This is a genomic window from Streptomyces sp. NPDC005266, from assembly GCF_040607655.1.
Lineage (GTDB): Bacteria > Actinomycetota > Actinomycetes > Streptomycetales > Streptomycetaceae > Streptomyces.
Map to the genome: position 1 here is coordinate 1 of NZ_JBEXHC010000014.1, position 57,671 is coordinate 57,671.

General features: G+C 69.2%; 47 protein-coding genes, 1 tRNA gene and 3 pseudogenes (1 of these 51 running past the window's edge). 25 read left to right on the forward strand and 26 right to left on the reverse strand.

What is annotated here, in order from left to right:
- Window positions 1-230 precede the first annotated feature (230 nt).
- On the forward strand, window positions 231-419 hold the full coding sequence (locus tag ABZU99_RS23070; protein ID WP_355942336.1) for a hypothetical protein: 189 nt from the start codon (window positions 231-233) through the stop codon (window positions 417-419).
- Between the two features lie 222 nt (window positions 420-641).
- Here the strand turns inward: ABZU99_RS23070 and ABZU99_RS23075 are convergent, their stop codons facing one another.
- The 3 genes from ABZU99_RS23075 to ABZU99_RS23085 all read right to left on the reverse strand — a co-directional run bounded on the left by ABZU99_RS23075 (window position 642) and on the right by ABZU99_RS23085 (window position 4,405).
- Window positions 642-1,649: a zinc-binding dehydrogenase gene (locus ABZU99_RS23075; RefSeq protein ID WP_355942339.1), complete on the reverse strand. Its 1,008-nt coding sequence runs from the start codon at window positions 1,647-1,649 to the stop codon at window positions 642-644.
- A gap of 508 nt (window positions 1,650-2,157) precedes the next feature.
- A complete protein-coding gene (locus ABZU99_RS23080) occupies window positions 2,158-2,517 on the reverse strand; it encodes a hypothetical protein (RefSeq protein WP_355943153.1) in 360 nt (119 codons plus the stop codon).
- 757 nt (window positions 2,518-3,274) lie between these two features.
- Window positions 3,275-4,405: an aminotransferase class I/II-fold pyridoxal phosphate-dependent enzyme gene (locus ABZU99_RS23085; protein WP_355942341.1), complete on the reverse strand. Its 1,131-nt coding sequence runs from the start codon at window positions 4,403-4,405 to the stop codon at window positions 3,275-3,277.
- Window positions 4,406-4,768: 363 nt separating this feature from the next.
- Between ABZU99_RS23085 and ABZU99_RS23090 the strand changes: the two genes are divergently transcribed.
- Complete coding sequence (locus ABZU99_RS23090; protein ID WP_355942344.1) at window positions 4,769-5,965, forward strand: hypothetical protein; 1,197 nt, start codon at window positions 4,769-4,771, stop codon at window positions 5,963-5,965.
- A gap of 34 nt (window positions 5,966-5,999) precedes the next feature.
- Here the strand turns inward: ABZU99_RS23090 and ABZU99_RS23095 are convergent, their stop codons facing one another.
- Together ABZU99_RS23095 and clpB are read right to left on the reverse strand one after the other, a co-directional pair.
- Window positions 6,000-6,533, reverse strand: coding sequence for a YbjN domain-containing protein (locus ABZU99_RS23095; protein WP_355942347.1), 534 nt, complete (start codon window positions 6,531-6,533; stop codon window positions 6,000-6,002).
- 135 nt (window positions 6,534-6,668) lie between these two features.
- A complete protein-coding gene (gene clpB / locus ABZU99_RS23100) occupies window positions 6,669-9,263 on the reverse strand; it encodes an ATP-dependent chaperone ClpB (RefSeq protein ID WP_356045873.1) in 2,595 nt (864 codons plus the stop codon).
- Window positions 9,264-9,401: 138 nt separating this feature from the next.
- On the opposite strand from clpB, the gene ABZU99_RS23105 reads away from it, so the two are divergent.
- Window positions 9,402-9,806 (forward strand): TIGR03618 family F420-dependent PPOX class oxidoreductase, encoded by a 405-nt coding sequence (locus ABZU99_RS23105; protein WP_355942353.1) that lies wholly within the window; start codon window positions 9,402-9,404, stop codon window positions 9,804-9,806.
- A gap of 15 nt (window positions 9,807-9,821) precedes the next feature.
- Here ABZU99_RS23105 and proP read toward each other — a convergent pair whose 3' ends face one another.
- From proP to dnaK, 5 genes are all read right to left on the reverse strand, one after another.
- A complete protein-coding gene (gene proP, locus ABZU99_RS23110; protein WP_356046030.1) occupies window positions 9,822-11,351 on the reverse strand; it encodes a glycine betaine/L-proline transporter ProP in 1,530 nt (509 codons plus the stop codon).
- A gap of 350 nt (window positions 11,352-11,701) precedes the next feature.
- Complete coding sequence (locus ABZU99_RS23115) at window positions 11,702-12,175, reverse strand: helix-turn-helix domain-containing protein (protein ID WP_355942356.1); 474 nt, start codon at window positions 12,173-12,175, stop codon at window positions 11,702-11,704.
- Between the two features lies 1 nt (window position 12,176).
- Complete coding sequence (gene dnaJ, locus ABZU99_RS23120) at window positions 12,177-13,355, reverse strand: molecular chaperone DnaJ (protein WP_355942358.1); 1,179 nt, start codon at window positions 13,353-13,355, stop codon at window positions 12,177-12,179.
- 45 nt (window positions 13,356-13,400) lie between these two features.
- Window positions 13,401-14,060, reverse strand: coding sequence for a nucleotide exchange factor GrpE (gene grpE / locus ABZU99_RS23125; protein ID WP_355942361.1), 660 nt, complete (start codon window positions 14,058-14,060; stop codon window positions 13,401-13,403).
- Window positions 14,057-15,916, reverse strand: coding sequence for a molecular chaperone DnaK (gene dnaK, locus ABZU99_RS23130; protein ID WP_355942364.1), 1,860 nt, complete (start codon window positions 15,914-15,916; stop codon window positions 14,057-14,059). Before dnaK ends, grpE begins: the two co-directional genes overlap by 4 nt.
- Before the next feature lie 261 nt (window positions 15,917-16,177).
- Between dnaK and ABZU99_RS23135 the strand changes: the two genes are divergently transcribed.
- The gene (locus tag ABZU99_RS23135; protein WP_355942367.1) at window positions 16,178-18,469 is read left to right on the forward strand and encodes a heterodisulfide reductase-related iron-sulfur binding cluster; all 2,292 of its coding nucleotides are present in this window, start codon (window positions 16,178-16,180) and stop codon (window positions 18,467-18,469) included.
- A gap of 98 nt (window positions 18,470-18,567) precedes the next feature.
- On the opposite strand, the gene ABZU99_RS23140 is transcribed toward ABZU99_RS23135, so the two are convergent.
- On the reverse strand, window positions 18,568-21,339 hold the full coding sequence (locus tag ABZU99_RS23140; protein WP_356046032.1) for a SpoIIE family protein phosphatase: 2,772 nt from the start codon (window positions 21,337-21,339) through the stop codon (window positions 18,568-18,570).
- An 833-nt stretch (window positions 21,340-22,172) separates the two neighbouring features.
- Here ABZU99_RS23140 and ABZU99_RS23145 point away from each other — a divergent pair.
- Window positions 22,173-23,639: a VCBS repeat-containing protein gene (locus ABZU99_RS23145; RefSeq protein WP_355942370.1), complete on the forward strand. Its 1,467-nt coding sequence runs from the start codon at window positions 22,173-22,175 to the stop codon at window positions 23,637-23,639.
- Window positions 23,640-23,765: 126 nt separating this feature from the next.
- Window positions 23,766-24,698 carry a Yip1 family protein gene (locus ABZU99_RS23150; protein ID WP_356045878.1) on the forward strand — a complete coding sequence of 311 codons (933 nt, stop codon included), beginning with the start codon at window positions 23,766-23,768 and terminating at the stop codon, window positions 24,696-24,698.
- Window positions 24,699-24,783: 85 nt separating this feature from the next.
- Here the strand turns inward: ABZU99_RS23150 and ABZU99_RS23155 are convergent, their stop codons facing one another.
- Window positions 24,784-25,299: a phosphoribosyltransferase gene (locus tag ABZU99_RS23155; protein ID WP_356045880.1), complete on the reverse strand. Its 516-nt coding sequence runs from the start codon at window positions 25,297-25,299 to the stop codon at window positions 24,784-24,786.
- 5 nt (window positions 25,300-25,304) lie between these two features.
- On the reverse strand, window positions 25,305-25,880 hold the full coding sequence (gene dcd, locus ABZU99_RS23160) for a dCTP deaminase (RefSeq protein WP_355942379.1): 576 nt from the start codon (window positions 25,878-25,880) through the stop codon (window positions 25,305-25,307).
- 522 nt (window positions 25,881-26,402) lie between these two features.
- On the opposite strand from dcd, the gene ABZU99_RS23165 reads away from it, so the two are divergent.
- The 3 genes from ABZU99_RS23165 to ABZU99_RS23175 all read left to right on the forward strand — a co-directional run bounded on the left by ABZU99_RS23165 (window position 26,403) and on the right by ABZU99_RS23175 (window position 27,644).
- Window positions 26,403-26,476, forward strand: a tRNA-Gly gene (locus ABZU99_RS23165).
- A gap of 230 nt (window positions 26,477-26,706) precedes the next feature.
- Window positions 26,707-27,060, forward strand: coding sequence for a hypothetical protein (locus ABZU99_RS23170; protein ID WP_356045882.1), 354 nt, complete (start codon window positions 26,707-26,709; stop codon window positions 27,058-27,060).
- Window positions 27,061-27,242: 182 nt separating this feature from the next.
- Window positions 27,243-27,644, forward strand: coding sequence for a DUF6247 family protein (locus ABZU99_RS23175; protein WP_356045884.1), 402 nt, complete (start codon window positions 27,243-27,245; stop codon window positions 27,642-27,644).
- A 494-nt stretch (window positions 27,645-28,138) separates the two neighbouring features.
- On the opposite strand, the gene ABZU99_RS23180 is transcribed toward ABZU99_RS23175, so the two are convergent.
- The 3 genes from ABZU99_RS23180 to ABZU99_RS23190 form a co-directional block, all read right to left on the reverse strand.
- Window positions 28,139-28,387, reverse strand: a complete 249-nt coding sequence (locus ABZU99_RS23180; protein WP_356045886.1) for a hypothetical protein — start codon at window positions 28,385-28,387, stop codon at window positions 28,139-28,141.
- A 382-nt stretch (window positions 28,388-28,769) separates the two neighbouring features.
- Entirely contained in the window at window positions 28,770-29,549 is a 780-nt protein-coding gene (locus tag ABZU99_RS23185; RefSeq protein ID WP_355942403.1) for a GntR family transcriptional regulator, read from the reverse strand.
- Window positions 29,546-30,088: a UTRA domain-containing protein gene (locus tag ABZU99_RS23190; protein WP_355942406.1), complete on the reverse strand. Its 543-nt coding sequence runs from the start codon at window positions 30,086-30,088 to the stop codon at window positions 29,546-29,548. Before ABZU99_RS23190 ends, ABZU99_RS23185 begins: the two co-directional genes overlap by 4 nt.
- 156 nt (window positions 30,089-30,244) lie before the next feature.
- Here ABZU99_RS23190 and ABZU99_RS23195 point away from each other — a divergent pair, with 156 nt between their 5' ends.
- Together ABZU99_RS23195 and ABZU99_RS23200 are read left to right on the forward strand one after the other, a co-directional pair.
- The gene (locus ABZU99_RS23195; RefSeq protein ID WP_355942409.1) at window positions 30,245-30,649 is read left to right on the forward strand and encodes an ATP-binding protein; all 405 of its coding nucleotides are present in this window, start codon (window positions 30,245-30,247) and stop codon (window positions 30,647-30,649) included.
- On the forward strand, window positions 30,646-30,936 hold the full coding sequence (locus tag ABZU99_RS23200) for a hypothetical protein (RefSeq protein ID WP_356045889.1): 291 nt from the start codon (window positions 30,646-30,648) through the stop codon (window positions 30,934-30,936). The genes ABZU99_RS23195 and ABZU99_RS23200 overlap by 4 nt, the downstream gene beginning before the upstream one ends.
- 93 nt (window positions 30,937-31,029) lie before the next feature.
- Here ABZU99_RS23200 and ABZU99_RS23205 read toward each other — a convergent pair.
- Window positions 31,030-31,278 (reverse strand): annotated as a pseudogene (locus ABZU99_RS23205) (transposase family protein); the annotation flags it as partial.
- A 12-nt stretch (window positions 31,279-31,290) separates the two neighbouring features.
- Window positions 31,291-31,647 (reverse strand): helix-turn-helix domain-containing protein, encoded by a 357-nt coding sequence (locus ABZU99_RS23210; protein ID WP_355942414.1) that lies wholly within the window; start codon window positions 31,645-31,647, stop codon window positions 31,291-31,293.
- A gap of 67 nt (window positions 31,648-31,714) precedes the next feature.
- On the opposite strand from ABZU99_RS23210, the gene ABZU99_RS23215 reads away from it, so the two are divergent.
- A complete protein-coding gene (locus tag ABZU99_RS23215; RefSeq protein ID WP_355942417.1) occupies window positions 31,715-32,275 on the forward strand; it encodes a carboxymuconolactone decarboxylase family protein in 561 nt (186 codons plus the stop codon).
- 1,067 nt (window positions 32,276-33,342) lie between these two features.
- Here the strand turns inward: ABZU99_RS23215 and ABZU99_RS23220 are convergent.
- Entirely contained in the window at window positions 33,343-34,173 is an 831-nt protein-coding gene (locus ABZU99_RS23220) for a hypothetical protein (RefSeq protein WP_356045892.1), read from the reverse strand.
- 581 nt (window positions 34,174-34,754) lie between these two features.
- Here ABZU99_RS23220 and ABZU99_RS23225 point away from each other — a divergent pair.
- Together ABZU99_RS23225 and ABZU99_RS23230 are read left to right on the forward strand one after the other, a co-directional pair.
- Window positions 34,755-35,108, forward strand: a complete 354-nt coding sequence (locus tag ABZU99_RS23225; RefSeq protein WP_356045882.1) for a hypothetical protein — start codon at window positions 34,755-34,757, stop codon at window positions 35,106-35,108.
- The gene (locus tag ABZU99_RS23230; protein WP_356045894.1) at window positions 35,105-35,368 is read left to right on the forward strand and encodes a hypothetical protein; all 264 of its coding nucleotides are present in this window, start codon (window positions 35,105-35,107) and stop codon (window positions 35,366-35,368) included. The genes ABZU99_RS23225 and ABZU99_RS23230 overlap by 4 nt, the downstream gene beginning before the upstream one ends.
- A gap of 239 nt (window positions 35,369-35,607) precedes the next feature.
- On the opposite strand, the gene ABZU99_RS23235 is transcribed toward ABZU99_RS23230, so the two are convergent.
- From ABZU99_RS23235 to ABZU99_RS23245, 3 genes are read right to left on the reverse strand one after another with little or no spacing between them, the layout of a single operon-like run.
- Window positions 35,608-35,769 carry a hypothetical protein gene (locus ABZU99_RS23235; RefSeq protein ID WP_356045896.1) on the reverse strand — a complete coding sequence of 54 codons (162 nt, stop codon included), beginning with the start codon at window positions 35,767-35,769 and terminating at the stop codon, window positions 35,608-35,610.
- Between the two features lie 48 nt (window positions 35,770-35,817).
- On the reverse strand, window positions 35,818-36,555 hold the full coding sequence (locus tag ABZU99_RS23240; RefSeq protein ID WP_356045898.1) for a hypothetical protein: 738 nt from the start codon (window positions 36,553-36,555) through the stop codon (window positions 35,818-35,820).
- Entirely contained in the window at window positions 36,552-37,925 is a 1,374-nt protein-coding gene (locus ABZU99_RS23245; protein WP_356045900.1) for a right-handed parallel beta-helix repeat-containing protein, read from the reverse strand. The genes ABZU99_RS23240 and ABZU99_RS23245 overlap by 4 nt, the downstream gene beginning before the upstream one ends.
- A gap of 53 nt (window positions 37,926-37,978) precedes the next feature.
- Between ABZU99_RS23245 and ABZU99_RS23250 the strand changes: the two genes are divergently transcribed.
- Entirely contained in the window at window positions 37,979-39,247 is a 1,269-nt protein-coding gene (locus ABZU99_RS23250) for a Dyp-type peroxidase (protein WP_356045902.1), read from the forward strand.
- Window positions 39,248-39,326: 79 nt separating this feature from the next.
- Here the strand turns inward: ABZU99_RS23250 and ABZU99_RS23255 are convergent, their stop codons facing one another.
- Window positions 39,327-41,525 (reverse strand): SdrD B-like domain-containing protein, encoded by a 2,199-nt coding sequence (locus ABZU99_RS23255; protein WP_356045904.1) that lies wholly within the window; start codon window positions 41,523-41,525, stop codon window positions 39,327-39,329.
- Between the two features lie 1,166 nt (window positions 41,526-42,691).
- Here ABZU99_RS23255 and ABZU99_RS23260 point away from each other — a divergent pair.
- Both ABZU99_RS23260 and ABZU99_RS23265 read left to right on the forward strand, forming a co-directional pair.
- Window positions 42,692-43,012, forward strand: coding sequence for a hypothetical protein (locus tag ABZU99_RS23260; protein ID WP_356045906.1), 321 nt, complete (start codon window positions 42,692-42,694; stop codon window positions 43,010-43,012).
- A gap of 342 nt (window positions 43,013-43,354) precedes the next feature.
- Window positions 43,355-45,604 (forward strand): FG-GAP-like repeat-containing protein, encoded by a 2,250-nt coding sequence (locus ABZU99_RS23265; protein ID WP_356045908.1) that lies wholly within the window; start codon window positions 43,355-43,357, stop codon window positions 45,602-45,604.
- 186 nt (window positions 45,605-45,790) lie between these two features.
- Here the strand turns inward: ABZU99_RS23265 and ABZU99_RS23270 are convergent, their stop codons facing one another.
- The gene (locus ABZU99_RS23270; protein WP_356045910.1) at window positions 45,791-46,318 is read right to left on the reverse strand and encodes a DUF5994 family protein; all 528 of its coding nucleotides are present in this window, start codon (window positions 46,316-46,318) and stop codon (window positions 45,791-45,793) included.
- 258 nt (window positions 46,319-46,576) lie between these two features.
- Here ABZU99_RS23270 and ABZU99_RS23275 point away from each other — a divergent pair.
- Window positions 46,577-47,126: pseudogene (locus ABZU99_RS23275) on the forward strand (DUF5994 family protein).
- 248 nt (window positions 47,127-47,374) lie between these two features.
- Window positions 47,375-47,635, forward strand: coding sequence for a hypothetical protein (locus ABZU99_RS23280; protein ID WP_355943159.1), 261 nt, complete (start codon window positions 47,375-47,377; stop codon window positions 47,633-47,635).
- Between the two features lie 354 nt (window positions 47,636-47,989).
- Here ABZU99_RS23280 and ABZU99_RS23285 read toward each other — a convergent pair.
- Window positions 47,990-48,448 (reverse strand): annotated as a pseudogene (locus ABZU99_RS23285) (acyl-CoA desaturase); the annotation flags it as partial.
- A 623-nt stretch (window positions 48,449-49,071) separates the two neighbouring features.
- On the opposite strand from ABZU99_RS23285, the gene ABZU99_RS23290 reads away from it, so the two are divergent.
- Window positions 49,072-49,416 (forward strand): PAS domain-containing protein, encoded by a 345-nt coding sequence (locus ABZU99_RS23290; protein ID WP_355942444.1) that lies wholly within the window; start codon window positions 49,072-49,074, stop codon window positions 49,414-49,416.
- 323 nt (window positions 49,417-49,739) lie between these two features.
- A complete protein-coding gene (locus tag ABZU99_RS23295; RefSeq protein ID WP_356045912.1) occupies window positions 49,740-50,348 on the forward strand; it encodes a hypothetical protein in 609 nt (202 codons plus the stop codon).
- 14 nt (window positions 50,349-50,362) lie between these two features.
- Here ABZU99_RS23295 and argS read toward each other — a convergent pair whose 3' ends face one another.
- Window positions 50,363-52,072, reverse strand: coding sequence for an arginine--tRNA ligase (gene argS, locus ABZU99_RS23300; protein WP_355942449.1), 1,710 nt, complete (start codon window positions 52,070-52,072; stop codon window positions 50,363-50,365).
- Window positions 52,073-52,452: 380 nt separating this feature from the next.
- Between argS and ABZU99_RS23305 the strand changes: the two genes are divergently transcribed.
- From ABZU99_RS23305 to ABZU99_RS23320, 4 genes are all read left to right on the forward strand, one after another.
- Complete coding sequence (locus ABZU99_RS23305; protein WP_355942451.1) at window positions 52,453-52,815, forward strand: DUF5335 family protein; 363 nt, start codon at window positions 52,453-52,455, stop codon at window positions 52,813-52,815.
- Between the two features lie 170 nt (window positions 52,816-52,985).
- On the forward strand, window positions 52,986-55,172 hold the full coding sequence (locus ABZU99_RS23310; protein WP_356045914.1) for a PQQ-binding-like beta-propeller repeat protein: 2,187 nt from the start codon (window positions 52,986-52,988) through the stop codon (window positions 55,170-55,172).
- Window positions 55,173-55,347: 175 nt separating this feature from the next.
- Window positions 55,348-56,169 carry a maleylpyruvate isomerase family mycothiol-dependent enzyme gene (locus ABZU99_RS23315; RefSeq protein ID WP_356045916.1) on the forward strand — a complete coding sequence of 274 codons (822 nt, stop codon included), beginning with the start codon at window positions 55,348-55,350 and terminating at the stop codon, window positions 56,167-56,169.
- A 176-nt stretch (window positions 56,170-56,345) separates the two neighbouring features.
- On the forward strand, window positions 56,346-57,671 hold the 5' portion of the coding sequence (locus ABZU99_RS23320) for a restriction endonuclease (RefSeq protein ID WP_356045918.1). 819 nt of this gene lie beyond the right edge of the window; only the first 1,326 of its 2,145 coding nucleotides appear in the window; the start codon lies at window positions 56,346-56,348; its stop codon lies off the right edge, out of view.

Genomic DNA, 57,671 nt, shown 5'->3' on the forward strand with positions numbered 1-57,671 from the left:
GAAGCGTCAATCGTTCGGTGGGTCAGGCCTGCCGAGCAGCGCCGCAGTGAATCCTCACAGTCGTTCGTACAGTGGCGCGCTCCACCTGGACGCCATGAACCACGCCCGGTCCACGGTGTGTGGGTCGACGGCGGACGGGATGGGAGCTGGGAGAGTGGTGGGTTAATGAAGTCGTGCTCTGCGACCTGCCCTGCTTCGCTGACCAGGGCAACAATGGTGGGAGGGGCATCGTGAGCAAGCGGCGGTACGGCGCGCGCGGAGTGCCGGGCGGCTACAGGATCTGGGACAACAAAGGGCGACGCTGGTGGGGTGACCACTACGAACTCTGCCCCGACGACCTTCTGGCAGAGCTGAACAGTCAGGCCGATCCCGGCAAGATCACTGATCTCCTGAAGCGCTATCGAGCGCTGAAGCGGTAGCCGTCATCCGTCCGTGCCCCTCGCGTGCCCGATCGGTAGGGGAACCACGGGGAATGGCGGTCACCAACGGGCAGCCCGCACGACCGAAGGCCCCCAACCAATGTTGCTGGTCAGGGGCCTTCAACCTGCGCGGTGGGTGTGGGAATGAACCCACGGTGACTCGCGCCACGACGGTTTTCAAGATCGTTCGTGGCTTGACTCCACCGACCTCCGCTGCCGCTGTCAGGGGCGGACGAGGACGGTGCCGACCTTGCCGGGCCGTACCGCGTGCTCCACGGCGTCAGCCAGCTCTCCGAGGCGGTACGTGGCGGCCACGTCGAACTGGTCCGTGAGCGCCAACGCGATCTGCTTCGCGGTGGCGATGTCGGACGCCCGCCTCTCGGGGGAGGCCTCGGAAGGCCACCCGCTGATGATGTTCTTGCCCCGCAGCGTCAAGGACTTGCTCACCAGCGTTGATGCATGCACCGAGATCGGCTCCTCAGCGATCATTCCGTAACTGACCAGCTTCCCGCCCGGCGCAAGGAGGTCCACAAGGTCCCCCGCCATGTTCCCGCCAATCGCGTCGAGGACCACGCTCACTGGCCGGCCGCTGGCCGCCTTGCGAACCTCCTCGGCCCAGCCCGGATGTTCGGTCGACACGACCGGCACATCCGGGAACCGCTTGCGGAGCTCGGCGGCACCGCGCTCGCTACGGACGATGTTGATGAGCGCGAAGTTGTGGAACTGAGACACGCCTGTCACCAGCCGCCCGACCGACGAACCCGCGGCGGTCTGCACTAGAAAACCGTCGTAGCCAAAGGCAGCGTGCTCCTGCGCCTCACGGCGCAGCATCACCGCGGTGAGCGGGTTCGCCAACATCTGTGCGGCGACCTCGTCCGGCAACTCCTCCGGAACGGCGACGACGGCCTCGGCATCCGCCATGAACCACTGGCACCACGACCCCGACTGGGGAAAAACCGCCACGCGGCCGCCGACCTCGACACCCGGCGCCACGTGCGTTTCCGGGCCGATCGCCTCCACCACGCCGGTGGCCTCGATGCCCGGCGTCACCGGATCCGCAGCCTCCCCCGGGTAGGCCCCAATGGCCTGGAGATCGCCAGGGTGTACCGGAAAGGCAGTGGTGCGGACGAGGACCTGACCGCGCTTGGGCGCTGCCGGCTCCGGCTCCTCGATGACCGTCAGGACCTCGGCGGGCGATCCGCCACGGGTGTAGACGACACGCTGGTTCATGGCTCTCCTCCTGCGCCCTGGTACGCGCGGTGCTTGGAAGGGACAGCCGACGTCCCGCCGCAACAGGCTGTCCGCTGAATGCACCGTCCAGGCGCATCAGCCGCCCGCCGTCACGCAGCCCACGTTCACGCTCGCACGGTGGGCAACCAGCAGCACAGCCGCATAGGCCGATCGGGTCTCGGCACATACGAGGCGTCCCTGGTCACGTCCGGAGGTGTGGTGTAACCGACGGCTCACGGCACCGACTGAGTTCTAGCTGCGCTACAACGGCCCCGCACCGAGGCGTACATCCGCGGACCCTCTCGGACAGTTCGCGCAGGTCACGTGCGGCCCGTTCGCTGGTCACACGGTCGCCCTCATTGCTTCGGGACGAAGAGCGGGCGTGCCACATTCGTGCCAGAACGAAGGGGGACTCACGGGGAATCGAGGTGCGCAGGGGTACGTGCCGCCGGACCCCGACGAAGGCAGGGAACCCGCTGGTCAGGCCAGAGGTCGCCCCACCTCGCTCCTAAAGCGGTGGCTTCCTGGCAACCAGCGGCAGCGGCCAGCTAGCGCAGGCCACTAGTGCGCTGCCGTCCTCGGTGAGGAAGAGCAGGGTGAACCGTGTCCGATTGTCAGGATCGATCAGCGCTGTGCGCACAGGCCGGCCATATTCGCTGATGAGCTGCACTGCTCGTTCCAGCCCAAGAGGTTCGAATCCGCGCATCCGCATGCGCTGAAGTCGGCGCTTGAAGACTCCGGCATGCGCACCAGCGGGTTGTATCCGCTCTTCCACCGAGTAGGGGGCGCCGCTGCGGAGGGCGGCCAGAGCTATCACGGACGCCTCGTCATCACCGACCAACAGCGATTCCAGCACATGCCGTTCCATGGTCACCCCCGTTTGGATCTTGCGGTACAGCAGCCAGGTACCGCAACCCCAGCAACCGCCCCCGCACCGTAGCGTCCCTCCGGGCCCACCCAGCAGCCGGCATGCCCCCCGCTGACCGATCCCGCTAGAGCTACGGATCAGAAGGTGCCCGTGCCCCTGCCGCGCCCGATCGACCGGTAACTAGCGGGGAACCACGGGCACTCACGGACAGCGCGAACGAGGACGGCCCCTGACCGATTTACCTGGTCAGGGGCCGTTCACCTGCGGTGGGTGTGGGATTTGAACCCACGGTGACATCGCTGCCACGACGGTTTTCAAGAGCGTCGCGATCGCGCAACATGCCCATACCCTGACCTGGGCTTTCACTTCGAAGCAGTCCCAACTCTCGCGCGCTGGCCCACATATGGCCCACAACGCCTGCGATGGCGTCAGCGGGCGCCGGCCGCGCAGCGCCTAGTCGGCGTACCAACACCTGGCGCCAAGGGCCGTGATCCGGCACTATCCGGGGCCGTCTCTGGGCCGTCCGAGGACGGCCCACGACGACAGACAATGACAGTTGTCGACGGTCTGCCCCTGCTCAGGGATGGCGAGTTGGGCGCCGCCGCAGGTGCTCATCCGTGAACGCAAGTTGAGGAAGTCCAGAGGTTCAGAGGTTCAGGGGTTCAGGGGTCGCCGGCCGGACGGCTCGGAGTCGGCCCTCGGTCCAGTCCGGTCCCCTCTCTGCGGGCGGGGGACGCCGCGCGCCCCCGGCCCCCCGTCAGCGCGCCGTGACCAGCTGTTCAACCGCCGTCCGGATCGACTCCTCCCGCTTGCAGAAGGAGAACCGGACGAGCCATGCCGGGGCGTCGGCGCTCTGGTAGAAGGCCGACGTCGGGATGGCCACCACGCCCGCGCGCTCCGGCAGTTCACGGCAGAACGTCACGCCGTCCGGGTAACCCCATGGCCGTACGTCCGCCTGGAGGAAGTACCCGGCGTCGGCGCGGTAGGGGCGCAGGCCGGCCCGGGTCAGGCCCTCGCTCAGCAGGTTCCGGTTGTGGCACAGGGTCTCGCGCAGGTCCGCGGCCCACTCCTCCACCGAGCCGAGGGCACGCGCCAGCGCCTCCTGGTACGGGGTCCCCGACGCGTACGTGAGGAACTGCTTCGCGGCCGCGACCGCGGCGACCAGCGGGGCCGGACCGCAGACCCAGCCGATCTTCCAGCCGGTCACGCTGAAGGTCTTCCCCGCCGAGGAGATCGTCAGCGTGCGCTCCCGCATGCCGGGCAGCGCGGCGATGGACACATGACGCACCCCGTTGTAGACCAGGTGTTCGTAGACCTCGTCGGTGAGGACGGTCAGCGCGTGGTCCTGGGCGATCTCGGCGACCGCTGCCAGCTCGCCGGCCGTGAAGACCTTCCCCGTCGGGTTGTGCGGGGTGTTCAGCACCAGCACCCGCGTGCGCGGCGACACGGCGGCGCGCAGCGCGTCGGCGTCGAGGGCGAAGCCGTCGCCGTCGCTCACCAGGGGGACGGCCACCAGCCGGGCGCCGGCCAGCCGGGCGTCCGCCGCGTACGCGTCGTAGCAGGGGTCGAAGGCCAGGATTTCGTCACCGGGGTCGCAGAGCGCCAGCAGCGCCGAGGCGAGCGCTTCGGTGGCGCCCGTGGTGACCAGGACCTCGCCCTGGGGGTTGTAGTCGAGGCCGTACCGCCGGAGCTGATGCTCGGCGACGGCCTCGCGCAGCGCGGGGAAGCCGACGGCGGGCGGGTACTGGTTGTTGCCCGAGAGCACCGCTTCCGCCACGTCCTTGAGCAGCGCGTCGGGGCTCGCCAGCTCCGGCACGCCCTGCCCGAGGTTCACGGCCCCCGTGCGGCGCGCCAGCTCCGTCATCTCCGTGAAGATCGACGTACCCATGTCCCGCACCCTTGCCGCGGGGCCCCAGCCCGCCGTGCCCACAGCTCTGCGCGCGTCAGCCGTCCCGCTCGTCCCCATGCGCTCCTGCTTTCCGACGTCCGGCATCCCTCGAGGAGGTCTGGCCTTCACGATAGGCGCAGGCGGACGGGGACCGGGCGACCGGTGGCCACGGCAGGCCATCCCCCGAGCGGACGCCTCCGGTCGCGTCCGCGGGCGGCGTCCCGCATGGTCTTGGTGTCAGCCGCGCCGAGCCCCGTCGTCCCCGCGGGGCTCGGCTCATGACCGTCGCGTGCCCGTAACCGTCGCGTGCCCGTGACCGTCGCGTGCCCGTGACCGTCGCGTGCCCGGCCCCGGAGGCGCCCTGTGTCCGCCGACACCTCGCTGTCCCTACGCCCCCCGGAACCGCCCGAGAAGCCCCCCGCGTACCGCCGAGCGGCGATACGCACCGGTGCCTCACTGCGCCGTGCCGGGCCCGGGCTCGCCCTGTACGCCGCCGTGCGGATCGCCGGGATGGCGTGCGTGACGCTCTGGGCCGCATGGACCGGCAAGCGTCCGCGCACGCTGCTCGGCTTCACCTGGGACGCCATTTGGTACGCGGGCATCGCCCGGCACGGCTACGGCACCAGCCGCCCGGCCGCCGACTTTCAGCATGTCTTCAGCGACCTGGCCTTCTTCCCGCTCCACCCGGCCCTCGTCCGGGCCGTCACCAGCGTCGTGCCCGTCACCGCGGTGACCGCCGGGCTGCTGATCGCGTGGGCCTCGGCGGGCCTGGCGGCCTGGGGCATCTTCGCCATCGGCGACCGGCTGCACGGGCGGCGGGTGGCCACCGCGCTGGTGGTGCTGTGGGGGCTGCTGCCGCACGCGATCGTGCAGTCCATGGCGTACACCGAGCCGCTGCTGACCGCGCTGGCCGCCTGGTCGCTGTACGCCGTGCTGACCCACCGCTGGCTGTGGGCCGGAACGCTGGCCCTGCTCGCCGGGGCCTCCCGGCCCAATGGCATCGCGGTCGCCGCGGCCGTGTGCTGCTGCGCCGCCGTCGAGATCTGGCGGCGGCGGACCGGTGCGTCCTGGCGGGTCTGGGCGGGCGCCGCGCTCTCACCGGTCGGCTGGTGCGCCTTTCTCGGCTGGGTGGGCCGTCGGCGCGGCACCTGGCACGGCTACTTCGACGTCCAGGACGACTGGGGCTCCCACTTCGACCTCGGCGTGGGCAGCCTGCGCTTCATCCGCCACCTGATCACCGGGCAGGGCACCCTGGCGCACTACATGGCGTTCGCGATCCTCGGCGCCATGCTGATTGCCCTCGTCTCGTTCGCGCTGCGCCCGCCGCCGCTCGCGCTGCTCGTCTACACCCTCACCCTGGTCGTCCTCGCGCTCGGCGGCACCAACTACTTCGCCTCCAAGCCGCGTTTTCTGCTGCCCGCCTTTCCGCTGCTGCTCCCGGCGGCCCTGGCCATGGCAAGAGCCCGGCCGCGCACCGTCGTCCTTACGGGCGGCGCGCTGGCCGGGCTCTCCTGGCTGTACGGGACGTACCTGCTGACCGTGGCCCGCGTCCCCATCTGAGGCGGGGCCCATGCCGGGGTCGGGCCGACGCGGCTCAGGCCTCGTCGTCCGGCGTGTCGTCGTCGCCGGACTCGATGTCGGCCTCCAGACCGAGCTGCTCGACAAGCCACCTGTCGAACTCGATGGAGGCCCGCACCCAGCTGACCGTGCTGGACACGAAGTGCTCCAGGCTGACGCCGGTGCCAATCAGCATCTGCGCCTCACCGATCAACCGGACCGTGCCGTCGTCATTGGTGTGGGTGTAGACCTTGGGCCACAGCGTACGGCGGTTCCAGTCGTCGATCGCCTCGAGCAGCCGCGGCTTCTCGTCGAGGCCGTGCGGACGGTCGTAGAACGTGCGGACGGAGAAGACCTGCTGCTCCTCCTCACCGCGGAACATGAAGTAGGTGCGGAACTGCTCCCACGGCGCGGCGAGGTCCCCCTCCTCGTCGACGACGTACTTCAGCTCCATCTGCTCCAGCAGCTGCTTGACCAGGTCCTGGTCGGGCAGCACGGGGCCACTCGGACCCGCCGGTTCGGGCTCGGGCTGGCCCCCGAAATTCGGAATCGAGGACGGGTCGATGCTCACCGTGGATTTCCCTTCGTATGGATACCGCCATCCTCCCTCACACCCGCCCCCGCCGTGCAACCCTGGCCGGACTTTGTCCGATCAAGGGCACCGTCCGACCGGGCCGCTACCGGGCCGGGCCCACCAGCTGGGCCGTTACCGGGCCGGGCCCACCAGCAGCCCGCCGTCGGTCCGGTCGACCCGGACCGTGTCGCCGTCCCGGACCTCACCGGAGAGGATCTCCTTGGCCAGCCGGTCGCCGATCGCGGTCTGCACCAGCCGGCGCAGCGGCCGCGCCCCGTACGCCGGGTCGTTGCCCTCCTCGGCCAGCCAGGCCAGCGCGGCCGGGGTGACGTCGAGGGTGAGCCGCCGCTCGGCCAGGCGCCGGGCCAGCCGGTCGATCTGCAGCTCGGCGATGCGGGCCAGCTCGTCCTGGCTGAGCGCGGAGAAGACCACGAGATCGTCCAGCCGGTTCAGGAACTCCGGCTTGAAGGAGGCGCGGACGGTCTCCAGCACGCTCTGCTTCTTCTCCTCCTCGCCGAGCAGCGGGTCCATCAGGTACTGGCTGCCCAGGTTGGAGGTGAGGACGAGGATGGTGTTGCGGAAGTCCACCGTCCGGCCCTGGCCGTCGGTGAGCCGGCCGTCGTCGAGGACCTGCAGCAGGATGTCGAAGACCTCGGGGTGGGCCTTCTCCACCTCGTCCAGCAGCACCACGCTGTACGGGCGGCGGCGCACCGCCTCGGTGAGCTGGCCGCCCTCCTCGTAGCCGACGTAGCCGGGCGGGGCACCGACCAGCCGGGCCACGCTGTGCTTCTCGCCGTACTCGCTCATGTCGATGCGGACCATGGCCCGCTCGTCGTCGAAGAGGAAGTCGGCGAGCGCCTTGGCCAGCTCGGTCTTGCCGACGCCGGTCGGGCCGAGGAAGAGGAACGATCCGGTGGGCCGGTCCGGGTCGGCGATTCCGGCCCGGGTCCTGCGCACGGCGTCCGAGACGGCCCGTACGGCCTCGCTCTGGCCGATCAGCCGCTTGCCCAGCTCGTCCTCCATGCGCAGCAGCTTCTGGGTCTCGCCCTCCAGCAGACGGCCGGCGGGGATCCCGGTCCAGGAGGCGACCACATCGGCCACATCGTCCGGGCCGACCTCCTCCTTGACCATGGTGTCGCGGTCCTCCCGCTGCACCTCCTCCTCGGCCTCCGATGCCTCCGCCAGCTCGCGCTCGACGGCCGGGATCTCCCCGTACAGCAGCTTGGAGGCGGTGTCGAAGTCCCCGTCGCGCTGGGCGCGCTCGGCCTGGCCGCGCAGCTCGTCGATCCTCTCCTTGAGCTCGCCGACCCGGTTGAGCCCCTGCTTCTCCTTCTCCCAGCGGGCGGTCAGCCCGCGCAGCTCCTCCTCCGTGTCGGCGAGGTGGCGGCGGAGCTTCTCCAGGCGCTGCTTGCTGGCCTCGTCCGTCTCCCGGGCGAGCGCCATCTCCTCCATCCGCATCCGGTCGACGGAGCGCTGCAGTTCGTCGATCTCGACCGGGGAGGAGTCGATCTCCATACGGAGCCGGGAGGCCGCCTCGTCGACCAGGTCGATGGCCTTGTCGGGGAGGAAGCGGGAGGTGATGTACCGGTCGGACAGCGTCGCGGCGGCGACCAGCGCGCCGTCCGCGATCTGCACCTTGTGGTGGGCCTCGTAGCGGCCCTTGAGCCCGCGCAGAATCGCGACGGTGTCCTCGACGGTCGGCTCGGAGACCAGGACCTGCTGGAAGCGACGCTCCAGCGCGGCGTCCTTCTCGATCCGCTCCCGGTACTCGTCCAGGGTGGTGGCGCCGACCATCCGCAGCTCACCGCGGGCCAGCATCGGCTTGAGCATATTGCCGGCGTCCATCGAGGAGTCGCCCCCGGCGCCGGCGCCGACCACGGTGTGCAGCTCGTCGATGAAGGTGATGATCTGGCCGTCGCTGGACTTGATCTCGGCCAGGACGGTCTTCAGCCGCTCCTCGAACTCACCGCGGTACTTCGCGCCCGCGACCATCGCAGCGAGGTCGAGGGCGACCAGGCGCTTGTCCCGCAGGCTCTCGGGCACATCGCCCTTGACGATCCGCTGGGCGAGACCCTCCACGACGGCGGTCTTGCCGACGCCCGGCTCGCCGATCAGCACCGGGTTGTTCTTGGTACGGCGCGAGAGCACCTGCACCACGCGCCGGATCTCCTGATCCCGGCCGATGACCGGGTCGAGCTTGCCGTCGCGCGCGGCGGCGGTGAAATCGGTGCCGAACTTCTCCAGCGCCTTGTACGTGCCCTCCGGATCGGGCGTCGTCACCCGCTGTCCACCCCTGACGTTCTCGAACGCGGCGAGCAGCTTCTTGGCGCTCGCCCCTTGCTGGTCGAGCAGCTCCCCCGCCTGGCCGCCCTTGGCTGCGATGCCGATGAGGAGGTGCTCGGTGGAAACGTAGTCGTCCCCGAGCTCCTTGGCGCGCTGGGACGCGTCCGCGACGACCGCCAGGAGATCCCGGTTGGCCTGCGGCGGGGCCACCGTGGAGCCCTGCACGCTGGGCAGGGCGGCGAGCAGCCGCTCGGCCCCGTTCCGCACGACGGCCGCGTCGGCTTCGACGGCGGCCAGCAGGTCCATCACGTTCTCGTTGTCCTGGCCCTGCAACAGGGCGAGCAGCAGATGCGCGGGCGTCAGGTCCGCGTGTCCGGCGGATACCGCCCGGTCATTGGCGGCGCTCAGCGCCGCCCGGCTCTTGTTGGTCAGCTCGGCATCCACGTCGCTGTGCTCCTCCTTGCTCAGACGGCTCTCTTGCTCAGACGGCTCTCTCAATCCTGCCCTACGCAATATCCGCAAACTTGAGTCTAGTTCACTCAACCTCGGCGACGCCAGTCTTCTGGCCTTAGGTTCTGGACCATGGCCATCGACCCTCGCAACCCCGACCCCGGGTACCTCGATTTCTGGCGCGAACGCCATCTGTGCACCCTGACCACCCCGCGCCCGGACGGCACCCCGCACGTCGTCCCGGTCGGCGTCACCTACGACCCCGAGGCCGGGCTCGCCCGCGTCATCACCAACCGGCACAGCCGCAAGGTCGCCCACATCCGGGCGGCGGGCGACCTCGGCGCGCCCGTCGCCGTCTGCCAGCTGGCGGGAAAACGGTGGGCGACCCTTGAGGGCCGGGCGGTGGTCCGTACGGAGCCGGAGCTCATCGCGGACGCGGAACGCCGCTACGCCGAGCGCTACCAGCGCACCCCGCGCCCCAACCCGGACCGGGTCCTCATCGAGATCACGCTCACCCGAGCGATGGGCCGGGGTTGAGGTGAGGCCCCGGGGTCACCCCTCCTCGTTCTTGTGGTGGTGGGCCCGGGGGTGGCGCACCGCGAGCCAGACATCACGCGCCCTGCGCCCGGCCTCGGTCCGGCTCTCCGCCACCGCCGTACGGGCCTCCTCCTCGCTCTCCACCATGGGCCCCGAGCCGCGCAGCGGCTTACCGGCCGTCTCGTGCAGGAAGAAGGTGGAGACCAGGCCGATCGCACCGGCCACCATCAGATAGAACCCGGGCACCAGGGTGTTGTGCGTGGTGGCCACCAGCCACGAGGCCAGCAGCGGTGTCGTACCGCCGAACAGCGACACGGAGATGTTGTACGAGATCGACAGCGCGCCGTAGCGCAGCCTCGTCGGGAACAGCGCCGGCAGCGTCGCGGCGCTGGTACCCGCGAAGATGACCAGCAGCAGGCCCAGGACCAGGCAGCCGATGGCGGGCATCAGGATGCCGCCCGCCCGGATGAGCAGGATCGCCGGAACGGCCAGCACGATCATCCCCACGCTGCCGGCCATGAACAGCGGTCTGCGCCCCCAGCGGTCGGAGGTGCGGCCGACCAGCGTGATCGTCAGCGCCACGACGAGCATGGTGGCGAGCACCAGGGTCTGGGCGACGGTCGCCTTCTGGCCGAGCGTGGAGGTCATGTACGTCGGCAGATAGGACGTGACCATGTAGTTGGTGACGTTGTAGAGCAGCACCAGGCCCATGCAGATGAGCACCGCCTGCCAGTGCCTGGTGAAGATCTCCTTCAGCCGCCCGTGGCCGGACTGGCGCGCGTCCTCGACCGGCTCGGTATCGCCCCGGGCCGCCGCCTCCTGCGCCGCCTCGGCCGCCCGCTCGGCCTCCGCCTGGAACGCCGGGGTCTCCTCCAGCCGCAGCCGCATGTACAGGCCGATCAGCCCGAGCGGCCCCGCGACCAGGAAGGGCACCCGCCAGCCCCAGTCCACCATCCCGTCCTCGCCGAGCACGGCGGTCAACACCGTGACCAGGCCGGAGCCCAGCGCGTAACCGACGAAGGTGCCGAAGTCCAGCCAGCTGCCGAGGAAGCCGCGGCGCTGATCGGGGGCGAACTCCGCGATGTACGTGGTCGCCCCGGCGTACTCACCGCCGGTGGAGAAGCCCTGGACCACCCGGCAGGCCAGCAACAGCAGCGGGGCGGCCAGGCCGATGGAGTCGTAGCCGGGCAGGATGCCCACCGCGAAGGTGCCGATCGCCATCATGATCATGGTGGTGGACAGCACCCGGCGCCGCCCGATCCGGTCGCCCAGCGGCCCGAAGACCAGCCCGCCGAGGGGACGCACCAGGAACGCGACCGCGAAGGTCGCGAAGGTGGAGACCACCTGGGTGGCGGGGTTGTCGGACGGGAAGAAGACCTTTCCGAGGGTGACCGCGACATACGCGTAGACGCCGAAGTCGAACCACTCCATCATGTTGCCGACCGCCGTCGCCGCCACCGCGCGGCGCATCCGCGGCCGGTCGACGACGGTGACGTCCTCGATGGACAGCGGCTCCTTGCGGCGGCGCAGCAGCGTCCGGTACAGCCGCTCGGTGCGCTCGCGGCCACCACCCCGCCGGCCGCCCGGCCTCGGGCGGCCGCGGTTCGGTTCACGCGGTGGTGTGGAACCGGTACCCATCACATCCCTGCCGACAGGGTCTGATCTGCTCCGCGCTACCGTCGCCTGCCCCCGAACCCCCCGTTGCGCTCAGGCTTCGGATCCCGTATCTCCATGGTGCCTCTCGCCCGCCCCGAAGGCTCGCCCACAGCCGCGGTCACAGGGCCCCGGGCGACGGCAGCCGCCACTGCCCCGGGAGGCGACGAACAGCAGGCGCCGGCGACCCGGGATGGGTCGCCGGCGCCTGCCGGCCTGCCGACGTCAGGGCGGTCCGCCCGTCACTCCGACCGCTTGGGCCGCCAGACGACCAGCGCGCTGGTCTGCTGGACGTCCTGGTAGCGGACCAGGTCGCGGCGGTAGGAGGCGTGGACCTGGGCCTCGCGCTGCTGCATGGCCGCCGCGGCGCCCTCCACCGCGGACTGGAGCTCGGCGACCCGGTTCTGCAGAGCCGCGACCTGGTTCTCCAGCTCGATGATGCGCTTGATCCCGGCGAGGTTGATGCCCTCGTCCTGGGACAGCTGCTGGACCTGGCGGAGCAGCTGGATGTCGCGCGCGGAGTAGCGCCGGCCGCGGCCGGCGGTGCGGTCGGGGGAGACCAGGCCGAGGCGGTCGTACTGACGCAGAGTCTGCGGATGCAGGCCGGAGAGCTGAGCGGCGACCGAGATGACGTACACCGGCGACTCGTCGGTCAGCTCGTAGGGATTGCGGGACCGGCCCCCGCCCCTGCCTCCGATTACTCCTCGGCCGTCCATCTCATGCTCCCTTCGCGGCCTTGAACAGCTCCGCCCGCGGGTCCTCGCCCGCGGTCGCCTCGCGATACGACTCCAGCGCGTCCCGCGCCTTGTCGCTGAGGTCCTTCGGCACCGTGACCTCGACGGTGACCAGCAGGTCCCCATGGGTGCCGTCCTTGCGCACCGCGCCCTTGCCGCGGGCGCGCATGGTCCGCCCGTTGGGCGTGCCGGGCGGCAGCTTCAGGGTGACCGGGGGGCCGCCCAGGGTCGGGACCTTGACCTCGCCGCCGAGCGCCGCCTCCGGGAGGGTGACGGGCACGGTGACGGTCAGGTTGTCCCCCTTGCGGCCGAAGACCGGATGCGGGTCCACATGGACGATGACGTAGAGGTCACCGGCCGGACCGCCGGTCTCGCCCGGGGCGCCCTTGCCGCGCAGCCGGATCCGCTGGCCGTCGCTGACGCCCGCGGGGATACGGACCTGCATGGTGCGGGCGGAGCGGGCCCGGCCGCTGCCCTTGCAGGCGTCGCACGGGTTCTGCGCGATCAGCCCGCGGCCCCGGCAATCCACGCACGGGTCGGTGAGCGAGAAGCCGCCCCCGCCACCGCGGCTGACCTGGCCGGTGCCGACACAGGTCGGGCACACGCGCGGCGTGCCGTTCTTGTCGCCGGTGCCCGAGCATGCCTTGCACGGCGCCTGGCTGGACATCCGGAGCGGAACCGTGGCCCCCTCCACCGCCTCGGTGAAGCTGAGCGTCACCTCGGACTCGATGTCCTGGCCGCGGCGCGGCTGGGTACGGGTGGCTCCGCCGCGGTTGAAGAGGCCACCGAAGACGTCCCCGAGCCCGCCGCCGAAGCCGCCCGCACCGCCGGCGCCGCCCTGGGCGCCCCCGAAGAGGTCGCCCAGATCGAAGTTGAAGCTGCCGGGGGAGCCCCCTCCGCCCGGCCCGGGGCGGAATCCCCCGTTGCCGAAGAGGGAGCGGGCCTCGTCGTACTCCTTGCGCCGCTTGGGGTCGCCGAGGATGTCGTTCGCCTCGGAGATCTCCTTGAAGCGCTCCTCCGCCTTGGCGTCGCCCTTGTTGGCGTCCGGATGGAACTCGCGGGCGAGCTTCCGGTACGCCTTCTTGATCTCTGCCTCGGTGGCGTCCTTGGGGACGCCGAGGACTTTGTAATAGTCCTTCTCGACGAAGTCCTTGGTGCTCATCCTCGACGTCCCTCCTCTCCGATTGTTCCCGCTGTCACTGTCGCGTCAGCCCTCTTCCGGGCCACCGCTCTCCTCGTCCTGCGCCGGCCCCTCGCCCTCGCCGCCCTTGGACGGGGTGGCACCGGGCTGGGGCTCGGCGACCGCCACCCGCGCGGGGCGGATCGTTCGCTCGCCGATTCGATACCCCGGCTGCAGAATCTGCACGCACGTCGTCTCGGTGACATCCGGCGCGTACGCATGCATGAGCGCCTCGTGCACCAGCGGGTCGAAGGGCTCGCCCTCCTTGCCGAACTGCTGCAGGCCCAGCTTCGCCGCCAGCGTCTCCACCGATTCGCCGACGGACTTGAAGCCGCCGACGAGCTCGCCGTGGTCACGGGCGCGGCCGATGTCGTCGAGCACGGGCAGCAGCTCGGTCAGGAGGTTCGCCACCGCGATCTCCTTGACCGTGACCCGGTCCCGCTCGACCCGGCGCCGGTAGTTCTGGTACTCCGCCTGGAGCCGCTGGAGGTCGGCCGTCCGCTCATTGAGCGCGGTACGGACCTGGTCCAGCTGCGCCTGAAGGGCTACCTGCTCTACGTCCCCGGCCGGGGCTGCCGGGCCCGCCTTGTCGGCGGACCCGGCGCCCTTCGCCGCGTCGTCAGCGGTCTGCGCGGCTTCGGAGGGGACGTCGGGCTGCTCCTCGAAGCCCGGGGTCTCCTCCGTCACGCGGCACCACCCTGACCCTTGTCGGCCTTCTCGTCGTCGACGATCTCGGCGTCCACCACGTCGTCATCGGCCTTGGCCTGGCCCTCGGCACCGGGCTCGCCGGCACCGGCCGCGCCGTCCGCCTGGGCGTTGGCGTACATGGCCTGGCCCAGCTTCTGGCTGACCTCGGCGACCTTCTCGGTCGCGGTGCGGATCTCGGCCGTGTCCTCGCCCTCGAGCTTCTCCTTCAGCCCGGCGAGCGCCTCCTCGACCTCGGTCTTCACATCACCGGGGACCTTGTCCTCGTTGTCCTTGAGGAACTTGTCCGTCTGGTAGACGAGCTGCTCGGCCTGGTTGCGGGTCTCGGCGGCCTCGCGGCGCTTGTGGTCCTCCTCCGCGTACTGCTCGGCCTCGCGCATCATGCGGTCGATGTCGTCCTTCGGCAGCGCGGAGCCACCGGTGACGGTCATCTTCTGCTCCTTGCCGGTGCCCAGGTCCTTCGCGCCGACGTGCATGATGCCGTTGGCGTCGATGTCGAAGGTGACCTCGATCTGCGGCACGCCGCGCGGGGCCGGCGGCAGACCGGTCAGCTCGAACATCCCGAGCTTCTTGTTGTACGCGGCGATCTCGCGCTCGCCCTGGTAGACCTGGATCTGCACGGACGGCTGGTTGTCCTCGGCCGTGGTGAAGATCTCCGAGCGCTTGGTCGGAATGGTCGTGTTGCGCTCGATCAGCTTGGTCATGATGCCGCCCTTGGTCTCGATGCCGAGGGACAGCGGGGTGACGTCGAGCAGCAGGACGTCCTTGACCTCACCCTTGAGGACACCGGCCTGGAGGGACGCGCCGATGGCGACGACCTCGTCCGGGTTGACGCCCTTGTTGGCCTCCTTGCCGCCGGTCAGCTCCTTGACGAGCTCGGCGACGGCGGGCATACGGGTGGAGCCACCGACCAGGACGACGTGGTCGATCTCGGACAGCGAGATGCCCGCGTCCTTGATGACGTTGTGGAACGGGGTCTTGCAGCGCTCCAGCAGGTCGGAGGTGAGCTGCTGGAACTGGGCGCGGGTGAGCTTCTCGTCCAGGTGCAGCGGGCCCTCGGCCGAGGCCGTGATGTAGGGCAGGTTGATGGACGTCTCGGTCGAGCTGGAGAGCTCGATCTTCGCCTTCTCAGCGGCCTCGCGGAGGCGCTGCAGGGCCATCTTGTCCTTGGACAGGTCGACGCCGTGGCCGCTGTTGAACTGCTTGACCAGGTAGTCGACGACGCGCTGGTCCCAGTCGTCACCACCGAGGTGGTTGTCACCGTTGGTGGCCTTGACCTCCACCACGCCGTCGCCGATCTCCAGCAGCGAGACGTCGAAGGTGCCGCCGCCGAGGTCGAAGACCAGGATGGTCTGGTCGTCCTTCTCCAGCCCGTAGGCGAGCGCGGCGGCGGTAGGCTCGTTGACGATACGCAGGACGTTGAGGCCCGCGATCTCACCGGCTTCCTTGGTCGCCTGGCGCTCGGCGTCGTTGAAGTACGCCGGGACGGTGATGACCGCGTCCGCGACCTTCTCACCGAGGTACGCCTCGGCATCCCGCTTCAGCTTCTGCAGGATGAAGGCGCTCATCTGCTGGGGGTTGAAGTTCTTGCCGTCGAGGTCGATCTTCCAGTCGGTGCCCATGTGGCGCTTGACCGACCGGATGGTCCGGTCCACGTTGGTGACCGCCTGGCGCTTGGCGACCTCGCCGACCAGCACCTCGCCGTTCTTCGCGAAAGCGACGACGGACGGCGTGGTCCTGGCGCCCTCGGCGTTGGTGATGACGGTGGGCTCACCGCCTTCGAGAACACTGACGACGGAGTTCGTCGTGCCCAGGTCGATGCCGACCGCACGTGCCATTTCGCAATCCTCCAGCTACAGCATTGAGTGGAACACGCTCAAGCGTGCACGATCGACTTTTCGCTGTCAACAGACCTGAGTCGGCATGACTCAAGTTTTATATGAGTCTTATGCCCAAGAGTGTGGGGCATGGGGCTTGTGAGCGACGCAGATCACCGGCTGGTCGACTACATGGGCGCACGCCCGGACAGGTAATGTCGGTCAGGAGAAATTAAGTTACCGCTTAGTAATCATCGCTCTCGCAGGTTCGAGGAGCCCCACATGCAACTCGCCGCGATCATCGTGTCGCTGGTCCTCATTGCGGTCGGCGTTGCCCTGCTAGGCCGCGCCGTCGTGCAGTTCGTACGCTTCTTCATGCTCGGCGCGCCGGTCCCGGCGGGCATCCGGACCGACAATCCCTGGCAGCGCAGCGTGACGCTGGTCCGGGAGTTCGTCGGGCACACCCGGATGAACAAGTGGGGCATCGTCGGCATCGCCCACTGGTTCGTCGCGGTTGGCTTCCTCAGCCTGCTCCTCACCATCGCCAACGCCTTCGGCCAGCTCTTCCAGGCCGACTGGATCCTTCCGGTCATCGGTGACTGGCTGCCCTGGGAGCTCCTGGTCGAGGTCATGGGCACGGGGACGACCCTGGGCATCCTCACCCTGATCGTCATCCGCCTGCTGAACCTGCCGTCCCGGGCCGGCCGCAAGTCCCGCTTCGCGGGTTCGACCGCCTGGCAGGCGTACTTCGTCGAGTACGTCATCCTCATCGTCGGGGCCTGCATCGTCACGCTGCGCGGCCTGGAGGGGGCCCTCCACCACGTGGAGGGCTACGAGGCGTCGTACCTGTTCTCGTACCCCCTGGTCCTGGCCTTCAAGGGGCTGGGCCTGACCACGCTGCAGAACCTCGTCTACTTCGTCGCGATGGTCAAGATCGCCACGTCGTTCATCTGGATGATCACCGTCTCGCTGAACATCGACATGAGCATCGCCTGGCACCGCTTCCTCGCCTTCCCGAACATCTGGTTCAAGCGGAACGCGGACGGCGAGGTGGCGCTCGGCGCGCTGCAGCCGATGGTGTCCGAGGGCAAGCCGATCGACTTCGAGGACCCGGGCGAGGACGACCAGTTCGGCGTCTCCCAGATCGAGCACTTCTCCTGGAAGGGCATCCTCGACTTCTCCACCTGCACCGAGTGCGGCCGCTGCCAGTCCCAGTGCCCCGCCTGGAACACCGGAAAGCCGCTCTCCCCCAAGCTGCTGATCATGGCGCTGCGCGACCACTCGCACGCCAAGGCCCCCTACCTGCTCGCGGGCGGCGGCAAGACCGCCGAGGGCGAGGAGAAGGCGAGCGAGGAGCAGCTGAAAGATGTTCCGGCCGCTGCTCTGGCCGAGGCCGAGCGCCCGCTGATCGGGACGCTGGAGGCTGCGTCTGATAGCGGCTTCGCCGCGGGCGGCGTCATCGACCCGGACGTCCTGTGGTCCTGCACCACCTGTGGCGCCTGCGTCGAGCAGTGCCCGGTCGACATCGAGCACGTCGACCACATCGTCGACATGCGCCGCTACCAGGTGATGATCGAGAGCTCCTTCCCGAGCGAGGCCGGGACGATGCTCAAGAACCTGGAGAAGAAGGGCAACCCCTGGGGGCTGGCCAAGAAGCAGCGCCTGGCGTGGACCAAGGAGGTCGACTTCGAGGTGCCGGTCGTCGGCCAGGACGTCGAGGACCTGACCGAGGTCGACTACCTGTACTGGGTCGGCTGCGCGGGCGCCCTGGAGGACCGGGCGAAGAAGACCACCAAGGCCTTCGCGGAGCTGCTGCACATCGCGGGCGTCAAGTTCGCGATCATGGGCGGCGAGGAGAAGTGCACCGGCGACTCTCCGCGCCGCCTGGGCAACGAGTTCCTCTTCCAGCAGCTGGGCCAGGAGAACGTGGCCATGCTGAACATGGCCTTCGGCGAGGACGAGGACGACCCGGAGACGAAGAAGCCGGCGTCCAAGAAGAAGATCGTCGCGACCTGCCCGCACTGCTTCAACACCATCGCGAACGAATACCCGCAGCTGGGCGGCGAGTTCGAGGTCATCCACCACACCCAGCTGCTGCAGCACCTGATCGACGAGGGCAAGCTGGTCCCGGTCACCCCGGTCGAGGGTCTGATCACCTACCACGACCCCTGCTACCTGGGCCGTCACAACAAGGTCTACACCCCGCCGCGCGAAATCATCGCCAAGGTGCCGGGGCTGCGCAACGAGGAGATGCACCGCCACAAGGAGCGCGGCTTCTGCTGCGGCGCCGGTGGTGCCCGGATGTGGATGGAAGAGCGGATCGGCAAGCGCATCAACACCGAGCGCGTGGACGAGGCGCTGTCGCTCAACCCCGACATCGTCTCGACCGCATGCCCCTTCTGCCTCGTCATGCTGACCGACGCGGTCAACGGCAAGAAGAACGAGGGCAAGGCCAACGAGGCGCTCCAGGTCGTGGACGTGGCCCAGCTGCTCCTCGACTCGGTCAAGACGCCCGCCGAGCCGGAGGGCGACGGCGAGAGCGCCGAGGCGCCGCAGCCGGCGCCGGTGAAGTAGCCGGCGCGTACCGCGTGAGGAAGCCCGTCCACGAGGATTCGTGGACGGGCTTCCTCACGGCCGCTGTGACGGCCGCGGCTTGCCGTTACGGCCGTCCGTCACGGCCGTTTCGACGCTCCGTTCTTTGGCGGGGGCAGCGCCTGCTCGGTCCAGATGACCTTGCCGTCCGAGGTGTAGCGGGTGCCCCAGCGGTCCGCGAACTGCGAGACCAGGAACAGCCCTCGGCCGCCCTCGTCCGTCGTCGCCGCGTACCGCAGATGCGGAGAGGTGCTGCTGGTGTCCGAGACCTCGCAGATCAACGTGCGGTCGCACAGCAGCCGCACCCGGATCGGGCCCGTCGTGTAGCGGATCGCGTTGGTGATCAGCTCGCTGAGGATGAGCTCGGTCGTGAACGCCACCTCGCCCATCTTCCACGCCATCAGCTGCCGGGCCACCGCGGCCCGCACCTCGGCGACATGCGCCGGGTCGGAGGGCACCTCCCAGTCGGCGATCCGGCCGGGCTCCAGCACCCGCGTACGGGCCACGATCAACGCGATGTCATCGCTCGGCCGGTCGGGCAGCAGCACGCCCAGCACCGCCGTACAGGTCTCCTCCGGCGTCCGCCCCGGGTGGGACAGGGCCTCGCCCAGCATCTCCAGACCCGTCTCGATGTCCCGGTCGCGCTTCTCGATCAACCCGTCCGTGTAGAGCACCAGCTGACTGCCCTCGGCCAGCTCCAGCTCGGCCGTCTCGAATGGCAGCCCGCCCAGACCCAGCGGCAGCCCGGCCGGCAGATCCGGGAACTTGACGCTCCCGTCGGGGCCCACCACCGCGGGCGGCGGATGACCGGCCCGGGCCATGGTGCAGCGCCGGGTCACCGGATCGTAGATCGCGTACAGACAGGTCGCCCCGGTGATCACCTCAACGCCGCCGTCGGCGCCGTCCAGACCGCCGTGGCCCTCGTCCTCCTCGTCGATCCGGGCGATCAGATCGTCGAGGTGGAAGAGGATCTCGTCGGGCGGCAGATCGAGCGTGGAGAAGTTGTGCACCGCCGTCCGCAGCCGCCCCATCGTCGCCGCCGCGTGCAACCCGTGCCCCACCACATCGCCCACCACCAGCGCCACCCGCGCACCCGGCAGCGGAATCACATCGAACCAGTCACCGCCCACGCCCGACTCGGCGGGCAGATAGCGGTACGCCACATCAAGGGCGTCCTGCTCGGGCAGCACCCGCGGCAGCAGACTGCGCTGAAGCGTTACGGCCATGGTGTGCTCGCGCGTATAGCGGCGGGCGTTGTCGATGCTGACGGCGGCGCGGGTGACCAGTTCCTCGGCGAGGGAGATGTCGTCCTCCTCGAACGGTTCCGGCTTCTCCGCGCGCATGAAGCTGGCCACGCCCAGCACGACGCCCCGGGCCCGCAGCGGGACCGTGATCATCGAGTGGATGCCGTAGTCGACGATCCGCTGGGCCATCTCGGGGTCCTGCTCCTGCCAGCCGCCGAAGTCGCTCAGCACCGGCTCGACGGTCACCGCGCCGCTGCGGAACCCCCGCGCCTGGGGCGAGCTCGGGCCGAACTGGATCAGCATGCCGAGGGGGTAGAGCGGGCCGTCGTCGCTGATGCCGCTGAGGGCCGTACGGCGCAGGGCGGTCCGCCCGCCGTCGGGCCCCGGGTTCGCCGGGAGGGTGGCCCCGCCTGCGATGCCCGCCGCGCCCTCCGGCGGCTCCTCTCCGCGCAGCACCGAGTCCGCGAGGTCCACGGAGACATGGTCGGCGAACCGGGCGACCGCGTACTCCGCCAGCTCCTGGGCGGTGCGCACCACATCCAGCGTGGTGCCGATGGACACCCCCGCGTCGTACAGCAGCTTCAGCCGGTTGCGCGCCAGGTCGACCTTGCCGGACAGCGCGCGCAGCTCGGTGGTGTCGCGCAGGGTGGCGACGCTGCCGGGCGGCCCGCCGTTGAGGTCCGTGGGGCGGTGGCTGACGGACAGCAGCCGCTCGCCCGCCGTGTGCACCTCGTCGGTCGCGGGGCGGCCGGAGGCGAGCAGCGCGGCCGTATGCGGATCGAAGCCGAGCTCGGCCACCGGCCGGCCCTCGGCGTCCGCGGGCAGGTCGAAGAGGCGGCGCGCCTCGTCATTGGCGAGCACCAGCCGGCCGTCGCCGCCGACGATCAGCACACCCTCCCGCACCGCGTGCAGCACCGCGTCATGGTGCTCGTACATCCGCGTCATCTCGGCCGGGTCCAGACCGTGGGTCTGGCGCCGCAGCCGCCGACTCACCAGCGCCGTGCCGGCCGTGGCGAGCGCGAGCGCGGCCGCGGCGGCACCGAAGAGCAGCGGCAGCTGATGATCGGCGGCGCCGCTCACCTTCTTGATGGTGATCCCGGCCGCGACCAGGCCGACGACCTTCCCCTCGCTGTCCTTGACGGGGATCACCGACCGTACGGAGAGGCCCAGGGTGCCCGTGAACGTCTCCGTCACCGTACGGCCCTCCACGGCCGGCCGGATGCTGCCCATGAAGTGCTTGCCGATCCGGTCGGGGTTGGGGTGGGTGTAGCGGATCCCCTGCGGCGACATGGCCACCACGAAGTCGACGCCGGACCCCTTGCGCACCCGCTCGGCGAGCGGCTGCAGCACGGCGGCCGGATCGGCGCTGCGCAGCGCGCGCAGCATGCCCGGGGCGCTCGCGAAACTCTCGGCCACGGCCATCGACCGGTTACGGGCCTCCCGCTCGCTGTCGTACCGCGACTGCAGGACGAGCGCCGCGACGGCGGCGACGACGAGCAGCAGCACCACCCCGACCTGCAGGACGAACACCTGCCCCGCGACCGTGCGCACACCGCGCCCGGGGCGCCGGCGGCGCCGCTCCCGCCGGAGCTCGTGCGCATGCCGCAGCGTGTGCTGCCTGTGCGTCCGGTGCGGGTCCCGCTGATCCCCTTGGTCATTGGGGCCACAGGGGCCATGGGCGTCTTGCTGGTCCCACTTTTCGCGTTGCTTCCGCGCATCGTCCGGTTGCCGCCGGTCCCGATGCTCGCGCCGACCGCGTGGGCGCCATTCGGCCATCGCGCGGGCCATCGGCACCCGTGGTCGACCGACAAGTCCTGCCATGTCGTTATTTCCAGCACCCTCGTCCCGCGGCGAGCGAGCGGCATCCGCCGCCGGCCGGCCGCTCCCGTCCGACATCGCACCTACGCCCCGTCCGCACCCTCCTTCATCGGTCTCGCCGCCTCACCCGTCACCCGCGCATCGTGCGAAACGCACATGGCTGGCCCCCGCTCGCCCGCTTCGAACAACTACCGATCCTGGCCGTGAAGTAACCCTTCCTCCACCAAACTTGCGATCCTCTACAGGATCATGCCCCAACCACCCATGCGTAAATGTCCTGGACAGACCTTGTGCTACAAAGGTCATCTTTACAGTCAACCGGACGGATCAGTCCCGGATCTCCCGGAAAGACCACCGGCGGGTGGTACGTAACACAACGCATCACCCTCATAACGAAGTACCCGGCCCCATGGCCCGAACCGCCCCCGATACGCTGAGGTGGCCCGATGACGCCCGCTCCTCCCCCCACCGCACCACCCGGCCGCGTCCCTGGTCCGCTCCCCCGCCACACCGCCCGTGCCGCTACCCGTCCCACCGCTTGCGCCGCCACCCGTGCGGCTACCCGTCCCACCGCTTGCGCCGCAGCCCGTGCCGCGGCCCGCGCCACCGCCTGTGCCGCCGCCGTGGCGCTGTTGCTCACCGCCTGCGGCCCCGACGGCGACGGGCCCAAGGGATCCCACCACGGTGGCAAAACCGCCCCCGGAGCCGTCCGCACCCCCACCGTGACCGCACCCGTCCCCCACGGCAAGGGCAGTCGGCTGCCCGACGACCTCAACGGCGACGGCTATCCCGAACTCCAACTCCCCGTCGCCTCCGGGAAGGTGGGCCTACCCAGCCGGACCGCCTTCATCCACGGCTCGGCCCACGGTCTCGATCCGGCCACCCGCACCGTGCTCGGCCACAAGGACCTCGGCCTGCCCTCCGAGGACATCACCGTCGCGGGCGCGACCGAGGTGTCCACGGCCGACCTCGACGGCGACGGCTACGCCGATGTGACCACCACCGCGGGCGAGCGACTCGGCAAGCGCGAGACCGCACGCGTCCACGCCACCGTCCGGACCGTCCCCTACATCTCCTGGGGCGGCCCCGGCGGCCCCCGGCAGACCCGGTCCGCGGCCCGCGTCCAGCTGACCGGCCCGCGGGACGGCGTGGATCCCCAGCGCCCCACCGTGGGCGACTTCAACGGCGACGGCCACCACGACCTGGCCCTGGTCCGTGCGGACCGCCGCTCCCTGCTGGTGCTGTACGGACCGTTCAACCGGGCGGGCAAGGCCGCCAGGGCCGTTCCGTACGACAGCCCGCTGCACGAGAAGCGCGGTGAGATCGGCGATCTCGTCGCCGACCGGATCGACGGCCACCGGGCCACCGATCTGGTGGTGCACACCGTCAACGAGGACGAGCAGTCCGCCTCCATACTGCTGACAGCGAGCCGTCATGGCCTCAGTACTACGGGCCGCAAGCTGCGGAAGGGCAACGCGATCACCTTCGGCGACTTCGACGGGGACGGCCAACGGGACGTCGCGGTCGGCGACAGCGGCACCCGCAACACCGAACCGGGCGACGAGACGGAGAAGCCGGACATCGGCAAGACCGTGAGCGTCTACACCAAGGGCGCGGCGCACAGAACGGGTTCCTTCCCGTACCGCTTCAGGATCCCCACGATGTCGGGCGCGCTGGCCGCCGCCGATACCGACGGCAACGGCACCGACGAGCTGGCCGTCTCGCTGGGCCGGGGCGGGGTCGAGCTCCTGACCCTGCGGCCGGGCTCCTCGGCCCGCTCGGGCTCCTCGGAGGGGATCGCCCGCCGCCGCACGCTGACCCGCGCCGTCCCGGCCCGTGTGGACGGCAGAGCGGTCCGCGAGGACGACCGCGCCGCCCGGCTGTACGGCGTCGCGGACTTCGACCACGACGGCAAGGACGAGGTGGTGCTCGCCTGGGGCCGCGGTCTCGCCTTCTCCCGGTACGGCGAGCGGCCCGAGCGCTGGTGGATCACGAACGGGGCGGCGGACAAGGCCGCCTTCACCAGCAAGCCCTTCGCGGCGGACGGCCGGCGGCACGCCGAGCCGGACGGCACGGCGCGGGACCAGTGAGACCACCGGACATCCCACCTGGGGGAAACCCCCCAGGGTCCCCCTAAGGGATGTCACAGCTCGGCCGCAATGACCGGCCTGTCACACAGCTCCCGCACCGCGCCCGCTACGACCGGGTACGTTCGAATGGTGGCTGGATTCAGGATCGGACGCGGACGGAACTCCCACTCCGCGCAACAAGGGCAGCAGCAGCGACCGCAGCAGCAGCCGTACGGGCAGCAGGCCCCGTACGGCGGGCAGCAGCAGCCGCAATGGCAGCGGCCCGCCTCACAGGGAGAGCCGGAGTACTTCGGCGGCCAGGACCCGTACTACGGCCCCGGCCCCGGACAGGGCGGCGGCCCCGGAGGCCAGGGGCAGAGATACACCGACAACGACGCGGGCCATACGCAGGCGTTCAGCGTCGGCGAGGCGCCCGACGCTTACGACCCGTACGGCCAGGGCCAGGCCCCGGGCTCGTACGACGACGGCTACGCGGGACACACCTACCGCGCCGGCTCCTCCACCGTCCCGCCCGCCGGCCCCCGGCTGCGCTGGAAGCAGCTGCTGAGCGGCATCGTGCTGCGCCCGCAGGCCACCTTCTGGCAGATGCGCGACTACACGGTGTGGGGCCCCGCGCTCATCGTGACCTTCGTCTACGGACTGCTGGCGGTCTTCGGCTTCGACGACGCCCGTAAGGACGTCCTCAACGCCCCTATGGCCAACAGCATCCCGTGGATCCTCACCGCGGGCGTCGCCGTGGTGATCAGCGGCCTCATCCTGGGCGCGGTCACCCACACCCTCGCCCGCCAGCTGGGCGGCGACGGCACCTGGGCGCCGACCATCGGCCTGTCGATGCTGATCATGTCGATCACGGACGCGCCGCGGCTGGTGTTCGCGATCTTCCTGGGCGGCGACAGCTCGCTGGTGAAGGTGGTGGGCTGGGCGACCTGGCTGGCGGCGGGCGCGCTGTTCACCTCGATGGTGAGCAAGTCGCACGATCTGCCGTGGCCGAAGGCGCTGGGGGCGTCGGCGATCCAGCTGATCGCGCTGCTGTCGCTGCTGAAGCTGGGCACGCTGTAGAGAACGACGCCCGCAGGTAGAGAACGAGAGAACGAAAAGGGGCCCGCACGACGAGCGGGCCCCTCAATCTCTTCCCTCCGTACGCCTACGCGTCGAGCACTTGCCCCGCACGCCGTACGACGGGCGGCTCGACACTCCACGGGAAGTCGATCCACTCGTCGGTGCGCTTCCAGACGTACTCGCACTTCACCAGCGACTGCGACTTCTCGTAGACCACCGCACTGCGTACCTCGGCCACCGCGTCGAGACAGAAGTCGCGCACGAGCTTCAGCGTCTTGCCGGTGTCCGCGACATCATCGGCGATCAGAACCTTCTTGTCGGAGAAGTCGATCAGCTTCGGCACCGGCGCGAGCATCACGGGCATGTCCAGGGTGGTCCCCACGCCCGTATAGAACTCGACGTTCACCAGGTGAATGTTCTTGCAGTCCAGCGCGTACGCCAGCCCGCCCGCGACGAAGACACCGCCGCGCGCTATGGACAGCACGATGTCGGGCTCGTATCCGTCGTCGGCAATCGTCTGCGCCAACTCCCGGACCGCGACGCCGAAGCGCTCGTACGACAGGTTCTCCCGATGTTCCTGCTGTTCCCGCTGCTCACCCATGCCGCTCACACCTTCGTCCGGTGGAACCGCTGGAACGACCGCGAGGGCGTCGGCCCACGCTGCCCCTGATAGCGGGAGCCGTAGCGCTGCGAGCCGTACGGGTGCTCGGCGGGCGAGGTCAGCCGGAACATGCACAGCTGCCCGATCTTCATCCCCGGCCAGAGCTTGATCGGCAACGTCGCCACATTGGACAGCTCAAGCGTCACATGCCCCGAGAAGCCGGGGTCGATAAAGCCGGCCGTGGAGTGCGTCAGCAGCCCCAGCCGGCCGAGGCTCGACTTCCCCTCCAGCCGCGAGGCGATGTCGTCCGGAAGCGAGACCACCTCGTACGTCGAGGCCAGCACGAACTCGCCGGGGTGCAGGATGAACGCGTCATCACCCTCCGGCTCCACCAGCCGCGTCAGATCGGGCTGCTCCACCGCCGGGTCGATATGTGGATAGCGGTGGTTCTCGAACACCCGGAAAAACCGGTCCAGCCGCACGTCGATACTCGATGGCTGCACCATCGCCGGATCGTACGGATCAACCCGCACCCGCCCGGCGTCGATCTCGGCCCGGATGTCCTTGTCTGAGAGAAGCACGTGGACGAGGATACGCAACCCAAACCCGCCCCCACGGCACAGGCCCGGCCCAACCGGACCGGGCCCTGCCGCCTCTACCGCCTTCTCCGGCTTTCTACCGCTTCTCCAGCCCCACTGGCACCGCATGCCGGAGCCTGGCGCAACGCGGACACCGCAGCAGCCGCCCGGGTCCGATCCGGTCGGCGGTGAGGTGCTGCATCGGGAACGAGGCGGTGCTGAACACATGTCCTTCAGCACAACGGACGACGGTGCGCTCCATTGAGACCCTTCCCCAAGAACGTGGACGGCGTGGACGACAAATGCCACATTAGGGGATCAATCCCCCGCCACTCCACGCGGCACCCAGCACCCCCACCGTACGCCCCAACTCCCGCACCCCAACAACCGCTTCCCTCCCTCCCGCCACCCTCCCCCACCCCCCGAACCCACCCCAAACAGCAAGAAGACCCCACGGCAAATGCAGCGGGGGTCAACCATGGGGTACAGTGTGCGACGATGCGGCGCCAGCGAGCTGGCGCCCTCGCGGGTGTAGTTTAATGGTAGAACATGAGCTTCCCAAGCTCAGAGCGCGGGTTCGATTCCCGTCACCCGCTCCACCACAAAGCCCCAGGCCAGCGGCCCGGGGCTTCTTTGTTGCCCGGAGCTTCTCTCTGCCAGCCCAGGACTCCACATTAATGATCCATGCGATCACACTTGGGCTCAAGCGATCGAGACGCGTCGGGTGTTGTGTGGCGGACGTGGCGCGGGCGTAGGCTCAGCCCAGCGTCCGCAACAACGGCCAGGCTCAATGATGATCGCGCAGACCGCCGCCCAGGAGACGTTTTCGATGACCGAGCAGCCCTCTGCCCCCGACGGGCCCCTGATCCCCATGCCGGCACTCACTCCGGCAGCGCTCCGCACAGCGGTCGCCCAAATCGCCCCCGCCCAGCTGCCGTCGTTCGTCGAGCACCTCGACCGCGCAGTCGAACAAGCCGCCGCCCAGAGCACCATCGCTCCGCTGCGCACCTTCTTGCAGTGGTGGGGCGAGTTCGTCGCCATCCAGCGCTACCCGTCCCGCGCCGCACGACTGCGCGAGCTGGAGGCCGTAGCGGAAGAGGCCACCGACCGCGAGGCCCTTCGCTCCGCACTCTCCGAGATCCGACAGATCACGGACCTGGCCCACCACGAGATCTCCGCGTGAGCGATACCTGGACTTGGGACTACGACCCCGACGCCGCGGAGGGCAGCCGCTGGCAACGTCGCGGCGGTCAGCAGCCTGACGAGTGAGCTGAAGCGGACGACCGCATCTCCATGCGCACGAGAGGGACGAACACGTACCGTAGGGCGCACAGCGGACCTGGCCGATCCTTACTGGAGACCGCGATGACCACGCAGCCCGAACATCCGATGCACGACATCGCCGACAGTGATCCGGAAGGCCACCGCATCGCCCAGCCGGCGAGCACACCTGAGGAACTGCGCGCTGCGCTTGCGCTGATCGCCCCAGACGCACTGCCGACATTCGATGCCGAGCGCGCTGCGGCGCTCCGGCAGTCCCGGGAGCAGGTGAGCGCGGCACCCATGCGTCGCTTCGTCGGGCAGTGGGCCGTCTACGTCGCCATCGAGCGCCACCCGGACCGAGCCGCCCGCCTCCGGGCGTTGGAAGCCCGGGCGGCCGAGACCGACGATATCCACGAAGCTCGCGAACTTGCGGCGGAGATCGGTCGCATCCTTGACACAGCATGCGCTGAAGCCGGCATCGACCAGGAGCAGGGAGCAGCGTGAGCGACCGGGACCCATGGCGTTGGGAGTATGACCCGGACGCCGAGCACGTGGTGTCGGGTCTGCCTCCGCAAGCGGTCGCCGAGGTTGAACGCCTTGCGGGAGAGATGGTTGCACTGGCCAAGGTCGGCGTTGGACGTCACGGATCTCGGTCAAGGACCGCGAAAAGGCGTGCCGGGCGGAGTGCGGCGCATCCCCCTGCTCGTCGACGGCTGGTTCTACGCGCTGCCCCTCCCCCGTCTGCGCCTCATCGCGATCACGCGAGTGATCCCCCCATTCTCCGATCTTTAGCGGGGTGAACAGATCTCGCTGCGAGGGACTGGACCCCGGCGCGGACTGGTCGGCAGTGCGTCCGGTTCCGCACCAGAAACGCACCAGATAGAGCGGTCAACAGCGGTCGATGACGGGTATTGCGGCGGGCATACCAGCTCGCCGCCAGCGCTTGTTTACACTGGTCAGCGGCATGATCAGCGGCGAATTCCCTGTGATTCCCAAGCTCAGAGCGCGGGTTCGATTCCCGTCACCCGCTCCATACGAAAGCCCCAGGCCAGCGGCCCGGGGCTTGTTTCTTGTCCAGACCCCTCCGGGGTCGCCGTGCCCTCCGCGTGCCCGATCCGCACCAGATCCGCGACGTCGGTGCGCACCGCGGCCCGCACCAGGGCTGTGGGCATGAGCAGGTATGCAGCGGCGAAGCCGTACGTACTGCCGACATCGCTCACCGCACTGGACGGACCGACGACCGGCACCGCCATGCTCCCCCGCCAAATCGACTGGAGACCGCACTACGTCTACGACTTGGCCGACGAAGCCGACTTCCGGCTCATGTACGAGCGTGTCATCCGCGAGGCCCGATCGTGTGACGACCTCAACACTCACCTAAATGCGACGTCCTTGGGGCAGGTGTGGCGGGAACTGTTTCTTCCCCGCACAGTCAAAGCGGCTTGGGAAGCCCGCTTCCCCGAACTCCGTGAATCCGGCACGACGACATCTCCCACGTCGGCTACGCCAACAGCTCACGCCCTAAATGACCGAGACCCGGCATCGGTCGCCGGGCCGGTGAGCGCGCGGCTCGACGAGTGCGACATCAGACCTACTCGCAGCGGTTTCGGCCTTCTTCTCAGGAGACGGTCAGGACGGGGTGAACTCGTATTGGAGCTCGTAGAGGTGGCCGGCCTTGGCCATGACAGTGGCCTCGATGGGGCGCTCGTCGTCGCTGTACACCACCCGGAGCGTCCGCAGCACGGGCAGATTCCCGGGCAGCCCGAGCACCGTGTACTGCTCCTGGGTCGGCACGCGGGCGGACACCTTGTCGACACTGATGCGGGGCGGATAGCCCAGCTCCGCCAGGAGCGCCGGAGTACCGCCCTTGATCTTGCGGCGGTCCATCATCGCCGTCCCGCGGGCCAGCTCCAGCGGGTAGTAGGACTTCACCAGCTCCACCGGCTCGTCATCCATGAGCAGCACCTGCGCCCGCAACAGCGCCATGCCGTCCGCCGGAAGCCGCAGTTCCTCGGCGACATCGGCGGGCGGCCGGACCTCGGCGACGTCCAGGAGTCGGCTGCTGCCGCGCGTCCGCCGATTGGCGGCCTCGCTGATCCACCGGTACGGCTGGCCGGGCGCGGCCGGGGCCATGTACGAGGCGGGGCGCATGGTGCGCTGCCGGTGCTCGCGTACGGTGACGGCCGCTCCAGCGCGGCCGACCGCCAGGCCCTCGTCCTTCAGCAGCTGCAGCGCTTTCTGCACGGTCGCATTCGAGGCGTCGAATCGTTCCTTGAGCTGCGCGGTCGAGGGCAGGCTCGCGCCGGGCCGAAGGTCGCCCGACATGATCTCGTCCCGCAGATCGGCGGCGATCCGCTCGTGCAGCGAGCGCCGGTCGACGGCATCCTGTTCAGCCTTGGGCACGATCATCCCATCGTGAGTTCGTAGCGGAGACGCTGCCGGTGGGCGGGCATGGTGATCAGGTCGGCCTGGATGGCCCGCTTGTCCCCGTCGAGGACGACACGCTCCAGCCGCAGCACGGGCTCGCCGGGGCCGGCCTGCAACAGCTCGCGCTCTTCCTCATCCGGCATCCGGGCCGTCACATCCTCCTGCACGCGCCGCCCTACGTACCCCAGTTCGGCGAGCAGGGCCACCGCCCCGCCACGGATCTTCGCAGTGCCCGCGAGCGCGGTTCCTGCCGCGATGTGGGCCGGGTAGTAGGAGTCGGTCAGCTCGCACGGCTGCTCATCCAGGTACATGATCCTCCGCCGCACGACGACCTGCTCCCCCTCCGCAAGCCCGAGCAGCCGGACCACCACACCCGAGGCGGGCACCTCCCCAGCCCCCACGATCCGCTGTGTGCCCCGGCGGCCCCGCGCCGCGGCCTCCTGCCCCCATACGTCACCCTGCCCTCCGGCAGCCGGCCGCAGATAAGGCATCGAGGTACTGACCCACGCGTCGCCAAGCACCGAACCCCTCCTCAAGCTTGATCGGACTCGCCAACCTTGCCGCTTTACACAGTAAGCGACCCCATGGCCACCACCCGCGAGACTACCTTGCCACCTTTCGTGAATAGCAATAAGGTGATGCCAATCTCACAGCAAGCTCTGAGGCGGTGACCGGCCGTGCACTTGACGGGCCAACAGTTGTTCACGCGGCGCAAGCCATCCATCCAGGCAAGCCGACAGTTCGTGACCCGAACACTCTCCGAGTGGGGCTACGTCGACCGGTTACACGAGATCGAACTGTGCGTATCGGAACTCGCCACCAACGCACTCCTCCACGGAGTGCCGCCGGGTCGGCTGTTCCGAGTGCGCGTCGAGGCCACCGAGGAAGAAGTACGCATCGAGGTACGCGACTCCGGCTCCGGTCGCCCCATCTCCCAAGCCCCGCGCCCTGACAACGAACGCGGCCGCGGCCTGCTCCTCGTAAACGAACTCGCGGACGCCTGGGGCGACATCGAGCACACCGTGGGCAAAACGGTCTGGTTCACCGTCAAGTCGACGCCAGCCATGGGGCACGCCGAATGACACCCCGCCCCGACCGCAATGACGGCCGGGACCTGGACCAGCTCCACCGCGATGAGATCACCGTGGCCATAAACTGGGTGATCCGCACCTGCCAGGACATCATCCGCGAGTGCAGCCACAAGACCTTCTGGGTCCCGACCGGAACCAGTACCGGCACAGCCCCGATGACGGACCACCTCATCCAGTCGGCCCGCACCGACGTGCTCAACAAGCTCCAGCACCAGATCAACGGAGCCGAGAGCATCATCAGCATCGCCGAGCACGAACGCGCCAAGCGTCAGTTTTAGACGCCAAGCGCAAGCAGTGAGTTACAACCTTCTCTACGGGTTCAAGTCGGCTCGCTCCGCTCGCCGCGCGCGGCCCGGCCCCCGGCCGGGCCTGATGCGGTCAGCTGAAGACTTCGAGACTCCGAACAATGGCGCAAGCTGGCGCAGCGTCAAGTTGGTTCGCCAGTAGTTCGTAACCAGTAGCACCCGGACCTCCAGCGGCATGCCCCACGGCCGACCGCGACGTGCAGTGCCAGCGCCTTGGCGCCGCACAAAGGTCACCAACTTGCCGAACTGACGTGGGCTCAGCCCGCTGAAGGGAACTATCCAAGACGGCGTCGACGCCGTGATCACACCAGCCACGCTGTGATCATTTCAGCCCGGATCCTCCTGCGTGGCGGTGTCCATTTCCCTCGCCCATCGTCGGCTCCAGGCGTCCAGCGGACTCAGCGCCTCGACGAGGTCCCGCCCGAGCTGCGTGAGGTGGTAGCCGCCTTCGTGCAGGGCGAGTAGGCGGGCGTCGGTCAGCTCGTCGAGCCGTGTGCTCAGCACGCTGGAGGACATGTGCGCGCATCGGCGCTGCAGTTCACGGAAGCCTGCCGGCGCTTGACTCAGCTCCCACACGATGCGCATCGTCCAGCGCCGCCCGAGCAGATCAAGTACGGCCATGACCGGGCGGCCCGACTCGGACCCTCGTACCGGTGCACCGGGCCGCGGTGCTCTGGCTTCCATACCCACTCCTTGCGCTTCGATTCTCGAAGCATCATAGTGATTCGAAAATCGAAGCAGGAGGCGCCGCATGCCGCGCATCGAACCGCTCAACCCGCCCTATCCCGTCGCCGTCGACCGATCGCTCCGCCGATGGATGCCGCCGGATGTACCACACGAGCCACTCACCCTGTTCCGGGTACTCCACCGCAATCCCGAACTGGCCTCACGCATGTTCTCCTTGGGCGCCGGCCTGCTGGGCCACGGACTCCTCCCCGCCATGGACCGCGAGATCGTCATCGCCCGAGTGACCGCACGCACCGGCTGTGCCTACGAGTGGGGCGTGCACGCCGCGACCCTCGCACAGCAGGCCGGACTCAGCCTGGAACAGCTCCGCGCAACCACTCACACCAACGCAACCGTCACCGCCGCGTGGTTGCCACACCAGTCGGCGCTGCTCGACGCAGTCGACGAACTGCACGACGCTGCCCAACTCTCGCAGCCCACCTGGGACACCCTGCGCATCCACTACGAGGACGCTCAGCTACTCGAACTCCTCGTCCTGATCGGCTGGTACCGAACCATCAGCTATCTGGCCAATGGTCTCCTGATCGAAGAGGAATCCTGGGCCACTCGGTTCCCCGCGTCGTAGCAACACCCCGCTCGTGCCCGACCGTTGCGCAACATTGCGGGACAGCCCTTAGAAAAATCAAAAGTCTCCACGCTTCCCCCTGTTTGACTCCGCTACCAACCGCTCCTACTCACGGCAGGGCGACACTGATCGCCTCAGGTTGACCGTCCCAGACCACCCATACTTCGCCCGGCAAGGGGTTACCAAACGTGGGGGCCATCAGGAACTGCACGGACTCACCTGGGCGTACCGTGGCATTCTCGGGCATATTGCGAACGATGGGAGTCGCTCGGTCGCGATCAACATGCACGCCTGTCGCCGTGGCGACTCCCACGTTCCGGAGCAAGTAGGAATGTCTCCCTCGCCGCTCCAAGGCCCACAGGACTTCACCAGGCCCAGACGCACCAACGGTCGTAGGGGGCGCCGCTGTGAGGCCACGCTCGGCCAGCAGACGCAGAGCCTCAGCAAGGCTGTCCTCAACGGCAACCGCCCTTCGCTGCGCTGCCTCGACCTGCTCCTGACTCGCGATGTTCGCTTCGTCCGCGATACGGGCCTGCCTGCGTGACTGGACGTAGGTCATCACTGAGATGCCAAGGGTGATCAGAACACCCACCCATGTAGCGACGTCTCCGGGTTCCATATCGGCACGCTACTTTCACCGAGGGAGCGTCGTGCCACAACGCTGAACTTCGTCCGCAGCGTCTGCAAGTGCCGGTCCCCTCACTTCGCCTTCGCCTTCGTCTTCGTCTTCGTCTTCGTCTTCGTCTTCGCCTGGGAAGGAGTCAGCAGCCGGCCCCGTGGGCAACCGTCTCAGTTGCCGTCTCATTCAACCCGTTCACGTCCGTTCAGGCAGGACCCAGCCTGGCCCGCCGACTGGTGGGCGACCGCCGCTGAACGCAGGTGAACGGCCCTGTTCGACGCTCCGGTGTCCTCCAACACAGTTGGAAAGCGTGTTGGCACTTACAGCAGGCTGCCCCAGGTATGGCAGTCGGCAGGCTCCCCTCACTTGCCCGGCTCGAACGGAACGGCTCCATCAGCAGCGGGGCTACGCCAACCTCGATCGAAAGCAACCGTTCAAGAAGCAGAGCTCATTTGCGTCCGCTAGCGGGCGCCTTGATTTCAGGGCATTCCTTTTTCGCACGCTCCGGGTCATGAACATCCCAGTAGCGACAATTCTGCAAGAGGATCAATTGATCACCCGCCGCTTCAAGGGACTTCGCTGCACTCCTCATGTTTTCTTTATCTTTTCGAAGCGTCTCGCGGGTCGAATTGAATGTCTGAGTACTGAAATGAAGAACCAATGCCGTCACCGCACCCAATACTACAGGAATGGAAATTTGCCCCACTCGGAGTAACCGTTTCGAGGTCGGTTCAAAGTCGCCTTGCCCGGCCCTTTTGACTGGCGTCTCGAGCATAGAGGCAACTCTGAGGGCTACATCGCACTCAGAGCCGTCTACCAAAACCGAGAGTTCGAGAACCTGCCGCTTGGAGATCAACCCAGGATGAATCCTAAGCTCGCTTCCACTGTGCGACGTCTCAATAGGCGCGGCCGTGACGGGCTGGACCCGTGACTCCAACACAGAAACCACGGGAACTCCGAAATCAAACACCAAAGAATTCTCGGCATTGACGAGGTCGGAACTCTGCACGTCTCGACGCCCGGCGTTTTTGATAAGCAACTCCACCAGCCGCGGTTCACTCAGGACGCTCTGGCCGTGAGTCACGCTGATTGCTGTTGCCGGGTTAACGTCCCGGAGGAGGGTTACGTTGACGTGTTGGCGCCATATGAGACGCCGTCTAGGGTTCACACTGCGCAACGTCGCCCAAGCTGCTGAAACCGCCACAAGAACTGTCACAATGACCGTGATAACGGTGTTCCAGAAATCGTTGGACCCGATGTAGCTTTCTGCGGAAATCAACGTTCGCCCCGGACACAATTAGGCGGGCCACTGCCCCGCGCAGATATTCGTTACTCAAGTGAAGCAGGGTCGTCAGAAGGAGGACTGGCCATTGTCCCCTCTCGTAGCCAAGCTGAGACCTTGACCACTTCCTATGCCGGGCGCGACGAGGCGCCCTGAAGGGGGCCAGGGCGGCGGACAACGGCCGTGCCAGATGCGTGCCAGATCGAGCGGTGAACCACGGTCAATCCTGGCTACCAGGATCCAAGATCGCACCATGACCTGTTTGCGCAGGTCGGCGCAGTGATCGTTCCCAAACCACCCGTGATTCCCAAGCTCAGAGCGCAGGTTCGATTCCCGTCACCCGCTCCACCACAAAGCCCCAGGCCAGCGGCCCGGGGCTTCTTTGTTGCCCGGAGCTTCTCTCTGCCAGCCCAGGACTCCACATTAATGATCCATGCGATCACACTTGGGCTCAAGCGATCGAGACGCGTCGGGTGTTGTGTGGCGGACGTGGCGCGGGCGTAGGCTCAGCCCAGCGTCCGCAACAACGGCCAGGCTCAATGATGATCGCGCAGACCGCCGCCCAGGAGACGTTTTCGATGACCGAGCAGCCCTCTGCCCCCGACGGGCCCCTGATCCCCATGCCGGCACTCACTCCGGCAGCGCTCCGCACAGCGGTCGCCCAAATCGCCCCCGCCCAGCTGCCGTCGTTCGTCGAGCACCTCGACCGCGCAGTCGAACAAGCCGCCGCCCAGAGCACCATCGCTCCGCTGCGCACCTTCTTGCAGTGGTGGGGCGAGTTCGTCGCCATCCAGCGCTACCCGTCCCGCGCCGCACGACTGCGCGAGCTGGAGGCCGTAGCGGAAGAGGCCACCGACCGCGAGGCCCTTCGCTCCGCACTCTCCGAGATCCGACAGATCACGGACCTGGCCCACCACGAGATCTCCGCGTGAGCGATACCTGGACTTGGGACTACGACCCCGACGCCGAGCACGTCGTAGGTGGCCTGCCCCAGGAAGTCGTGGCCGAGGTAGAGCGCTTGGCTGATCAGCTGACCGTCCTGGGCCGCGACGCCGTCGACGTCGGCCGCGGAAGCCTTCACGGCGGAGGTCTGCGGACACAGGACATTTTCGGGGGACGAGGCTTCTTCATGTTCATGGCACTGGAACGCCTCGAGCTGATTGTGATCACCCGCGTCACATGGCTCGGCTGATCAACGGCTCCGGCGCAAGCCTGCATGCGATCGGCCCCCTGGCTGCCGCGAGGTGAGCCAGGGCAGGGGCACCTGGGCGCAGCCCGGGCGGAGTAGCGTCCACCGCACCAGATGCGCACCGGAAACGGCGGTCAACAGCGGTCAATGACGGGTACTGGGGCGGTCTCCCAACCAGTCGACAGCACCCGATGACGCAGGTCAGCAACGCACTCAGGGTGATCACCCAGTGATTCCCAAGCTCAGAGCGCGGGTTCGATTCCCGTCACCCGCTCCACCACAAAGCCCCAGGCCAGCGGCTCGGGGCTTCTTCGTTGTCCAGACCTCTCCAGGGTCGCCGTGCCCTCCACGTGCCCCATCTCGCCAAGAACCGCCGGCACCGCTCCCAGGTGCTCAGCATCCACGACACGAGCACTACCCAACATCGGTGTACCGGTGAGCGCGGCAGGAGGTCAGGTGGAGAACTTCGCCACCAGCCAGGCAGTGCCGCCGCCCAGTCGGGCGGAGAAGCGGCGCAGTCCGCCGTCGGCGTCGATCCAGTAGCGGGTGCGGCCCGGTGGGGTGCGGGCCGCACCCGGGGAGGTGGATCGGGACGCGGTGATGGACGGGCCGGCGAAGACCGTGACGGGGACGCCTCCTGCTTTCTCCTTTCCAAGGCGGCGTGCACCGCTGTGGAGCAGCAGTTGGGCGTTGTCCGGTCGGTCGGCGGCCAGGTTGAGCAGCAGGAGCAGGGCGGTGTCGACGGTGGACGTCTCGGTGGTGAGCGAGCGTTGGGTCCAGCCGTGGCGGGGTGGGTGCGCGGGGAGGGGGCCGGTCCAGTTGTGCTGGATGGAGACGGTGGTGCGGTCCCAGCGCAGTAGGTGCCGTCCGTGTTCCAGGACACCGCCGTTGCCCTGGAGGATGGCGAGTCCGGTTGAGCGGCGCCAGTCGAGGCGGCCGGTGAGCCCGGCGGAGTGTCCTTGGACCGGGATGTCAGCCGTGACCTTGGCGGCACCGCGCCGGTAGTTGGTGAACCGGGTGACGGCGAGCAGTTCGGCCTGCGGGGTGGTCAGTGCGGGGGCGGTGGTGGCGGAGACCGGGGCAGACGGCTTTTCCTGAGTGCACGCTGTGCCGCCGAGCAGGGCCAGGAGGGTGAGCGCGATGCCGCGGGCCGAAACCGCCGCAGGAGTGCGTCGGTGTGGTGGTCTCATCGTGCGGACGCGCCTTCCCGGGGGCCTGCGGCAAGCAGGTCCGGGGCGGGGAGCGCTACGCGGTCGGGGTGTACGTCGCCGGGCAGATGGAGGGCGGGGGTGGCGGGCGCGGTTCGCGCGTGCGGGAGTTGTGGCTGGGCAGGCGGAGGGGCGACGTCGAGGAAAGCGATTCCGGCCGGGGGTGGGGCGGTGCGGGTGCGTGGCGCCGTGGCGGAGGTCTCGCTGTTTCCCTTGGGGCAGCGCGCGGTGTGGGGAAGGTCTTCCGGAAGGGTGCGGTGCAGGGTGTTTCCGCGCAGGCAGTTGCCCTGGCCGCGGGCTCGGGCGGACGCCTGGTAGGTGATGTCGACCGCGTTCGCGGACAGGGTGTTGTCCTCCAGCCTGTTGCCCAGAGGAGGTACGTCCTCGTGGGAGGCGAGCACGATGCCGGCGCGTGGGTTTCCGCTGACGCGGTTGCGCAGGAGCGCGTTGTGCTGCCCGCCCGCGATGCCGATCCCGATCCCGAAACCGCCGTCCGCCTGCTCGGGTGTGTCGGGGGCGTCGTTGTCGGAGATCAGGTTGCCGGCGACCACGCCGCCCGTTTGCGGTACGTAGGCTTCCTGATAGTCGGTGTTGACCGTCAGTCCGACCCGGTTGCGGGTGAAGCGGTTGCGCAGCACCCAGATGGGTCCGCTGGCATTGGTGCCCTCATAACCGATGGCGTTGTGGTCGGCGATGTTGTCCTGGACGAGTACGCGGCAGGGCTTGCACTGGCCCACGTAGAGGCCGGAGTCGGCGCTGCCCGAGGCGTAATTGCGCTCCAGCACGCCGTGCCGGGCATTGAACGCGTAGATGCCGTAGAGGCCGTTGGCATGGGCGGTGACGTAGCGCACCCGGAAGCCGTCGAGGGGAGGGAAGCGGGCCGGATCGAGGTGCTGGTAGCCGTCGCTGCCGCGGGCCAGTCCGCCGTCGGCGTCGCTCATACCGGTCACCAGGACTCCGTTGAGGAGGTGGTTGCGGACGGTCAGGTTCTCCACCGAGACGCCTGCGGCGGTGACCACCACGCCGTTGGAGCGTCTGCCCTGGCCGTCGATGATGACGCGGTTGCGGTCGGTGCCCCGGAGCACCACGCGGTCGGTGCGCACCCGGACGCTCTCGTGGTACACGCCGGGCGAGACGAGCACCAGGTCTCCGGGGCGCGCCCGGGCGAGGGCGGTGTTGATCGTGGCCGCCTGTGCCGGCACCCGGATGGTGGCAGGGCTGGTCGAGCGGGCAGGGGCGTGGTCGGCTGTGCCGGGGGACCCTCCCGAGCAGCCGCCGCACAAGAGCACGGCGGCGGCCAGCGCTGCAACGCGCCAACGAGCCCCTGCTGGGCGGGAGATGAGCGGCATCATGCGAGGTTTCCTCCGATCTGCGAGGACACCGGACATTAGCTTAAAGTACTCGAATGACCACCGACAGTACTCAGTTGGGTGAATCAGGCGGGGAACAGCGGCTGTCGCGACGCAGGGCGCTGGCGAAGGGAACGGCCTCCACGGTGGCTGCCGGCATCACCGGCTACGTGGTCGCCGCGCGGGCGCGGCCGACCGCTCCCCCGGCCGCCGCCCCGCAGGCGGGGGCCTCCCGGGCCGGACCACGTTCCGCGGCCGGCACCGACACTGTGTCCGCTCGGGGCGGCCGCCAGGCCGGGGTGGACCGTCCCGTGCAGCCCCAGCAGCACGTGGCCCTGTCGGTCTACGACCTGCCCGGAGCCGGACGCTCGGACGCGCCGGGCAGTGACTTCGTGCACCGGAGCGGGAAGCTGGTCACCGGGCTGGGCACACGCGCCCTCATGCTCACGCAAGGCGGCGACGCGGCCCTCGGCGGACTCCCGCCGGGGGACGTGACCGTCACCGTCGGGGTGGGCCCACGCGTCGTGGCCGCCGTGGACAGCAGCCTGCCCGGAGCCCGTGAACTGCCCGAGTTCGCCCGGGAGGATATGCCGGACTCGGCCCGGGGCGGCGATCTGATGGTCCAGGTCTGCGCCTCCGACCCGCAGGTGGTGACGCTGGCTGATGGCGCCCTGAGAGCCTGGCTTCGGGAGCGCTCGGCGGCGCCGCGCTGGGAGCAGTACGGTTTCCGGACACCCACGCAGCGCGCACAGCCCGGACACCCGGCACCGGTGCGCAATCTGCTGGGGTTCCTGGACGGCATGGTGGTACCGAGCACCCCTCAGGAGCTGGCCCGGGAGGTGTGGCTGCCGACCCCGGCCCGGGTGCGCGGCGGCACGGTCGCGGTGGCGCGGCGCCTGCGGCTGGACGTGACACGCTTCCTCGCCCAGGACCTCGATCAGCAGGAACGGGCGATCGGGCGGCGCCGCGAGGACGGTGCGCCGCTCAGCGGCGGCGGCCCGGACACACCCCTGGATCTGGGTGCGAAGTCCGCGCAGGGCCGGTACCTGATCCCGGCGATGGCACACGCGCGCCGCGCCAACCCCAACGGTACGGGCAGTGGGCTGATGCTGCGGCGCGGCTACAGCTACGCCAATGGGCCGGACGACTGCGGGCTGCTGTTCATCTGCTTCCAGCGTGAGCTGCGCACCTTCGTGGCGACGCAACAGCGGCTGGACGACGGTGACGAGCTCTCCGGGTTCGCCACGGCCACGGCCTCGGCCACCTTCCTGGTACTGCCGGGCTTCTCGGCCGAACGTCCCCTCGGCGCTTCGCTGTTCTCCTGAAATGGGGACAAGCCGAGGATCAGGGCCGCATGTACCGGAGCGGCCCGGATCTTTGGTTCGGCTGGGAATGGGGGCGTGGTCAGGTGCCTGCCCACATCCCGGCGTCCAGATCATGGTTGACCGAGCCAGGGGGACCGGTCCTCACATTCGCCACGGCGGTCGGGGCGGAATCGTTGCCGCCGGCCGGCACGGCGTCTGAATTGGTCGCCGAGTTGGGGCGCCCAGGGCGCGTCCACATGAGGTCGGAGACGCTGTTGACGTTCGGCAGATTGCTGGTGTTAGCGGTGGTCTTGTCGAACTCCACCGTGTAGTCGGTCTCCGGCTGGACTCCGTCGCGATGGTCGAAGTAGTACTCACCCTTGGCGTTGGTCTTCTTCGTCGCGATGACCCGGCCGGCCGCGTCCCGCAAGGTGACCGTCACCCCAGGGATCCCCAGGTTTTCGTCGTTCAGGCTGTTCTGGGTGCCGCCGCCGTCGTCGAACCACACCCGGTTGCCGATCTGAACCGGCGGTTCGTCACACAACAGCTCCAGGTCGCCCAGCCCATGGGCCTTGGCGAAGCCGCCGTCGTTCGCGTAGACGACCCCGAAGCCCTGCTGGGAGGGGTCGGCGCCGCGCCCTCCGGTCGTCCGGTCGAAGAAGCCGATCCCGCCGGAGTTGATGGTGCGGACCGGGTCCATGACGGTGCTGGCGATCCTGTCCTGCTGCAGCGGCAGCGCCAGCGCCCCTTGAGCGGTCTCCCGGTGGCTGGCCCCCGTGTACCAGGTGTCACCGGTGTAGAACTCGTTGCCGTTGCGGGGACAGTCGGCGCTGCCCTCCCAGTGATACGTGCCGTCGGACTTTCGGCACACCTTGTTGATGTCGCCACCGGTGTTGGCGCTTTCCAGGCGGTTCCCGCTGGCGGGGTTGGCATTGGGAATCTGCAGACCGGACTGGTCCCCGTACCGGTCGCGGAAGCCCAGGACCAGGCTTCCGTCGCGCTCCACCTCGATGTCGCTGAGCATCGGTTGCGGATAGGCGACGGACGCGCCTCCCATGGGGAACTGCGTCAGATCGTCCTTCGTCCACGGCTTCCAGTTGCCCGGCGCGGGGTCCAGGGCCGGGTCACGCGGAAAGTCCAGTGGTTCGTCGACGATCGGTGCCGCACCAAAGGTGCCCGTGGCGGGGTCGTACTTCCACACCACGGCCCGCAGCTTGGTCACGTCCTGGGTGCTCTCGGCGGAGCAGACTCCTCCGACGTAGAGCACACCGTCGCGCACGCCCAGGCCCATCGGCCGCCAGTCGCCGGGAGGAGCGCAGGCGCTGTCCGGGATCTTGATCGGCGGGCGCTTGGGGCCGGTCACCGACGCCTGGGTGGCGTTATAGGTGTAGAGCTTGCCGTCGTTCATGTTGACGACGTACAGCTCCTTGCCGTCCGAGGAGATCTCGATATCTCCCAGGGATTCCTTACCGGGCCGGTTGGAGAAGGAGGCGTCCACTCGGCCGGCCTGGTTGTGCGAGGTGGTACCGGCGTTCGGCACGGTGGCGAACAGGCTGGTGGTGTTGGTGGCCCGGTCGGTGAGATAGATCGCGCCGGGGCCGCCGTTGCCATATTCGGTGTGACGCTTTGCGTAGGCCCCGGAGAAGAGCCACTTTTCCTTCTTGCGGTACGCGAGCCCGTAGAGAGCTCCGGTATCCGGGACATGAGCGATCGGCTTCGGGTTGGTGGTGCTGCCCTGAGTGTCCCCCCTGGAGTTGTACGGGAAGGTGACCAGGGTTTTGCTGCCCGGGTTGGTCGCCGCCTGCTGACAGGCCGTGGCCATGGTGGGGTTGTCCTGACAGTAGTCGTCCGGGTTCCACACAGCCAGGTCGAGCGTGACGTCCTTGTCGTCGTCCATGTCGACGAAGTTGAGGTGGGAGGAGAGCCCTGAGCCCGCGAACGCCGGACGGAGAAACCCCGCGCCGGTGACCGGGTCGTACTTGTCCGGCCAGTCAATCAGTTCGATCCGGTACTTTCCCCTTGAGCCTGCCCAGGTGTCGAAGTTGATGGTGATGGTCCCGTTGGCGCCGACCTGATAGTCCTGTGTCTGACCCGAACGGTCGCTCCTGATCCGAATGGTCGCCCCAGCCAAGGCGGTCTGGATCTGCGGATTGAGAGTGCCATTCGCGGCGAACTCCCTGAACACATTGACCGTCAGCTTGCCCTCGCCGGTTTGGGCGGAGGCGGGCGCCGCGGGCGCCAGCATGGCGCCCGCGCAGCCCAGCGCCAATACCACCCGCCAGGTTGTTCGTCTGATCACGTGATTCCCATCCCTGCCTCGCGGTCGCCATGGAGCGGTGCCCCGAGCGGATTCCGCTCGGGGCACCGGGCATTCGGTGGCCAGCGGCACCAGGAGCGCAGGTCAGGTCTCGCTTGCCAGCTCGGCCATAAGCCCTGGCGAAACACCGCCACTCTCGCTCCACTAAAGCCGCACCCATCACTCACTTAGAGTAATCATGAAACTACCGGTTGCGACTATCGACCGAATGGGTGACACCGACCCCAGCCGACACAGACACACATTCGGTGACCCGAACCAAGATCCGCCCGGCGCATGCTGGTGAACACGCAGTGCCACTTGGTAGTTGACCAAGGTGCCCGTTACGAGGGCGGGACGACAGCATCGTCCCGCCCTCGGCAATCAAGCTTCCCGCGCGAGCTGTTGCTGCTGGGCCGTCTTGTTGCGTGCAGCGCGCAGCTTCGCGTCGATGCCCTCCGCGATCGCCACCGCTCTCACAGATGCCGAACACTCAGGCCACGTCCCCGCTCGGATTTTCCAGCAGGCCACCAACGAGCGGGCGCTCAACGACGCCCGTTCCCCGGCCCAAGTCCTGCTCTGGCGTGTCCATCGCCTCGCCGAGAGGCCGGCGCCCGGCGCCCGCGCCCTCGCGGCACAAGCCCGCAGCGGCGCCCAGAGGGGGCCATCAGGACGATCGCTACTGAATCAGGGCCCGACGTCGCCCCCCTTCGCGGCCCGGCTGAGCGGACGCGCGTACATCGCCGCTGAGCGAGAAGGGCTCCGCGACACGGTTGGCCCGGCGCACCCAGCGCCGGGCCAACAGACGAGTGCACGTCCGCGCATCACCTCAGTGCGGAGGCGGGCGATCCGGTGCTGTCGGCGCTCCTCGACTCCACGCTCTCGTGGGCGTACCTCCGGGACGCGAAGGTCGAGCGGGCGATGATGGTGGCCGAGCGCGCCGCCGCCCGGATCGAACCGCCGCTGAGCAAGGCACCCGGCCCTGAGCTGCTGGCCTACGGTCGCTTGATGATCTCCGCGGCCGTCGCCGCCTCGCCTTCGAGAAGGGCAGGGGCGAAGCGGCGGCGAACGAGTACCTCTCACGAGCGCACGCGGCGGCCTATCGCGTTGGCCGCGACAAGTCGCTCTACGGCACCCACTTCGGCCCGACCGCGGCGTACACCGAAGCCGTGGGCATCCGGGTCGCGCTCGGGGACTTCGGTCGGGCGTTGAAGCCCGAAAAGGAGACCCCTCTCCCCAAGTCCATGCCGAAGCTGGCGCGCAACCGCTACAAGTTGGACGTCGCGCTCGCTCAGGTCGAAGCCAAGCTCTACGACAAGGCCGGTGACACCCTCATCGAGGTCGGGCTCGACGCGCCGGAGTGGGTCAAACACCAGGCGCTCCCCGGGGTGATCGGCAGGCGGCTGGTGAAGGTCTCCACGTCGAAGGTTCATGCGATCGGAACACAACTAATCAAGGATCTGCGATCCAAGGCAAGAAGACGCCTATAGGTCATCTGACCGATGCCGTGGTTCCCGGTCACTCACAGACTCATGGTGTCCCCGACTCGCGGAGGTGACAGCCGCGATTGCGGTTGCCCGGCCAGGTGAAGGGTCTCGATCATGGCCAATTTCCACGATCGCTACAGATTCAAGAGTGATACTGACAGCCCAACTTGTCCACCCGCGGCCCGGGCCGGGCGCGTCACTGCCCGCTTCGGCCGACATGACGGCCCCCCGTTTGTTCCATTCCTGCACAGAGCGGAGAACATCGTGATCGGGAAGCGCCTCAGAACACCGTTATCGGCTCTGGCCGTTGTCCTGGCCGTCATCCTGGCTTGCGGATCCCTCCAAGTGTCCGCCGCGCCCCGGGCCCATGCCATCGAGGGCGGCTTTGAGGTCATCCGCGGGGACGACGGAACCGACATGGCACAGATATGGCGCAAGGGGGAAGGCGGGAACCCGGACCGGTACGTCTGCTCGGGGGTGGTCACTGACCGCCACCACCTCCTGTCGGCCAACCACTGCTTCGAGTCCCACATCGGCATCGAGTACTACGCGCTGTCGGGCTCCACGGTACTAGGAGAGGGCAAGCGGTCCACCATCATCTGGAAGGAGGCCATGGGCGACCTGGCCGCCCTCACCACGGAGCAGACCGACGGACCGCTCGACACCAAGGGCGCCCCGTACGCCCAGCTGGGACCCAACAAGAAGGTGCCGCTCAGGAAGGAACTCGAGTCCCACGGCTGGGGCAAGACCTGTGCGAACTGCGGCCCGTCCACCAAGCTCAAGGGCGTGTTCACCAAGGTCAACGACAACGACGACTCGCTACGGGCCCGAGGCGGCGCCGCGTATCGAGTCCGGGTCACCATGCCGCTCTCCAGAATCCGTGCAGGCGACTCGGGCGGGCCGTCCGGGTACTTCCCCACGTACGGCGGAGTCCGGGTCGTCACCGGCGTGGCGTCGAAGCGCGTACTCGAAGGCGCCGACGCGTACATGGCCGCGACCTACGACCAGAAGGGATGCGACTCCGGCGGCGGCGCCCCTCCGTGCGTGCACGACTGGCTGCAACGAGCGGCCAAGATGAAGGTGTACGACGACAACCATGACGAGCTGCTCGCCCAACGGGACATCACCGTGATGCCGCTGGGCGACTCGATCACGGAGGGCTTCAAGAGCAGCCACGGGGCGGGATACCGCTCGAGGCTAGGGAGCAGGCTCGATGCGGCCACGCGAGACCTGGACTTCACCGGTTCGCAGCATAGCGGCCAGGTGGCCGACCCCGATCATGAGGGCTACAGCGGGCAGCTGATCGACTTCGTGGCCGGAAAAGCGAAGACGGCCGTCCCGCTCTTCCATCCCTCGGTGGTGACCTTGCACGTCGGCACCAATGACGTGGACCGGGGCATCGACCTGCAATCCGCCCCGACGAGGCTCGGACGGCTCATCGACCAGATCCTGCGGGACTCCCCGGACACCACCGTGCTGGTGGCGACCTTGGTGCCGTCGAAGGGCGCGGCCACCCAGGACCGGATCGACGACTACAACGACGGCGTGGTCGACCAGGTCCGGCTGCGCGCCCAAGCGGGCAAGCACGTCGTCTTGGTGGACATGAGCGACGTGACGGCGGACGACCTCGCGGACAACCTGCACCCCAACGACCGCGGCTACGACAAGATGGCCGACGCCTGGTACCGCGGCATCTCGGCGGCCACAGCGGCGGGCTGGGTCAAGGACGCCTGGGACGGCGGCGTGTGCACCACCCGGCCGGGCCGCTGGATCGACCGAGGACAGATCGCCTCCGGCGTCGGAGCCACCCGGACCAACGTCCGGTTCGCCGACTTCAACGGCGACGGCCGCGACGACTACCTCACCGTCGACCCCACCACCGGCGCGGTGCACGCCTGGATCAACACCGGCGGCGACAGCAACGGCAAGCCCGGCTGGTCCGATCAGGGCCAGGTCGCCTCGGGCACCAACCCCACGGAGGACGAGACCGTGGAGTTCGCCGACATCGACGGCGACGGCCGGGACGACTACCTCCTGGTGGACAACGACGGTTCGGTGCGGGCCTGGATCAACAAGGGCGGCGACAGCAACGGCAGGCCCGGCTGGATCGACCGGGGCCAGATTGCCGCCGGGGTCGGGTCCACCGGGGTCGACCTCCGGTTCGCGGACTTCAATGGTGACGGCCGCGACGACTACCTCGTCGTCCATCCCAGGACCGGCGCGGTGCACGCCTGGATCAACAACGGCGGCGACAGCAACGGCAGGCCCGGCTGGATCGACCGGGGCCAGGTCGCCTCGGGCACGGACAACGGCACCGACGTCATTTTCGGGGACGTCAACTGCGACCGTCGGGCCGACTACCTCGTCCGCAACCCTCTGAACGGGGCAGTGCACGCCTGGCTGAACGCGGGCGGCGACACCGGAGGCAGCTCCGGCTGGATCGACCGGGGCCGGATCGCCGCGGGCACTGGCGGAGACCCGGACGGACTCCGGTTCGCCGACGTCGACGGTGACGGACTCGACGACTACCTGCTCGTCCACGCCGAGACCGGCGCGGTGCACGCCTGGATCAACAGGGGCGGCGACCCGGCGTAAGCCCGCGCGGACCACGGACGGAGGCCCCGGCGCCGAGGACGCCGACCGTCGCAACCAGCCGTGCCGGCAGGCACTGTTCGACCGCGCGACACCACACCGGTCTTCCGATCCGTCGGAAGACCGGTGTGGTGTCGGTGTCTTACCGGACGTCGGCGGGCTGCGGCTATGGTTGCGGCTGCTGAAGCGTCACGGCGTGCCGCGGCGTTCCTGGACTTTCTGCGGGCCTTCCTCGGCGATCGGGCGGGCTCGGCCGGTGCCGGTGTCGATGAGGATCTGCTTGGCCTGCGTGATGTTGTCGACGCTGACGGCGCGGGCCATCGCGGCGCGTGCCGCGTCGGGCGTCGCGTGCGGCGGGACCACCAGCAGGGAGAAGTAGTCTCGATCGCCTCGGGTGATGAGGACGGTGTCGTCACCCACCGGGAATGAGTCGATGTGCACGATGCGGTCGTCGATGATCAGTCGGGTCGGCAGTTCTTCCCAGGCGTCGAAGTCCAGGCCGACACGCATAACGGGCCCGAGGTGCTCGGTCAGCGCGGTGACCAAAGCGGGAAGCTCGGCGCGTAGGTCGCGGGAACGCGGCCACCAGGCACCGTCGAGAATCCCCTCACGGGTATGTGTCGTCGCCAACCGCAGCAGGGCTGTTCCAGGCTTCACAGCCTGGTGGATCGCGTCCGGCAGAAAATGCGTTTCACGCGGGGTGTCGGCGTCGGACATGGTCTGCTCACCCTCTGCGGGGTTCGGTAGGCCGCCGATTTCACCGTACTCCGAGCCCACTGCCAGGCTCACCCTCGCCCTGCGGATCCAGACCTGGGTTCCTGAGGAAGTCGCTGATCACACGGGGCTCAGCGGGCCACGCCCGGAGTAGAGTGAAGACACCGGGAGTACTTCGCACACCCGCTTCCACGCGGGTGTCGTTCTCGGGGAGCAACAACACCGGGACGTTGAAGACTCACCCGGGGACAGGTCCGCGTCATGACCGTGACCATCGACCGTACGACCACCCATGAGCGCGCGCCCTCGCCACCGGCCCGCCTGTTACTGACCCCGGTCGGCCCGGTTCCAGGTCTTCTGGACGGTGCGTGGTGGCCTCGCTCGCGCGATTTCCTCCGTGAGCTGCCTATCCTGACGGACGCGCTGGACGCGCGCTGGGGCCGGATCACTCGTGTCTCCGTGAACCCGGACCACTGGCCCGTGATCCCGCGCAAGGTGCCTGACCGGGCACACGGTGCACGTGGGCTGGTTCACCGAGCAGGACCCGCACAAGCTGATTCTGCTCTCCTCTGCCCATACCGCAGGCCGCTGGGACCTTCTGGTGATCCCCGCCGGAGACGAGTGCGGCCACTGCCGCCCGGCTGATGGGAGCCGCGGCGACCCCCGGCAGCCTCCTCACCGCCAGCAGTCTGATGGCGAACGAGACCGCCAGCCGTGACGCCCGGGAGGCCTCATCCGGGAGGAGGGGTGGGAGACCGACGGCGGGCGCGCCCCCATGGCGGCCGGAAGCCGCACCCGACCGGAGTCCTGAGCTCCGATTCCACTACAGCGATGCCCTGCCGGGAATCGGCCGACGGAGCCGGAAGAGCCGAGGGCCGGCGAGCCCGCCCGATCACCCGTCGTCCGCTCCTCACCCCGCAGACCGCGACGGGGCCGCGAACGACGGAGCAGACCGCGACGGGGCCGCGAACGACGGATGACCCTTTCCTTACCTGGGCCGGTGGGTGCGAAGCGAGGTCCCACGCCCACCGCCACTTCCTCCTGATGAACGAGGTCACCATGAAGCCGCCGCAACCATCCTCGGCCGGGCGCGCCGAGGTACGTATCGTCTCCGCGTCCCCCGAGGCTGCCCGTCAGGTCGCAGAGGTACTCCGTCGTTGCTTCGCCAGCATCGAACAGCGCAGCTACCCCGCCGGCGCCGACGGCGGAACCCGCCTCCACCTCACCGTGGACACCACGCACACGGCAGAGCCGGCGCGGTCCTGGCTGGTAGCGAGTCAGTCCTCCGGGCAAGACCGCACGCAGACGGACGAAGTCTGAGGCGATGCCCGGCGGCGGGTGCGGGCGGGGCACCGCCGGCCCGTGTCCGCGTCGTCCGCGTCGGCGCGCTCACAGAAGATCAGGACCCCGAAAAGTCTCTCATGCCGGATATGAACGCCAGGCATACCATGGTGAGTGGGCCGGTGCACTCTCACGTGCAACCGACCCGGAAGGGCGGCCCCGGTGTTTCTGCTCCGGGGCCGTTGTGCCGATGTCGGCGCGACGGCAGGGAAGGCGCAATGCTCGCTCCGCACTGATCTCGCCGCTCACGGCGATCTTGAGAGCGCGTCGCGGGGGTGTCGGGGTGGGGTGTCGGGGAGCTCCGGGGACCTGTGGTTCGACGCCGCGCCGGGGTCATGCCCGCGGTTCGGCTCGCAGGGGTGCTCCCACCGCGTGGAGATGGCGCAGTGCCTGTCGGTACGAGTCCACCAGGCCCGTCTGTGCGTAAGGCAGGCCGAGTTCGGCGCAGTAGGCACGGACCAGGGGCTGGGCGGCCGGCAGGGCGATCCGGGGCATGCTGGGAAACAGGTGATGTTCGATCTGGTAGTTCAGGCCGCCGAGCACGAAGTCGATGACACGCCCACCCCGCACGTTGCGCGAGGTGAGGACCTGGCCGCGCAGGAAGTCCGGGCGGTCATGCTCCTCCGGCATCGCCATCCCCTTGTGGTTGGGGGCGAATGAAGCTCCCATGTACAGGCCGAAAAGGGCTTGGTGGACCACAACGAACGCCAGCGCCTTCAGTGGCGAAAGGACCAGGAGCACAACGGTGAGATACGCCGCCACGTGCACGAGCAGAGCAAGCACCTCGACCGCAAGAGGAGCGGGAGCGCGCGACGCTCTTCCTGGTCGAGTGGTGCGGGGGCACGGCCGACCGTCTCGTCACGGTAGAAGGATGACCAGCAGGTTCGCCCCTGGGGCGGGGCGCGGCGGCCCCGACGGCAGCCCCCACACACAGGGCTCATCGGCCGCGTCGCCCCACCTCACCGCACCCGCCCCGACGCGTTCATGCCACGTTTTTCGTGTTCAGCCGCACCACAGCCCCGGAGAGCGCCGTTGATTCCCAAGCTCCTTCATTCCCGGCCGCGCTGAGCGCCTCGCACCGGATCCGCACCACCTGCGGAAGGGGCACACGCCACGTCCACTGCGAGGCCGGGGATGCGATCGGCGCTTTCACCCTTGTGCGCGAGGATGCCCACGGCACGGTGAGGTCGGCCTTGTACAGGTCCGCCTTTCACCCTTGTGCGCGAGGATGCCCAGGAAGACCTCCCCACCCGCGTCGGGATCCGATTCATTCAGCCCGGCCTTCGCTGCCGTCCCATCGGGCAGGATTAGGCTCACATGGCATCAGCAGATCATCCGGCATCGGCAGCGGACGAAGACCCGGGGCAGAACATTGGTAACCGTGTACGAGGTGGTGTCCAGCGGTCGAGCAGCGGGTGACGGAGCTCAGCGAGCGCCATGACGATCCGTTCGCACTGGATCATGCCGCCTTGGCGGTGCTCGACGACCGGGGAACCGTCGTGGGGTGGAGTCGGCGGGCCCAGGAGCTGCTCGGCCACCCGGACACCGATGTGATCGGCCGTCCGGCATTCGATGTCCTGGCGGATGACCGCGATCTGTCGGCCGTCAAGGACGCCGCGGCGAGGTGCGGGAGAGCCGGCGGCTGGGTAGCCCAAATGGCCGAGCGCTGGGGCACCCGCTACACCCGCGAGGGCAAGACCGTGTGGACTGAACAACCACTGGCCGGCACGCCCACCTCTGGGTCGTCCAGTGGAAGCTGACCGGGACGTCCGGGGGTCGAGGCCGTCCGCGACCTCCTTCTGCCGGGCCGGCGTGGTTGCAGGTTCGACATGGCGACGCACAGCGCAGGGAGAGCGCGTCTGCGCTCACCTGGACGTGGAGTGGGAACCCGGGATGCTCGAATACGGCAATGCCGATCACGGCCCTTTCGTTCAGGGGACGGCGACTTCACCGAGAGGATCAGGAGCGGCGTCGTCATGCCGGGTCGCGAGATGCCGGCGGACTCCGAAGTGCCGGCCGGCCTGATCGCGGCCTGCCGGGCCTTCGGGTTTATGGCGACGGCTCGGTGACGACGGCGGCACACGTGGCTCCGGAACACGACGACGACGCGTCCGTACTCCGCCGGCAGGACGCCCGGCAGAAGCAGGCACACGCGGTTCTCGACCTGCTGCAGCCGATGCAGCGGTGGGAACGCTTCGGCGAGCCCCGACTCTGTGGAGCCATGTCCTACGACCTGCTGGCCGCCTCCGACATCGACATCGAGATCTTCGGGGACCTGAGGGTCGACGCCGGGTTCTCCCTCGTATCCGCCTGGGCACGCGATCCGGCGGTGCACAAGGTGCTGTTCATCAACGCCGTGAACGAACCCGATGCCGGTCTCGGCTGGGAGCTGCACTACATGCTGGAAGAGGTCTCGTGGGCCGTGCAGATGTGGCTGCTGCCCGTCGGTTATGTGGGACCGCGGTCGGCGGACCTCGTCGCACCGATGCGCGCGGCACTCTGCCCCGGCACCCACAGCAGGATCCTCCGCATCAAGGAGGGCCTGCTGGCACGCAAGACCGAGTACCGGTCGATCGACGTCTATCGCGCCGTCCTCGACCACGGGGTGAACGACGTTGAGGAGTACGACCAGTGGTGCGGGTCGTACTCCTCAACGGGGTTGATCAACTGGCGCCCCGCTCCGCGTCGGTAGCGGGGCGCCGGCCGTCACATCTGGTCGGGCGCCTCGATACCGAGCAGGCCCAGACCCAGTTCGAGCGTCCGCGCGGTGAGGTCGCACAGGGCCAGTCGGCTCTGCTTGACGTCACCCTCGGCGCGCAGCACCGGGCACTTCTCGTAGAAGCTCGTGAACGCGCTCGCGAGGCTGTACAGGTAGTTGGCGAGCTTGTGGAATTCCAGCGTCTCGGAAACCTCGGAGACGAGGCCGCCGAACTCGAGGAGTTCCAGGGCGAGCGCGCGCTCGGCCGGCTCAGCGATGACGATGGAGTCCACGCCCCGCAGCGGCTGTTCCACACCCGCACGCCGGAAGATGGAGCAGATCCGGGCTCGCGCGTACTGCAGGTAGGGCGCGGTGTTGCCCTCGAACGACAGCATGCGGTCGTAGTCGAAGGTGTAGTCCTTGCGCCGGTCGGTCGAGAGGTCCGCGTACTTGACCGCTCCGATACCCACGGCTCGGGCCACGGCTGCGCGGGTTTCCGCGTCGAGCTGCGGGTTCTTCTCGGCGATGACCGCGGATGCCCTGATCACTGCCTCTTCGAGCAGGTCCACCAGCTTCACCGAGACGCCGGCACGGGTGCGGAGCATCTTGCCGTCGTCACCGAGGATCGATCCGTGGCCGACGTGCTCGGCGCGCGCGGGCGGAACGAGCCAGCCGGCGTCCCGGGCGACCTCGTAGATCATTTCCAGGTGCTGGCGCTGGGGCAGGCCGACGACGTAGAGCAGCCGACTCGACTGCAGGTTCCGCAGACGGTGGCGGATAGTGGCCAAGTCGGTGGCGCCGTAGCCGAACCCGCCGTCGCCCTTGCGAACGATGATCGGCAGCGGGTCGCCGTTGCGGTTCGTGTAGCCCTCGGGGAAGACGCACTGAGCGCCCTCGCTCTCCCTGAGGAGACCGAGCTCACCGAGCTCGTCCACGACCGACTGGAGCTGGTCGTTGTAGTAGCTCTCGCCGAAGAAGTCGTCCTCGGTGAGCAGCACGCCGAGGAGACCGTAGACGGTCATGAAGTAGTTCTTCGACTCCTCGACGAGAGTGCGCCAAAGACGCAGGGTCCGCTCGTCGCCGCTCTGGAGCAGAACGACCCGCTTGCGGGCGCGATTCTTGAATGTCTCGTCGGCGTCGAACTTGCGGCGAGCGGCCTGGTAGAAGCCGTTGAGGTCACCGACCGACAGTTCATGGGCGGCCTCGGACTCACCGATGTCGAGGAGGTGCTCGACGAGCATGCCGAAGGGGGTACCCCATTCACCGATGTGGTTCTGGCGAATGACGGTGTGACCCTGCCACTCCAGCAGGCGCACGGCCGCGTCACCGATGATCGTCGACCGGAGGTGGCCGACGTGCATTTCTTTGGCGGCGTTCGGCGCGGAGTAGTCAACAATGATCGTTTCCGGGGCCTTGGCCTGCGGGACGGCGAGGCGCTCGTCACCGACGGTGTCGGCCAGGAGCCGCCCGAGGATCTCGTCCGCGAGGGTCAGGTTGATGAAGCCGGGGCCGGAGATTTCGACCGAAGAGCACAGGTCGTCGAGCTGGGCAGCCTCCACGACCCGAGCGGCGAGTTCGCGCGGGTTGCCACCGGTCTTGCGCACCAGGGCGAGAGCGGCGTCGGACTGGAAGTGTGCGTGCTGGGATCGTCGGATGGCCGGGTCGACGGGGGCACTTGCCACCGCTTCGAACGCCGGAGCCAACCGATGATGCAGCAACTCTTCCAGATTCGCCGTTCTGAAAATTTATCCGAGCCCAAAGACGAGTGTCCAATCACGAGACCGGCGCGGCAGAACCCCCGGAGCGGCCCCCGTGCAGGCCAGACGCCCGAGACTGCGGCATGTGCACACGGTGTGACCGTGCGTGCCCGCTGCCGCGCGTGGAGTTCGGCGGAGGGACTGCAAAGCCCCAGGCCAGCGTCCTGGGGCTGCTTTGTTGCCGGACCGGCCCCCGTCCGCGCCCACGACGGGGTCTCGTACCGGCAGGCCAAGCGTGTCCGGGCCAGTTCGACCTGGTGGGACGTGGCAGCGCAGGACGGCGGCGGCGAACGTCGTAGAGGAGCGCAATCCACGAGAAGCAGCCCAGAGGGAGATCGACGATGGCCGACACCGCAACGCTCGACCGCAAGGACTGGCGGACCGCGCTTGACCAGGTCACCGCCGACCATGGCGGGGAGCTCGTCTCCATCGAAGTGCTGGACCCGCCGGTCGCGCACGGGTACGAGGCCGAGCGGCTGCCCTTCTCCTCCCTTACCTACGACCCGAAGGACGATGTGGCGGTCGCCGCGGTCGGCGGGGACTCGCCGCGTTACCCGGTCGTGCTGCGGCACATGGTGGCGCATCCCAAGGAGATCGACGTCGCGACACTGGACGTCCCGGAGACGGCCGTACGGATCGTCGCCCAGGACGACAGCGCCACCTTGGTCACCTTCTACCCGGCCGAGTCCGGCAAGGGGTCCTGACCCTCGCCCGCCTCCGCCTTTACCGCCTGCGAATGTGGCCGCGCACACGCGGTTGTCCGGCTGCCATCGTCTTCGGGCTGTTCGGCTGCCATCGTCGTCCGGCTGTGGACTGCCACCCCTAATCTGGTGCTGCTGACAGCCGCTCCGGAGACGGGAAAAGGGAAACGACGATGCCGCTGAGCACCGGTGATCCGGAATCCATGGGCGGCTACGTTCTGCTCGACCGGCTCGGTTCCGGCGGCATGGGGGTGGTCTATCTCGGACGCTCGGCCTCGGGGCGGCAGGTCGCGGTCAAGGTCGTGCACGAGATGTACGCGCAGGACGAGGAGTTCCGTACGCGCTTCAGGCAGGAGGTCGCGGCGGCGCGCAGGGTGAGCGGGGCGTTCACCGCTCCCGTGGTGGACGCCGATCCGGATGCCGAGCGACCGTGGATGGCCACGCTGTACGTGCCGGGGCGCACGCTGTCCCAGGTCGTGCGCAAGGACGGCCCGCTCCGTGGGCGGCAGTTACGGACGCTGGGGCTCGGGCTCGTCGAGGCGCTGCGCGACATCCACCAGGTCGGGGTGGTGCACCGGGACCTGAAACCGGCCAACATCCTGATGGCCGAGGACGGGCCACGCGTCATCGACTTCGGCATCTCCCGCGCCGCCGACAACCAGACGCTCACCCTCACCCTCGGGCGGCTGCTCGGCACCCCGCCCTTCATGTCGCCGGAGCAACTGCGCTCTCCCCGGGAGGTCACCGCGGCCTCGGATGTGTTCTCGCTGGGGTCGCTGCTGGTGTACGCGGCCAGGGGCGCCGGACCGTTCGACGCCGACAGCCCCTACCTGTCGGGCTACCAGGTGATGAACGAGCCGCCGACGCTGGACGGGGTCCCGGAACCGCTCCGGGGGATCGCCGAGCGCTGCCTGGACAAGGACCCGGACGTGCGGCCGGGACTGGCCGAGCTGCACCGGCTGCTCCGGGCGTTGCCGGATGTCGCCGTGGTGGTTCCCCCCAGCGTCGGCGCTTCTCCGGAAGCCCCGTCCGCCGGCGAGGACGGGGCCCCGGCCCCCGCCATGCCCGGCACCGGCCGCGGCCGTCGAGTGCGGCGGGTCCTCATCGGCGTCGGCGCCGCCCTCGCCGTCGGTGGGTTGAGCATCGCGGCCACGGTCCTCGCTCCGGGTTCGAAGGCGCCGTCGGATGCGTCCACCGCGTCCGCCGGCCCTCGCTCGCGCCCCGTGGCGCTGCCCGAGCGGTGGCGCCCGTGGCGGACGGCGCTTCGGTACAAGTCGCAGGAGCCGCCGCTGGATTACGGGGGTTCCGGCTGTGTGTCGGACGGCCCCGCGCTGTACTGCGGCGGAAGCGGCTTCACGGTCGCCAAGGTCGATGTCGCCACCGGTCGCGTCCTGTGGCGGACGGGCACCAGGCCGCAGCGTGCGCGGCCGATCGGGGTGCGGGACGGGCTCGTCTACGTCTACGAGGAGTCCACCGACCAGAGACGACGCGTGGTGGCGCTGGACACCGACACCAACAAGCGGCGGTGGGCGCGCGAGATCAGCGTGTCCGATCCGGCGCATCTGTTCCGCGGCACGTTGCTGACGCTGTCGCCCCGGCACACGCGGTTCCGCGCCTATGGGAGGTCCGGTCGGCTGCTGTGGCAGTCGCCGACGCCGGGCGGGAAGGTCTGTTATGGGAAGGTGCTGGGTGGGGCCCCGTACAGCATGTGCTCGCCCCCCGAGGCGGACGGTGACCCGACGGCCGAGGGTCCGTACACCCTGCTGCGGCTCGATCCCTCCCGCGGTACGCGACGCGAGCTCGCGAGCCTCCCCCGCAAGACGCTGAGCCTTGGGGCGGCCGACGGGCGACTCCTCTTCCTCGCCCCCCGGACGGCGAAGGAGGTGTACGAAGCGGGGTACGAGCGGCCGTACGACGCGCTGCTCAAGGTGGATCCGCGTACCGGCGAGGTCAGGCGGACCGCGCTGAAGCGTCCGCTGCGGGGCTCGGCCACCCTCCTGAGCGGTGTCGTCTACTCCGCCCAGGCCAACGGGACGGTGACCGCGATATCGGCCGACAGCGGCAGACAGTTGTGGCAGCGGGCGACGGACACGGAGAGCCTGTCCGCGCCGGTGGAGTCGCGGAAGTACGGGCAGGTCTACTTCGCCAACCGGTTCGGCCGTCTGCTGGCGCTGGACCGTGACACCGGAGCGGAGAAGTGGCGTACCGCCGCGCTGGGCGACCCCGGCTTCAGGGCGGGGGACACCACGCCGAGCGTGCTGCTGGCGAAGGACGCGATCGTGGCGATGGCCGGAGACACGGCCTTCTCCGTACGCCCGGACCGGCCGACGGCCCGGCGGTCCCCGTCCGCCCCGGGATGACGCCCCGGGATGACGCCCCGAGATGACATGCGGGGCCCCACCGTCCGTCGGGCCCGGGCCCTTGTCGCGGGGCCCGGCGGCTGATTGGGTACGGCGGGCGAGCCCTCCCCGCTCATCCGCGGGGGGCGAGCCATCCCCGCTCATCCGCGGGGGGCGAGGGCGATGAGTGAGAGCGGTGGAATCGGTGACAGAGCAGGACATACGGGGCACGCTGCCCCCAGGGCTCGGTGACGCGATACGCGGTACCGCCGAGGACATCGCCGTACTGCTGCGCGGGGCGGCCGGCACCGGGGTTCCGGTGCCGGGGTCGGAGTGGACGGTCGGTGAGGCGGCGGCGCATCTGGCGCAGGCGAACGAGCTGATGGCGGACGTCGCGGCCGGGAGGGCGCGCAGCCACGGGGACGGCACGCCGGGTAGCCTGGCGGCGGCCAATGAGCGTGCGCTCGCCGTGTTCGGGGAGCGGGCGGCCGAGCCGCTGGCCAGGATGATCGTGGAGCAGGCCGATGCCTTCCTCGAGGCGGCGGCCGGGCCCGCGCCGGAGGTCGATCCGATCACCCCGCTGGGGCCGATGAGCCGGGACGTCCTGGGCTCGTATCTGCTGACCCACATGCTCGGCCATGGCTACGACCTCGCCCGCGCACTGGGCCGTCCGCACATGATCGACCGCGTCCGGGTCGAGCTGACCCTGCCGTTTCTGCTCACGGCCATGCCCCGGGTCGTGGATGCCGCCGCCACCGCCGGGCTCACGGCCCGCTACACCGTCCGGCTCCGGGGCGGCGCCGGCTTCGGCGCCACCCTCACCGACGGCGCGTTGGCCGTCAGCCCGCAGCCTCCGAGCCGCCCCGACTGCACCATCCTCACCGAGCCGGTCGCCTTCCTCCTGATGGCGCTGGGCCGCCTCGGCCCGTGGGGCGCCGTCGCCCGGGGCCACGTCCTCGCCTGGGGCCGTAAGCCCTGGCTCGCGCCCCGCTTTCCTGCCCTCTTCGCACCGCCTTGATCTGATGTGGCCTGATCGGATCGCCGGCCGTGTCGATGGTTCGGCAGGGACCGTGACTGCGTCGGTATGTCCCCATCCGCCGGTCGCCCACTAAAGTCGTGTCCTTACCGTCGGTCGCCGGGGGGCGCCGACGTGCAGGTCATGGGACGGCTGTCCCGGGGGTAGGGGGGTACCGCATGAGTCGTCGCTCAAGCGGGTTGATCGGCATCTGGGCCGAGGCGCAGCGCCAACAGCAGCGGCAGCAGGAGGCGCGGCAACGGGAGTGGGAGGCGGCCCGGCGGGAGCAGGAACGGGAGCAGCGGGCGTACGAGCGCGATCTGGCGCGCAGCCAACGGGAGCGGCAGGCGGCGTACCGGCAGCACCGGGAGGCGGACGCGCGGCGGCAGACCGAGGAGGTGGAGGCGCGGGTCGAGGCCCTGCGGGGGCTGTTGGCCACCGGGTGCCGGGCGCCCGCCTTCAACACGGCGGCGCTCGTCCGTGCGGAGGCCATCGAGCCCTTCGCGCCCGGTCAGCTGGCCCATCCCGTACCGATGCCGGATCCCCGGCAGTACGGCGTGCAGGACGGCGGTTGGGGCATGCGGCGGGCGCGGGCGGAGGAGGAGGCGCGGACGCGGTACGAGCGGGACCTGCGGGCCGCGCAGGCCGCCGAGGCGGGGCGGCAGCAGCAGTTGGCGGCGTACCGGCACCAGTACGACCAGTGGGCCGAGGCCCAGTTGGCCGAGATCCGGCGGCACAACGCCGGGATCGCGGAGCTGGTCTCGGCGCTCCGCGCGGGGGACGCCGAGGCGGCGGTGGAGTACTTCTCGGCGGCGCTGTACGCCTCCACGGCATGGCCGGAGGGCTTCCCGCGCCAGGTGTCCGCCGCGTACGACCCGGGCGAGCGGCAGTTGGTGCTGGACTGGGAGCTGCCGCGCTACGACATCGTCCCGGAGACGAGATGGGTGCGGTATCTGCCCTCCGTGGACCAGTTCAAGGAGACGGCCCGGCCGATGGCGCAGCGCCGGGCGCTGTACCGGGACGTCCTCGCGCAGTGCGTGCTGCTGGCACTGCGCGATCTGTTCGCGGCGGATGAGTCCGGCGCGCTGGACTCGGTCGCGTTGAACGGCTTTGTGGACGACCACGATCCGGCGACCGGCCGCCGGGCCAGGATCGTCCTGGCCGCGGTCATGGCCACGCGCACCGCCTTCGGCGAGCTGCATCTGGAGCAGGTCAGCCCGGTGGACTGCCTGACCGACGGACTCCGCGGCCGGCTCTCCGCCCGCCCCGACCAGCGCACCGCCGTACGGCCGGGCCGGACGCCGGACGAGGTCGGCGACGGCGTCATCACCCACGGCGGGGGCGGGGAGGGTGGCGAGGAGCCGGATCTGAACGAGATGGACCCGGTCGCCTTCGAGTCGCTGGTCGCCGATCTCTTCCGGGCCATGGGGATGCGGGCGGTGATGACCCAGCGCTCGAACGACGGCGGGGTGGACGTGGACGCCATGGATCCGACGCCCATCCGG

Coding starts and splice junctions, on each gene's coding strand:
- ABZU99_RS23075 (WP_355942339.1), bottom strand. CDS start 1,649: ATGAACCAGCGTGTCGTCTACACCCGTGGCGGATCGCCCGCCGAGGTC.
- ABZU99_RS23080 (WP_355943153.1), bottom strand. CDS start 2,517: ATGGAACGGCATGTGCTGGAATCGCTGTTGGTCGGTGATGACGAGGCG.
- ABZU99_RS23085 (WP_355942341.1), bottom strand. CDS start 4,405: ATGGGTACGTCGATCTTCACGGAGATGACGGAGCTGGCGCGCCGCACG.
- ABZU99_RS23105 (WP_355942353.1), top strand. CDS start 9,402: ATGGCCATCGACCCTCGCAACCCCGACCCCGGGTACCTCGATTTCTGG.
- ABZU99_RS23115 (WP_355942356.1), bottom strand. CDS start 12,175: ATGGACGGCCGAGGAGTAATCGGAGGCAGGGGCGGGGGCCGGTCCCGC.
- dnaJ (WP_355942358.1), bottom strand. CDS start 13,355: ATGAGCACCAAGGACTTCGTCGAGAAGGACTATTACAAAGTCCTCGGC.
- dnaK (WP_355942364.1), bottom strand. CDS start 15,916: ATGGCACGTGCGGTCGGCATCGACCTGGGCACGACGAACTCCGTCGTC.
- ABZU99_RS23135 (WP_355942367.1), top strand. CDS start 16,178: ATGCAACTCGCCGCGATCATCGTGTCGCTGGTCCTCATTGCGGTCGGC.
- ABZU99_RS23150 (WP_356045878.1), top strand. CDS start 23,766: ATGGTGGCTGGATTCAGGATCGGACGCGGACGGAACTCCCACTCCGCG.
- ABZU99_RS23155 (WP_356045880.1), bottom strand. CDS start 25,299: ATGGGTGAGCAGCGGGAACAGCAGGAACATCGGGAGAACCTGTCGTAC.
- ABZU99_RS23170 (WP_356045882.1), top strand. CDS start 26,707: ATGACCGAGCAGCCCTCTGCCCCCGACGGGCCCCTGATCCCCATGCCG.
- ABZU99_RS23175 (WP_356045884.1), top strand. CDS start 27,243: ATGACCACGCAGCCCGAACATCCGATGCACGACATCGCCGACAGTGAT.
- ABZU99_RS23185 (WP_355942403.1), bottom strand. CDS start 29,549: ATGATCGTGCCCAAGGCTGAACAGGATGCCGTCGACCGGCGCTCGCTG.
- ABZU99_RS23200 (WP_356045889.1), top strand. CDS start 30,646: ATGACACCCCGCCCCGACCGCAATGACGGCCGGGACCTGGACCAGCTC.
- ABZU99_RS23210 (WP_355942414.1), bottom strand. CDS start 31,647: ATGGAAGCCAGAGCACCGCGGCCCGGTGCACCGGTACGAGGGTCCGAG.
- ABZU99_RS23215 (WP_355942417.1), top strand. CDS start 31,715: ATGCCGCGCATCGAACCGCTCAACCCGCCCTATCCCGTCGCCGTCGAC.
- ABZU99_RS23225 (WP_356045882.1), top strand. CDS start 34,755: ATGACCGAGCAGCCCTCTGCCCCCGACGGGCCCCTGATCCCCATGCCG.
- ABZU99_RS23240 (WP_356045898.1), bottom strand. CDS start 36,555: ATGAGACCACCACACCGACGCACTCCTGCGGCGGTTTCGGCCCGCGGC.
- ABZU99_RS23245 (WP_356045900.1), bottom strand. CDS start 37,925: ATGATGCCGCTCATCTCCCGCCCAGCAGGGGCTCGTTGGCGCGTTGCA.
- ABZU99_RS23250 (WP_356045902.1), top strand. CDS start 37,979: ATGACCACCGACAGTACTCAGTTGGGTGAATCAGGCGGGGAACAGCGG.
- ABZU99_RS23270 (WP_356045910.1), bottom strand. CDS start 46,318: ATGTCCGACGCCGACACCCCGCGTGAAACGCATTTTCTGCCGGACGCG.
- ABZU99_RS23280 (WP_355943159.1), top strand. CDS start 47,375: ATGAAGCCGCCGCAACCATCCTCGGCCGGGCGCGCCGAGGTACGTATC.
- ABZU99_RS23305 (WP_355942451.1), top strand. CDS start 52,453: ATGGCCGACACCGCAACGCTCGACCGCAAGGACTGGCGGACCGCGCTT.
- ABZU99_RS23310 (WP_356045914.1), top strand. CDS start 52,986: ATGCCGCTGAGCACCGGTGATCCGGAATCCATGGGCGGCTACGTTCTG.